This is a genomic window from Paraburkholderia unamae, assembly GCF_003096875.1.
Taxonomy (GTDB): domain Bacteria; phylum Pseudomonadota; class Gammaproteobacteria; order Burkholderiales; family Burkholderiaceae; genus Paraburkholderia; species Paraburkholderia unamae.
In genome coordinates this window covers 286113-341646 of record NZ_QEOB01000010.1, presented here as the reverse complement: position 1 = coordinate 341646, position 55534 = coordinate 286113, and the positions used below count along the sequence as shown (strand labels likewise).

At 62.6% G+C, this 55534-nt stretch carries 57 protein-coding genes (2 of these 57 only partly in view); 41 read left to right on the top strand and 16 right to left on the bottom strand.

From position 1 onward, the window contains the following. From C7402_RS22435 to C7402_RS22430, 3 genes are all read left to right on the top strand, one after another. Nucleotides 1-38 carry the final stretch of an FMN-dependent NADH-azoreductase gene (locus C7402_RS22435; protein WP_112171563.1) on the top strand. 559 nt of this gene lie to the left of the window's left edge, so the window shows 38 of its 597 coding nt (coding positions 560-597); the start codon falls outside the window, past its left edge; the stop codon is at nt 36-38. A 510-nt stretch (nt 39-548) separates the two neighbouring features. After that, nucleotides 549-884, top strand: coding sequence for a hypothetical protein (locus tag C7402_RS46355; protein WP_133254526.1), 336 nt, complete (start codon nt 549-551; stop codon nt 882-884). After that, nucleotides 878-1165, top strand: a complete 288-nt coding sequence (locus C7402_RS22430) for a hypothetical protein (protein WP_116612162.1) — start codon at nt 878-880, stop codon at nt 1163-1165. Before C7402_RS46355 ends, C7402_RS22430 begins: the two co-directional genes overlap by 7 nt. Before the next feature lie 222 nt (nt 1166-1387). Here C7402_RS22430 and C7402_RS22425 read toward each other — a convergent pair whose 3' ends face one another. Both C7402_RS22425 and C7402_RS22420 read right to left on the bottom strand, forming a co-directional pair. Continuing rightward, entirely contained in the window at nt 1388-2263 is an 876-nt protein-coding gene (locus C7402_RS22425) for a YihY/virulence factor BrkB family protein (protein ID WP_244314904.1), read from the bottom strand. Between the two features lie 286 nt (nt 2264-2549). Further along, nucleotides 2550-3974, bottom strand: coding sequence for a phospholipase D-like domain-containing protein (locus C7402_RS22420; RefSeq protein WP_224041309.1), 1425 nt, complete (start codon nt 3972-3974; stop codon nt 2550-2552). Nucleotides 3975-4684: 710 nt separating this feature from the next. On the opposite strand from C7402_RS22420, the gene C7402_RS22415 reads away from it, so the two are divergent. The 3 genes from C7402_RS22415 (at nt 4685) to C7402_RS22405 (ending at nt 7740) form a co-directional block, all read left to right on the top strand. Beyond that, complete coding sequence (locus C7402_RS22415) at nt 4685-6412, top strand: S8 family serine peptidase (protein WP_165841956.1); 1728 nt, start codon at nt 4685-4687, stop codon at nt 6410-6412. 17 nt (nt 6413-6429) lie between these two features. After that, nucleotides 6430-6915 (top strand): hypothetical protein, encoded by a 486-nt coding sequence (locus tag C7402_RS22410; protein WP_116612158.1) that lies wholly within the window; start codon nt 6430-6432, stop codon nt 6913-6915. Nucleotides 6916-7023: 108 nt separating this feature from the next. Continuing rightward, nucleotides 7024-7740, top strand: a complete 717-nt coding sequence (locus tag C7402_RS22405; protein WP_165841955.1) for a hypothetical protein — start codon at nt 7024-7026, stop codon at nt 7738-7740. A 114-nt stretch (nt 7741-7854) separates the two neighbouring features. On the opposite strand, the gene C7402_RS22400 is transcribed toward C7402_RS22405, so the two are convergent. Both C7402_RS22400 and C7402_RS22395 read right to left on the bottom strand, forming a co-directional pair. Beyond that, entirely contained in the window at nt 7855-8403 is a 549-nt protein-coding gene (locus C7402_RS22400; RefSeq protein ID WP_224041308.1) for a YbhB/YbcL family Raf kinase inhibitor-like protein, read from the bottom strand. Between the two features lie 213 nt (nt 8404-8616). Then, nucleotides 8617-9069: a winged helix-turn-helix transcriptional regulator gene (locus C7402_RS22395; protein WP_116612155.1), complete on the bottom strand. Its 453-nt coding sequence runs from the start codon at nt 9067-9069 to the stop codon at nt 8617-8619. A 160-nt stretch (nt 9070-9229) separates the two neighbouring features. Between C7402_RS22395 and C7402_RS22390 the strand changes: the two genes are divergently transcribed. From C7402_RS22390 to C7402_RS22325, 13 genes are all read left to right on the top strand, one after another. Next, nucleotides 9230-9850, top strand: coding sequence for an NADPH-dependent F420 reductase (locus tag C7402_RS22390; RefSeq protein WP_116612154.1), 621 nt, complete (start codon nt 9230-9232; stop codon nt 9848-9850). Between the two features lie 295 nt (nt 9851-10145). Continuing rightward, the gene (locus tag C7402_RS22385; protein ID WP_308012504.1) at nt 10146-10736 is read left to right on the top strand and encodes a carboxymuconolactone decarboxylase family protein; all 591 of its coding nucleotides are present in this window, start codon (nt 10146-10148) and stop codon (nt 10734-10736) included. Nucleotides 10737-11717: 981 nt separating this feature from the next. Then, entirely contained in the window at nt 11718-13049 is a 1332-nt protein-coding gene (locus tag C7402_RS22375; RefSeq protein WP_116612151.1) for a DUF3300 domain-containing protein, read from the top strand. Between the two features lie 10 nt (nt 13050-13059). Next, nucleotides 13060-13989, top strand: coding sequence for a DUF2950 domain-containing protein (locus C7402_RS22370; RefSeq protein ID WP_116612150.1), 930 nt, complete (start codon nt 13060-13062; stop codon nt 13987-13989). A gap of 318 nt (nt 13990-14307) precedes the next feature. After that, nucleotides 14308-15372, top strand: coding sequence for a PD-(D/E)XK nuclease family protein (locus C7402_RS22365; RefSeq protein ID WP_116612149.1), 1065 nt, complete (start codon nt 14308-14310; stop codon nt 15370-15372). A 717-nt stretch (nt 15373-16089) separates the two neighbouring features. Continuing rightward, entirely contained in the window at nt 16090-16392 is a 303-nt protein-coding gene (locus C7402_RS22360) for a DUF4148 domain-containing protein (protein WP_112171833.1), read from the top strand. Nucleotides 16393-16929: 537 nt separating this feature from the next. After that, nucleotides 16930-17805, top strand: a complete 876-nt coding sequence (locus tag C7402_RS22355) for a helix-turn-helix domain-containing protein (RefSeq protein WP_112171587.1) — start codon at nt 16930-16932, stop codon at nt 17803-17805. 87 nt (nt 17806-17892) lie between these two features. Next, the gene (locus C7402_RS22350) at nt 17893-18792 is read left to right on the top strand and encodes a PhzF family phenazine biosynthesis protein (protein ID WP_116612148.1); all 900 of its coding nucleotides are present in this window, start codon (nt 17893-17895) and stop codon (nt 18790-18792) included. Beyond that, complete coding sequence (locus tag C7402_RS22345; RefSeq protein WP_208948971.1) at nt 18789-19274, top strand: RidA family protein; 486 nt, start codon at nt 18789-18791, stop codon at nt 19272-19274. Before C7402_RS22350 ends, C7402_RS22345 begins: the two co-directional genes overlap by 4 nt. A 76-nt stretch (nt 19275-19350) precedes the next feature. Further along, complete coding sequence (locus C7402_RS22340; RefSeq protein ID WP_224041301.1) at nt 19351-20103, top strand: transporter substrate-binding domain-containing protein; 753 nt, start codon at nt 19351-19353, stop codon at nt 20101-20103. Beyond that, on the top strand, nt 20100-20756 hold the full coding sequence (gene glnP / locus C7402_RS22335; protein WP_116612147.1) for a glutamine ABC transporter permease GlnP: 657 nt from the start codon (nt 20100-20102) through the stop codon (nt 20754-20756). Before C7402_RS22340 ends, glnP begins: the two co-directional genes overlap by 4 nt. After that, nucleotides 20753-21481: a glutamine ABC transporter ATP-binding protein GlnQ gene (gene glnQ, locus C7402_RS22330; RefSeq protein WP_112171590.1), complete on the top strand. Its 729-nt coding sequence runs from the start codon at nt 20753-20755 to the stop codon at nt 21479-21481. Before glnP ends, glnQ begins: the two co-directional genes overlap by 4 nt. Before the next feature lie 45 nt (nt 21482-21526). Then, nucleotides 21527-22711 (top strand): serine hydrolase domain-containing protein, encoded by a 1185-nt coding sequence (locus C7402_RS22325; protein ID WP_116612146.1) that lies wholly within the window; start codon nt 21527-21529, stop codon nt 22709-22711. Between the two features lie 33 nt (nt 22712-22744). Here the strand turns inward: C7402_RS22325 and C7402_RS22320 are convergent, their stop codons facing one another. Further along, nucleotides 22745-23224, bottom strand: coding sequence for an Lrp/AsnC family transcriptional regulator (locus tag C7402_RS22320; protein ID WP_116612145.1), 480 nt, complete (start codon nt 23222-23224; stop codon nt 22745-22747). Nucleotides 23225-23383: 159 nt separating this feature from the next. Between C7402_RS22320 and C7402_RS22315 the strand changes: the two genes are divergently transcribed. From C7402_RS22315 to C7402_RS22285, 7 genes are all read left to right on the top strand, one after another. Next, a complete protein-coding gene (locus tag C7402_RS22315; protein WP_116612144.1) occupies nt 23384-24532 on the top strand; it encodes a branched-chain amino acid ABC transporter substrate-binding protein in 1149 nt (382 codons plus the stop codon). Then, nucleotides 24529-25089 (top strand): peptide deformylase, encoded by a 561-nt coding sequence (locus C7402_RS47755; protein WP_116612143.1) that lies wholly within the window; start codon nt 24529-24531, stop codon nt 25087-25089. Before C7402_RS22315 ends, C7402_RS47755 begins: the two co-directional genes overlap by 4 nt. Continuing rightward, a complete protein-coding gene (locus C7402_RS47750; RefSeq protein ID WP_116612142.1) occupies nt 25086-26030 on the top strand; it encodes an aminotransferase class IV in 945 nt (314 codons plus the stop codon). The genes C7402_RS47755 and C7402_RS47750 overlap by 4 nt, the downstream gene beginning before the upstream one ends. 282 nt (nt 26031-26312) lie before the next feature. Next, entirely contained in the window at nt 26313-26966 is a 654-nt protein-coding gene (locus C7402_RS22300) for a gluconate 2-dehydrogenase subunit 3 family protein (protein ID WP_244314903.1), read from the top strand. A gap of 52 nt (nt 26967-27018) precedes the next feature. Further along, nucleotides 27019-28788 carry a GMC family oxidoreductase gene (locus C7402_RS22295; protein ID WP_116612140.1) on the top strand — a complete coding sequence of 590 codons (1770 nt, stop codon included), beginning with the start codon at nt 27019-27021 and terminating at the stop codon, nt 28786-28788. 5 nt (nt 28789-28793) lie between these two features. Continuing rightward, nucleotides 28794-30110 (top strand): cytochrome c, encoded by a 1317-nt coding sequence (locus C7402_RS22290; protein ID WP_116612139.1) that lies wholly within the window; start codon nt 28794-28796, stop codon nt 30108-30110. 276 nt (nt 30111-30386) lie between these two features. Then, complete coding sequence (locus tag C7402_RS22285) at nt 30387-30596, top strand: hypothetical protein (RefSeq protein WP_372460408.1); 210 nt, start codon at nt 30387-30389, stop codon at nt 30594-30596. Nucleotides 30597-30732: 136 nt separating this feature from the next. Here the strand turns inward: C7402_RS22285 and C7402_RS22280 are convergent, their stop codons facing one another. After that, a complete protein-coding gene (locus tag C7402_RS22280; protein ID WP_116612138.1) occupies nt 30733-31275 on the bottom strand; it encodes a hypothetical protein in 543 nt (180 codons plus the stop codon). A gap of 228 nt (nt 31276-31503) precedes the next feature. Between C7402_RS22280 and C7402_RS22275 the strand changes: the two genes are divergently transcribed. The 5 genes from C7402_RS22275 to C7402_RS22255 all read left to right on the top strand — a co-directional run bounded on the left by C7402_RS22275 (nt 31504) and on the right by C7402_RS22255 (nt 36771). Beyond that, nucleotides 31504-32427 (top strand): MurR/RpiR family transcriptional regulator, encoded by a 924-nt coding sequence (locus tag C7402_RS22275; protein WP_341869255.1) that lies wholly within the window; start codon nt 31504-31506, stop codon nt 32425-32427. A 319-nt stretch (nt 32428-32746) separates the two neighbouring features. Beyond that, a complete protein-coding gene (locus tag C7402_RS22270) occupies nt 32747-34180 on the top strand; it encodes an MFS transporter (protein ID WP_116612137.1) in 1434 nt (477 codons plus the stop codon). Nucleotides 34181-34201: 21 nt separating this feature from the next. Beyond that, complete coding sequence (locus C7402_RS22265; protein ID WP_112171601.1) at nt 34202-34858, top strand: aspartate/glutamate racemase family protein; 657 nt, start codon at nt 34202-34204, stop codon at nt 34856-34858. A gap of 146 nt (nt 34859-35004) precedes the next feature. After that, complete coding sequence (locus tag C7402_RS22260) at nt 35005-36120, top strand: porin (protein WP_116612136.1); 1116 nt, start codon at nt 35005-35007, stop codon at nt 36118-36120. A gap of 270 nt (nt 36121-36390) precedes the next feature. Continuing rightward, the gene (locus C7402_RS22255; protein ID WP_116612135.1) at nt 36391-36771 is read left to right on the top strand and encodes a BON domain-containing protein; all 381 of its coding nucleotides are present in this window, start codon (nt 36391-36393) and stop codon (nt 36769-36771) included. A 51-nt stretch (nt 36772-36822) separates the two neighbouring features. Here C7402_RS22255 and C7402_RS22250 read toward each other — a convergent pair whose 3' ends face one another. The 5 genes from C7402_RS22250 to C7402_RS22235 all read right to left on the bottom strand — a co-directional run bounded on the left by C7402_RS22250 (nt 36823) and on the right by C7402_RS22235 (nt 39422). Beyond that, the gene (locus tag C7402_RS22250; RefSeq protein ID WP_116612134.1) at nt 36823-37197 is read right to left on the bottom strand and encodes a VOC family protein; all 375 of its coding nucleotides are present in this window, start codon (nt 37195-37197) and stop codon (nt 36823-36825) included. Between the two features lie 32 nt (nt 37198-37229). Next, on the bottom strand, nt 37230-37952 hold the full coding sequence (locus C7402_RS22245; RefSeq protein WP_116612133.1) for a helix-turn-helix transcriptional regulator: 723 nt from the start codon (nt 37950-37952) through the stop codon (nt 37230-37232). 47 nt (nt 37953-37999) lie between these two features. Then, complete coding sequence (locus C7402_RS47030) at nt 38000-38197, bottom strand: hypothetical protein (protein ID WP_165841954.1); 198 nt, start codon at nt 38195-38197, stop codon at nt 38000-38002. After that, complete coding sequence (locus C7402_RS48035) at nt 38169-38471, bottom strand: VF_A0006 family four-cysteine protein (RefSeq protein WP_116612132.1); 303 nt, start codon at nt 38469-38471, stop codon at nt 38169-38171. Before C7402_RS48035 ends, C7402_RS47030 begins: the two co-directional genes overlap by 29 nt. A gap of 177 nt (nt 38472-38648) precedes the next feature. Next, a complete protein-coding gene (locus C7402_RS22235; RefSeq protein WP_116612131.1) occupies nt 38649-39422 on the bottom strand; it encodes an AraC family transcriptional regulator in 774 nt (257 codons plus the stop codon). Nucleotides 39423-39591: 169 nt separating this feature from the next. On the opposite strand from C7402_RS22235, the gene C7402_RS22230 reads away from it, so the two are divergent. The 3 genes from C7402_RS22230 to C7402_RS22220 are packed head-to-tail and all read left to right on the top strand — an operon-like array spanning nt 39592 to nt 43769. Beyond that, a complete protein-coding gene (locus C7402_RS22230; RefSeq protein WP_244314902.1) occupies nt 39592-41010 on the top strand; it encodes an efflux transporter outer membrane subunit in 1419 nt (472 codons plus the stop codon). Between the two features lie 42 nt (nt 41011-41052). Further along, on the top strand, nt 41053-42174 hold the full coding sequence (locus C7402_RS22225; protein ID WP_116612129.1) for an HlyD family secretion protein: 1122 nt from the start codon (nt 41053-41055) through the stop codon (nt 42172-42174). Next, a complete protein-coding gene (locus tag C7402_RS22220) occupies nt 42171-43769 on the top strand; it encodes an MDR family MFS transporter (protein ID WP_116612128.1) in 1599 nt (532 codons plus the stop codon). The genes C7402_RS22225 and C7402_RS22220 overlap by 4 nt, the downstream gene beginning before the upstream one ends. A gap of 100 nt (nt 43770-43869) precedes the next feature. Here C7402_RS22220 and C7402_RS22215 read toward each other — a convergent pair whose 3' ends face one another. The 3 genes from C7402_RS22215 to C7402_RS22205 form a co-directional block, all read right to left on the bottom strand. Continuing rightward, complete coding sequence (locus tag C7402_RS22215) at nt 43870-44088, bottom strand: hypervirulence associated TUDOR domain-containing protein (protein ID WP_116612189.1); 219 nt, start codon at nt 44086-44088, stop codon at nt 43870-43872. 108 nt (nt 44089-44196) lie between these two features. Next, nucleotides 44197-45063 carry an aldo/keto reductase gene (locus C7402_RS22210; RefSeq protein ID WP_116612127.1) on the bottom strand — a complete coding sequence of 289 codons (867 nt, stop codon included), beginning with the start codon at nt 45061-45063 and terminating at the stop codon, nt 44197-44199. A 77-nt stretch (nt 45064-45140) separates the two neighbouring features. Continuing rightward, nucleotides 45141-45530, bottom strand: a complete 390-nt coding sequence (locus C7402_RS22205; protein ID WP_133254524.1) for a DUF3331 domain-containing protein — start codon at nt 45528-45530, stop codon at nt 45141-45143. A gap of 400 nt (nt 45531-45930) precedes the next feature. On the opposite strand from C7402_RS22205, the gene C7402_RS22200 reads away from it, so the two are divergent. The 7 genes from C7402_RS22200 (at nt 45931) to C7402_RS22170 (ending at nt 53784) form a co-directional block, all read left to right on the top strand. After that, nucleotides 45931-46590, top strand: coding sequence for a TetR/AcrR family transcriptional regulator (locus tag C7402_RS22200; RefSeq protein ID WP_116612125.1), 660 nt, complete (start codon nt 45931-45933; stop codon nt 46588-46590). A gap of 412 nt (nt 46591-47002) precedes the next feature. Then, a complete protein-coding gene (locus tag C7402_RS22195; protein ID WP_116612124.1) occupies nt 47003-47983 on the top strand; it encodes an NAD-dependent epimerase/dehydratase family protein in 981 nt (326 codons plus the stop codon). A 92-nt stretch (nt 47984-48075) separates the two neighbouring features. Beyond that, nucleotides 48076-49413, top strand: coding sequence for a flavin-containing monooxygenase (locus tag C7402_RS22190; protein ID WP_116612123.1), 1338 nt, complete (start codon nt 48076-48078; stop codon nt 49411-49413). A gap of 209 nt (nt 49414-49622) precedes the next feature. Beyond that, nucleotides 49623-50735, top strand: a complete 1113-nt coding sequence (locus C7402_RS22185; protein WP_116612122.1) for an NADH:flavin oxidoreductase/NADH oxidase — start codon at nt 49623-49625, stop codon at nt 50733-50735. 75 nt (nt 50736-50810) lie between these two features. Next, on the top strand, nt 50811-51815 hold the full coding sequence (locus C7402_RS22180; protein WP_116612121.1) for a LysR family transcriptional regulator: 1005 nt from the start codon (nt 50811-50813) through the stop codon (nt 51813-51815). 141 nt (nt 51816-51956) lie between these two features. Then, nucleotides 51957-52790 carry an alpha/beta hydrolase gene (locus tag C7402_RS22175; RefSeq protein ID WP_116612120.1) on the top strand — a complete coding sequence of 278 codons (834 nt, stop codon included), beginning with the start codon at nt 51957-51959 and terminating at the stop codon, nt 52788-52790. After that, nucleotides 52783-53784: an XdhC family protein gene (locus C7402_RS22170; protein ID WP_116612119.1), complete on the top strand. Its 1002-nt coding sequence runs from the start codon at nt 52783-52785 to the stop codon at nt 53782-53784. The genes C7402_RS22175 and C7402_RS22170 overlap by 8 nt, the downstream gene beginning before the upstream one ends. Before the next feature lie 54 nt (nt 53785-53838). On the opposite strand, the gene C7402_RS22165 is transcribed toward C7402_RS22170, so the two are convergent. Then, nucleotides 53839-55014: a Gfo/Idh/MocA family protein gene (locus C7402_RS22165; RefSeq protein WP_244314901.1), complete on the bottom strand. Its 1176-nt coding sequence runs from the start codon at nt 55012-55014 to the stop codon at nt 53839-53841. A 32-nt stretch (nt 55015-55046) separates the two neighbouring features. Continuing rightward, nucleotides 55047-55534, bottom strand: the final stretch of a protein-coding gene (locus tag C7402_RS22160; protein WP_208948976.1) for a c-type cytochrome. It continues 847 nt past the right edge of the window; only the last 488 of its 1335 coding nucleotides appear in the window; the start codon falls outside the window, past its right edge; its stop codon occupies nt 55047-55049.

Here is a 55534-nt window from a genome sequence, read left to right as displayed (position 1 = left end):
CGCTCGCTTCCGCCCGCGAGGCGATTGCCGCCGTGTAAGGACTGCCCGCTCGCCGCCGCCGTGGTGGCTCCTGACGGCGGTGGGTCGATGCAGTGAAAAACGCCACTGGCTTGTGCCAGTGGCGTTTTTTCTTGTTCATCGGCCGTCTTCGGTCTGCCGGCAGAAGAATAAATTTAGTTGAAAATTCAACTGTATGAACAAGCGGTTACCCGCTGCGGACCTGTGCTGGTTGATGTGCCCATGCCAATCTCCTTTCGATTGAAGTGAGATTCAGTTTGTGCTCTGAACAACGGGCGATAGTCGACCCTGAACAGCCTCTTGGACGGGCACTACGCCAATGTCTGCTTTCATTGGGTACAACTGCCGGGGCATTTTCCCCCGTTTGCGGAGCATGGCCAGCGTCCTCGGACGGCCCACACTCTACTCGCCCTGGTTGCCCGACAATCCGGACCGCCCGATTTAAACAGGCATTGGCGACTCAACGACGCATACAAACTGCTTTCAATGTCATTTATAGTTGATTTTTCAACTTGATTGACGGAGGGGTGATGACGACCGGGCAACAATTTGTCGGAACATTGGAAGCGCGATTGCTGGATGTGCTGGCTGATGGAGCGCAACAGAGCGTCGCGCAGTTGGCCGCCGCCTCGGGTGTAGCTGGCCGGCGACTCACAAACGCGCTTAGGGCACTAGTGTTGAGCGGCGACGTGCATGTTTCGCAGCGCGACAGCCGAAGTGGCGAGCGTCATTTCAAGCGTGGTCTGGCACCCGTCAAAGACCGAACACCACGTATGCAAACTGCGAAAAAGTCGCCCACGATGGACCCGGTCTCCGCGGCCTTTCATGCGATGGTCGCCCTTGGACACCACCCTGAGCAATGCTGATCATGAACTGCAAACCTAAAATTGTTCACTGGGAGGACGTTGAACCTACGCGTGCCTTCCTGAAGTATTCGATTCCTGCCGGGGATCTTGGTCTGTGCCTGGACGAATGGCCCCTGTTCCTCGAAACGAGCATGGGTAGCGGCAAGCCATTCGAGCGCATGCAGCGGCTGGAAGAGGGGACCTTGTACCGGCAGGGCAGAGATCTCGTCCTGCTTGTGCTTGAGCGCAAGGTCCGGTCAGGTCCCTTTCGGGAAAAAGTCCTCTCGATGGGTGTTTCTTGACGAATCAGGATAAGCAGTCTTTATTTCACATTCCTCAGAGCAATCCGCCGTTCCGGGAAAAGCCGCTTTGCTAATAGACCTTTGACATCGCGGCACCGCACTTTACAGTGTGGCTGGCACAACAGCGAATACTCGTGGCATTCGTCGACTCACAGAAACGACCGGTGCCGTCGCGCCGACTGTTTGAGCCCACAATGAGCGTGCTCAACGCACCGCCGCGGGTCAGCCCGTTTCCATCGACTCCGCCGTGGAGTTGCCGCGCATATTGAGGCGCTCGTATTCTGCGATCAGTTGCGCGCCAAATAACATCAGCGTCGCGAGCGCTTCGAGGCTGAACAGCACAACAATCGCCGTCGTCAGCGACCCATAGACGACGTTCACCTGCGAAAGCTTCGCGAAGTACCAAACCAGCACGCGTCGGGTGATTTCCCACAGAACCGTGGCCGCAAGCGCACCGACGAGCGCATGCCGTAGTGTCGTGCGTCCCGCCGGGATCACGAAATAGATTGCCGTCAGCACGAATATCTCGCCCGCAAGGCCGCACAGATAGAGTACGACGCGGGTCACGCCAGTCAGTAACACCCCATAGCCGAACAGATCGATGCTACCGGTCGCAAGAGCCCGCAGGCCGCTGGAGACGAGCGTCACGAGCAGCACACCGATACCTAGTGACAGGCTGAAGAGATAGGGCAGGATTGCCGACAGCAGGAAGTGCCTGCGCCGGACCTCGACGCGATGCACGAAGATGATTGACAGGGCATTCTCCAGAACCGTGAACGCAAGCGAACTGAAAAAGATCATCGTGATGACGAGGTACCAGCCGACCACGGAGCGATGCTCGAAAAAGGTCGTGAGCTCACGCACGAGTGCTTTTGACTGCCCCGGTATCAGCCATTCGAGCAGCCGTCTGAGCGTATCGAACAGCAACGGCTCGCCGATGAAGTGACCGCACGTGATTACAACGAGAATGAGCAGCGGCACGATTGACAGCAACGCGTAATAGGCGATGGCGCCCGCGAGCAGGAGCCCCTGGTTTTGACGGAACGCGATGCAGACCTGGAATAAGAATCGCGCTGGATGCGCCGCAACAAAGCGCAACGCGCGCTTGCCTGTCTCATCGGTTGTGTTCACATCAGGCTCCGCCCGTTCATTGCACTCGCGCCGCCCTCATCGCACGCGTTGAACGCGGCGCGCGCGGTTCACTCCGCGCAAGCCGCCGCACCGTCACGCCAGGCACCACGCCATTGCCGCTGCGCGCGGCAGCACCGCAAGCCCGTTCGCCGACAGCCCATCGCGGGCGAGATCCGTTGCATCGAGCGCGGGGTTATCCGATCTTACGGCGACCCGAGCCGGCCGCGTAGTGTAGCGACAGGGCATGCCGCGTTCAGAGGAAGTTCCTGATTAGCATCGTCACCCACCACCAGGCACCGCCGCAGCCGGCGGCCCGGCAGCGCGCATCGGGATCCGCCAGAAGGCGGCCATTGGCGTCGCTCACCGAACTTGAGTTGCGCAGGAAGTAAGCCACGCTGTCTTGCAAGGGATCGAGCCCGTCTTCAGGGATATCCATCCACAGCCCGTTTTCGGTATTCAAGTGGGCCGACAGCGAATCGAAATTGAAACTGCCGAGATAATATCGATGGCCGTCGATGACGACCAGCTTGGCGTGCATCATGCGGTTCTCCGGATCGGAATATTCGCGCACCTCGATCCCTGCATTCACCAAGCCGGGCAGATCGTTGGCGTAGGCGCGCCCGACTGCGGGGAATTCCTGCGTGATGCTCGCCAGCGAGGCGCTCACCAGGATCACGTGGACACCTTCGCGCCGCTTGCGCTCAAGCGCCTCGCGCAGTTCCGGCACCAGGATCAGGTAGGGGTTGATGATCAGGATTTCGTGCTGCGCCGTATCGAACGCTTGTAGCATGTCCTGCAACGTGCCTGGCGAACGCTTGTCAGGCCAGTCGTGGACATAGCGCAGGCGATCGCAGGCGATCGGCATCCAGGCGGGATCAAAATATGCCCCGGGAGCGGGCGCAACGGCGGGATCATTGGGCGTGTCGGAGGCGGTGGGTGTATCGGTCGCGGCCTGGTCCGTCGCCGGGGGTGCAGCATCGAGCGGAGCCAGCAGCCATTCGCGCCAATAATGGATGCGCGCCGGGTCCAGCGTCGGATAACCCTGCGAGTCGCGATAAGGACTTTCGAGTTTGAGAAATTTTTCCGGCTCGGGGCGAACCACTTCCGGGCTATTCCAGAACAGGGCGAAATGCTGGTACATGGCGTGCAGGGAGGACGCATCCTGGCCGGCGTCGCCCGACACCATCAGATCGCGCTCGCTGAGCCAGTTGCGGAAGCTCTCATCCCAGATCGAGGTACTGCCGATCACGCCCGTGTCGCCAACCAGGAACAGCTTGTCGTGCATGCGATGCGAAATCTCGACGAGATCGGATCGTGGATGGAAGATTCGGAGTTCAATGCCGGGAGCCACCTCGTGCAGGGCGACGATGAGCTCGTCCTCGAACGGGTAGTGCGGCTCGGGGCCGATGCCGTCTATCAGCAGCTTGACCGGCACGCCTCGGCGCGCAGCTTCGACCAGATGACGCAACAGCAGGCCGCCGGTCTGATCGATTTCGAAGATGTAGGCGAGGATGCGGATCTGTTCGGTAGGCGTGGCACGGTCGACCAGCGCAATCCGCGATTGCATCAACTGACCGTCGTCAAGACTGGCGACCAGGTCGACACATTGCGCGTGGCCGTGCTGAGAAGAGGCAAACACGCATGCCAGAATGAGCGCCAGGCTTCTTGTTGTGGTCATGATGTGGCGAACGGGTTCGATGTGTCTCCGGCGCTACGTCCTTGAAGGTCTGGAAGGCTTTGTCGCGTTGGCGCGGTCAAGTAGCGCGCTGTTACGACGGCGAGCCCGGGATGGTTACCGTGGACAAGAGCGGCGCGAATCTCCGCACATCAGGCACGCAGTGCACAGGACATCGGCGCAGTTGAAAGAACGGCTTTCCAGAATGTCCGATTGTTCGATTGTCGCCGATCTATGAGCACTGTTCCATCGTACGCCCGGCATCGATCGGGGCGGGAATCCACATAAGGGGGATTGGCTCCGCTGCGAGCCGTTAGAGCGTGTCCACGTATGAAATGAAACGTCCAAGCTTATTGGACGATTCAATGCCGCTTGCATTCTATGGGCTTCCTTGCCGGCGGCCGCAGTCTGGTCGCGCCGTGTTCCTGTGCCTGAATGTCATTTCCAACGTTATGAAACGTGCAATGACCTGCTGCGATCCGGCACGCGTTCGGCGCACATTTTCAAATGGTCGGATATAACGCCTGTGATATGGAGTCCGAATGTTGCCAGCCATGCGGGACGCATGGCAAGGAACATGCGCCAATTCGCAGGGGGAAGGAATGAGAGAAACCGAACCCGAACCGATGTCTCGCGGGATGCCGCGGCAACCGGGGAGGGTGGGCACCGCACGGCAATCGTGGCCATGTCTGCGAAAACTCGCGGCCCTCAGCATGCTGCTTGTGGCGGCCGCGTGCGGCGACAGTACCGCGCCCCATCCCGGCGACCCGCTCCTCCAGTACGAGTGGTACGTGCAGAACACCGGCCAGGATGTATTCACGGGCGTGCCGGGCACGCCAGGCATCGACCTCGACGTGATGAACGTGTGGCACGAGGGCATCACGGGCTCGGGTGTCAATGTGATGGTCGTGGATAGCGGCGTCGAGATCGCTCACCCTGACCTGCAAAGCCGCATCGACAGTTCGATGCTCCGCAACTTCGATCCGGCAGCGGCCAACCCGGGCGACCCGACGCCGCCCGCAAACGGGGTCGCCCGTGAAGCGCACGGCACCGAAGTGGCCGGCATCATCGCAGCCTTGGCGGACAACGGCCTGGGCGGGCGCGGCGTGGCATTCAATGCGTCGCTCGGCGCCGTGCGCTTTCTGTGCAATGGGTGCCAGTTGCCGGTCAACCTGTTCAGCATTTATGGCGGCGCGCCCTTTTCGCAGGCCGTGGACGTTTTCAACGCCTCGTATGGCGCCACTTACGACAGTCCGGAGCCCTTCAACATTGGAGTCGACTACACGAGCGTCGTGATTCAGCATCTCGAGACGATGCGCAATGGTCTCGGCGCGACGCGCGTCCAGTCGGCTGGCAACGAGTTTCAGGACGCGAGCGACCTGGATCCCGCGCTGTGCGCGAATGCCATGAAGTACGGCGTCACGTGCTTCAGCGCGAACAACGACCCGCAGCGCACCATGCCCCAGATCGTCACTGTGGCCGCGGTCAACGCCTCTGGCGTGCACTCGAGCTATTCGTCCGGCGGCGCGAATGTGCTCGTCTCCGGTCTCGGTGGTGAATTCGGCTTTGCAGCGAATCCTTATGGATATCCGCCAGGCCCGGGGCTCGTCACAACCGATCTGACGACATGCTCACAAGGCGCATCCAATACGTCGGCGGTGAACGCGCTCTCGAATCCGTTCGACGTGCCGGGCTCGTCAATCAACCAGCAACTCAATGCCGGCTGCGAATACACCGCAAGCATGAATGGGACGTCTGCCGCAGCACCCACCGTCAGTGCCGTGATCGCACTGATGCTTCAGGTCAACCCGCAGCTTACGTGGCGCGATATCCGGACGATCCTGATGAAAACCGCACGCCGGATCGACGCGCAGCGGGTTCCGGTCGCTGTCGAGCTCGCTTCTGGCCAGCAGTACGAACCGGAACCGGCATGGACGCGAAACGCAGCGGGCTTCTGGTTCGATAACCTCTACGGGTTCGGCCTCGTCGATGCGACAGCGGCCGTCAACATGGCGCGTGGATACGGTACACAGCTCACCGGCTCGATGCTCGAAAACGGGGGCGGCGTCACGCTTACGGAAGACGGTTCGGGGGAGCCTGTGCCGCAAGCCAGCGCGACCGGGCTCGAAGTCGATGTGCCCGTGAGCGGCCCGGCGCACATGGTCGAATTCGTGCAAGTGATGATCAGCATGCCACAGGCGAACCCCAGCGACCTTGCCATCGAACTGATATCGCCCTCTGGCACGCGCAGCGTGCTACAGAATGCGTATAACGGCTTCGAGAACGACACCACGGAGGTGGAAAACTGGGTGCTCGCCTCCAATGCGTTCAATGGAGAAAGCGCACAGGGCACGTGGAAGGTGCGCTTCATCGACGTCGACACGCGCGAGGGCGAGCCAATGCGTGCGCAAACCGTGGCGCTCGATGTGATGGGTCACTGAGCGACGAGGGAACGGCAATGAACAGGATCGTCACACGACTTCTCACGGCAACCGCCGCGCTGCTGGTGTGCACCGCGCTCGCGCAGGCTCAGGATGCGACGCTGAAGCAGGGCATGCGCGCAAGCACGGCCGAGGTTCAGTCACTCGCGCGGACGCTGCCGGTCACCATTGGCAAGAGCCGCGTGTGGCCGATGCCAAATGCACCCGCGCTCGACGCGGACGGCATCGTTCAGTTGAATGCCACCCTCGTGATCCGCGCAAACGACCGGCGCGTGGGCCTGAGCTCGAACGATCTCGTCGTGATGTACGCGGATACCGGCGCCGTGAGCGCGGCCGCGAGCGGCCTCGCGCAGCAGGTGAGCGCATTTCCGAAGCTGGGCGTGACCGTGCTGAAAGTGAGCACTTTCGCGCAACTGCAACCGCTCTATCAGACGCTCTCGGCGAAGTTTCCGGGCGCGCAGTTCGACTTGCCGGTGAGCTATGCGAAACAGCGCGCGCAATAGCGGCTGCGCCCACGCGCCGGCTACGCGCAACCTCGGGAGCCGTGCGTGAGCGGCGAAACCGGGCAAAGCGCGCAGCGCAATCGCAGCGACCACTGGAGCCGCCACCCGATGCTCATGTCCGCGATCGGCATTCTGCTGACGGGTGTGGTGGGCACGACAATCACGTTCGTCTACAACCGGCTCAGCGCGGAACGCGAACAGGTCAACAGCCGTATCGCCGCGCGGCGTACGGCGATTCTCGAGACGCATCGCGCGCTATTCGCCTACCAGGGCGCGGCGTTTCATCTCGAAACGGAGATCGGTACCACGGTGCCACGCGAGGCGATGCTGAACGCATTCAGGCTGTATCAGGATGCAGCAGGACGCGCGTATGCGGCGATTCCTGGCGCGGACTATGTGCTCTACCAGCAGGTATCCGGCAGCGAGGCGTCCGGTCAAGACGTGGCGCAGAGCATGAAAGACTTCGAAAGCGCAATGACCGATGTGGTCGATAACCGGCTCTTGCCGCTGCTCAGGTCCACCGACGCGTGCATCTCATCGCGATACGCGCTCGCGGCCGCAGGCGGCGCGAGCGCAGCATCCGACGATTGCGGCGACGCCGCCGCGCTCCCGGCGGCATACCCGCAAATTCCCCACAGTCGGGTTGATCGCCTGCACGCCTATGGCGAATGTGCGGAAGCCTTTACGTCGATCATGCTCGCCATGGGCACCGATCCCGATGAGACGCTGTGGAGCAAGCATTCGCTTGATCCATCATTTGTAGCCCGAATTAAAAAAACACTCGACCTGATGTGTCCTCCACTCGGCCCGACGAAAAGCGATTGAGCCGTCAGCGCACTTCTTGCTCGCGGCTTCTCGTGATTGCGTTCGGCCTACGCAGGCAAGCGCGTCAAAGATGCCCGGCGATCGGACCACGGTACTTTCGTCGACTCCGGCCGACTAACGCCCCATCTCGATCGTCATCGTCGCTTTTGCCAACTGCTGGTAATGCGCAACGAATCCGACGACCGCGGGCGTCGCGGTTGCATCGACCGGGAGCTTCGGGACTTTCAGCGCCGTCACCGTGATCACATAGCGATGCGTATCGCCCTGCGGCGGGCAGGGGCCGAGATACGCCGTGCTTCCGTTGTCATTGCGGATCGGCAGCGCGCCGGCCGGCAACTTCGCCGCGTCGTTGCCGGCACCCGCCACGAGCGAGTGAACGGACGCGGGAATATCCGCCACGACCCAGTGCCAGAAACCCGATCCCGTCGGGGCGTCGACGTCGTACATCGAGACCACGAAGCTCCGCGTTTCGCGTGGTTCGCCCGACCACCGGATCTCTGGCGACACATTGCCTCCATGACAGCCGAAGCCATTTGATATCTGCGCATCGCGAAACTGACCGCGTCCAATATCGTTGCTCTCGATGGCAAGGTCACCGGCTCGTGCATGGCTCACACACACGACAGCGGCGCTAAAAGCGGCTGTCCACATTGTCTTTTTCATCGGATAGCTCCCAGGGCAGGTCACGCGATGACTCGTCGAACGCCGAGCCTGAACGTGATTGTTGCGATCCCTGCCGATGTGAACAAGACAAGCAGCGATACCGGTATTCGAGGTACTCGGCAGACGTCGACGATCATTCGACCCACCCTGTAGCGGCCGCTTCCAGCGGTACAACAGCCGCTAGGCCACGACTGGGCGCAGTTGCTGCCTTTCTTACTGCTCGCCCTCAGGAAAAAAACACCCGCCCTTGCGGACCAACGATTTCATCTCTTCGGTCACCTCCAGGGGGCTTCGATTCAATCGAGCAGCGAACTCCTTGTGTTGTCGCATGTACGACTTCGAATCGTGCTTCGTGCTCCAAAGAACGATGTTGAGCAGGATGGGGATGAGATCCAGACCCTTCTCGGTCAGCGTATAGAAGTCCTTACGTTTGTCGTCGGGGTTAGGCGCCCTCGCGAGAATGCCTTGCGTCTCAAGAAAGGCAAGTCGGGAAGCCAGGACATTGGTCGCGATTCCTTCTTCCGATTTCAGGAATTCCCCGTACGTTTTCTTGCCCGTGAAAACGATGTCGCGGACGATCAGCAGCGACCACCTGTCGCCGAAGATCTCCACGCCGTAGTTCACTGCGCAATGGGACCGAACGCCTTCTTTGTCTGTCGTTCTCATGACTGGATCCTAACATCACTTGCATGTTAAAAGTAAATTTTCGTAGATAGCTTGTGTTTCGCAAGTGATATGGCTAGCATGACCCATAAGTTGAGCGCAGTGGTGGGATCGAGTTACTACCCCACGAACAATTCACCCCATGTCGGCAAGGAGCCTCGGAATGAAAATTGGTTTTATCGGCGCTGGGCCTGTCGCACAGACGATTTCCAGACACGTTCTGTCGGTTGGTCACCAGGTTGTACTTAGTAACTCGCGTGGGCCTGAGTCGCTTGCCGGGCTGGTGGCGGAATTGGGTTTCGGTGCCGCCGCCGGCACAGTGCAGGAGGCGGCCGGGCAGGATCTTGTCGTGCTTGCCACCAAATGGTGGAACGTGCAGGCAGCGTTGTTTTCAGTCGGCAACTGGAAGGGCCGGATCCTGGTGGATACGACCAACCGCGTTGCCAGCATTGAGCCTTTGACGCTAGGCGACACCGCCGGTCGCACGTCGAGCGAAATCGTCGCCGATCTCGCGCCGGGAGCGAAGGTCGTCAAGGCGTTCAACACGGTTCCGATGTCCTGGATCTCGGACTTTTCGCCATTGAAGCGCAAGACCGCATTCTTCGTATCCGGGGACGATGCGGACGCTAAAAAGCGGGTGTGCGACCTGATCGAAGAGATCGGTTTCTACAGCCTCGATCTCGGCCCCCTTGCGGTTGGTGGCAGGCTCCAGCAAACCGGCGGACCTCTCGTGGGCGTCAATCTTACGTTCAATGAACGGTTCGTCTTGCCTACGATTGACTGACCGATTGGGGCAACGCGACAGCCCGCGTTGACCTCGATGAACGGCGTGTATTTGCCGACTGCTGCCTGCTGCTTGCTACCTGATACGGTGGGCGGAAGCCGGGCCTCAACCGTCACTCGACCCAGTGACGCTTTGATGGCAGCTACCTGGGGACGATTCAACGGTCACTTGTGCCGATGAGACCGAAGCGCGACATAGCGCAATGCTCGACGTGACCCGTAGAAGAAGTGAGTTCGGTTATTACCTGCCATGTAATTGGCGGGACTCGCGCGCCTGACTAATCTGTGCGTGTCGCATGAACGTTGTCAGCGATAACTTCGACCCTCAAGGAAATATCATGGCTAACTTTCCCCTCTATACGCTCGAATCTGCACCCGAACAATCGAAGCCCGCGCTGAAAGGCCTGGCGGAAATCTTCGGCATGGTGCCTAACATGCCCGCCCAGATGGCGGGCTCGCCGAGACTGATCTCTGCGCTGGTTGCCGTATTCAATCAGGCGCACGGCGGCAACTTCAACGAAGAGCAGATGCAGGTGCTGCTGCTCACGAATGCGGTGACGAACAGTTCCGCCTGGCCAGTCGCATTCCACTCGTACCTCGGGATTAAGGAAGGCCTGAGCGAGGCGGACGTGCAGGCGATCCGCGAACGCCGCTACCCGAAGGACCCCAAGCATGCCGCACTGTCGCGCCTGGCACGCACGCTGATTGAAAAGCGCGGCCGTATCGACGACCACGACATCGCCGCGTTCACCGAGGCGGGTTTCGATCAGGCGCGGGTGCTCGATGTGGTCCTCGTGGTCGCTGCCTCGACAATGACCAACTACACCGCGAGCGTCACACAGTCACCGCTTGAAGAGATCTTCCAGCCCTACGCATGGAACGCATGATGTGAGTTTGTGCGGCGGGAAATGAATTCAAACGAACCGCCGCAGAACGCATTGTTAAAGCCCTTTCCCCGTTGGGAAAGGGCTTTCTTGATTAACTGGTTCCGGGGAGGGGCTAACGCGCGTTCCCCCAATTTCGAACCCGTCGTTCCTTACAGTCGATGTCGCCAGGCTTTCCGGATTGATCGATCGATTGGAGTTTTCGTCATAGACAGGCGGACCGGCCTGCGGAACAACGGCGGCTTACCGGGCGAAGACGTCGCCTGAATGTCCGATCGTTGTTTTAGTCGAATGACGCTTCATGGCCGACCTCGGAAGTTCACGCGCAACGGATCGCGCTGACTGCGAGCTTCCGTACCCCACGCGTTGCCGACCTTGAGCGCATAACAACCGCAACGGCGGCTTTCAGGGTGCAGCAGTCACCCGGTAGGAGCGCACCATGGCCCGCTCAAGGCATTCGTCCCCCCGGCATTCAGAGTCCGGAGGTCCGCGCGGTCGCGCACGCATGTTCGCGATCGTGCAGCCTGCTCGGGTCAATGAACGCCCAGCGCCTGGACGCCCTCAGCCTTCGAGATGCCAGGACTCATCAAAGCGGCAGCCTGGAAACCAGACGTAACAAGCCTGTCGGACCAAGGTCTCATTGACCCGCCCGAAGTTCAGCTGTCTTATGGTTTGGGGAGGGTTCGCGTGTCCGGAGCCGGATCTGCGCAAGCAGGACCTCCAGGCGACGCTCTTGCTAGCCCCGGCCGAGCTGTCCGCTGCGGGCTCGGATACGTCCTCGCTGCCCGGCGGATCCGTTTCGGCTTCTGGCAGGTATGACTTCGCGAAATTCGAGCAGGCTGCCATGGTGTTGTTTTCGTTTTGCTGATGTTCCTGTCGACGCCCAAACCATCCGGGCAGCGAACCACGCAACGCAGGGGACGTTTCTGTGACTGCCAGGAAAGTCTCCTGGTCCGCGCCAACAAGCCGCTGGAAGGAGTGGCCATGAACAACTGGAAAGCCCTGGGGGTGAACTCCTTATTCTTATGGGTGGTTTTGCTGGCGACAATTTCGGCGTGTGCAGATCACGGGGCGGCGGGGCTCCCGCCATCAGGCCCCGCGCCATTGAGCACGGCGCCAGCTGCTCCCCCGGTATCAGCCGCCGCGCCATCGGCCGCTGAGCCATTGGGGCCCGCACCATTCAAACCAGAGGAGATCGATGCGCTCGTCGCGCCGATTGCGCTCTACCCGGACGCCTTGCTGGCGCAGGTGTTGATGGCGTCGACCTATCCGCTGGAGATCGTGCACGCCGCGCGTTGGGTGAAAGCGAATCCGAAGGTGAAGGGCGACGACGCCGTGAAGGCGGTACAGAACGAGCCGTGGGATACGAGTGTGAAATCGCTGGTGGCGTTCCCGCAGATACTTGAGCCGATGAATGACAAGATCGACTGGACCCAGAAGCTCGGCGACGCCTTTCTTGCCCAGCAAAAAGACGTGTTCGACGCCGTGCAGCGGTTGCGGGCGCGCGCGCAGCAATCGGGCAACCTCAAATCGAACGAACAGCAGAACGTGATCGTCGAACAGGCACCCGCTGGCGGCGGGCAGACCATCGTGAAGATCGAGCCCGCCAATCCGCAGGTGATCTATGTGCCCGCCTATGACCCGGCGGTCGTGTACGGCGGGTGGGGCTACCCGGCCTATCCACCTTACTACTGGCCTCCGTACCCGGCCTACTATCCCGGCTACTACCCCGGCGCGGGCCTCGCTTTCGGCGTCGGCCTGATCGCTGCTGGTGCGATCTTCGCGGACTGCAATTCGTGTTGGGGGGGAGACGACATCAACATCAACTCCGACCGGGCCAGGAACGTCGACCGTAACTTCGACAGTTCGAAGCTCAAGAACGGAGAGCGGGGCGGCCGCTGGCAACACGATGCGGGCCATCGTCAGGGTGTTGCCTACCGGGATAACGCAACGCGCGACAAGTTCGCCGGGGCGTCCGGGGCCGACGGGCGGTCCCAGTATCGCGGGCGCGGCGCCGAGGCAGGTAACCGCATGGCCAACTCAGACCGGGCGGGAGCGGGCAATCGTGCGTCGGTGGGAGATCGGGGCGGTGTAGCCGATCGCAGTTCCCGCGGCAATGTGAATCGGGTAAGTAGTGGTAATGGCGGGGGGTATGGCGGCGGGCGCGACGGCGCGTTTTCGGGCGTCGGGGGGAGTGGCGGCGCTTCGCAACGCAACTTCGACAGGGGAAACCGAAGCATGCAGGGGTCCGGCTTTAACCGGCCCGCTGGCGGCGGTGGCATGCGCGGCGGCGGTGGACGCGGTGGCAGGCGCTGAGGAGCGAACCATGAACGGTTATTCACGTGGTGTGCAAAGGTTGTTGACGCTGACGCTCGCGAACCTCTCTCTGGTCATGGCGTTGTGGGTCGTGACGATGTGTCCGGCGCACGCACAAAAGAGCTTCAGTTCACCGGAGGCCGCGATGAACGCCTTTGGCGACGCGGTCATCAAGGATCGGGAGGACGTCCTGCGCACGATCTTCGGCAGCGACTTTCGTAAAATGATTCCTCCGTTCGGCGCACCGGTCAGGGACACCTTCATCGCCGAGTGGGCAAAGTCCCACACCGTCGAGTCCGGGGAACCGGGACACGCGCGTGTTGTTGTGGGCGACCAGGGCTGGACGTTTCCGGTACCGCTCGTGAAGAACGATGAGGGATGGCATTTCGACACGCGGGCCGGCGCAGAAGAGATACGCTTGCGGCGCATCGGCCGCAACGAGCTGGCCGTGATCCAGGCGATGCTGGCCATCTTCGACGCGCAGCGCGAATACGCACAGACCAATCACGACGGAGTCGGCGTGCTCGCCTACGCTTCGAAGATGGTGAGCACGCCAGGCAAACACGATGGCCTGTACTGGTCAACCGGGCCCGAAGACACGCCAAGTCCCCTTGGCGCGGCGTTTGTCGATGCAAGTTCGCGCAATGCACAGAACGCCGGCTACTACGGGTACCACTTCAAGCTGCTGGAGTCCCAGGGGCCAAACGCGCCCGGTGGCGCCTATGACTATGTCGTGAAGGGCAAACTTTTTGGGGGCTTCGCTGTCATTGCCTGGCCGGTCAAGTACGGTGACACAGGCATCAAGACGTTCATGGTGAGCCATTCCGGCCAGGTCTATGAACGCGATCTCGGGCGAGACAGCGCAGCGAAAGCGCAAACCACGAAGTGGTTCGATCCGGGGCCGGGGTGGAGCAAGGTTCCCGATCGTGATAGCGAGTGAGGCGTACGACGGTACGCGGATCATCGGCCCCGAAAAACTGCCGGAAAACCTTGGCATGGCCGACGATCGAGGGCTAGGTGCGGTGGCGAGTAGCATCGGTCCGCCCGCATTTGCGCTAGTGGCCACAACGCATTTCACGACTCGGGGCGACGATCGCCTCGGGGCGTGTTGCTTCCTTCAAAAGGCAAAATCCGCCCCACAAGGGACAGTCACGTTGCCTATAAGCGGACACTGGTTGCGCAGTTCGAATCGTCCGACGCGTCAACATCGGCTTCAATTGAGATAGCATATTAAGTGTTACCAAAGCGTTGAGCCCGTATGCAGCCGAATCTTTTTGACTTCGCACCTTCGGAACTGTCGCAAGATGCTTTTCTAAGCTGGGTTCTGGCCCACGCGGACCCGAAGCTGGGCAATGGTCGTCCGGAAATTCAGGCGCTTGGGCGCGCGTTCCTCACGGCCATATTTGCGAAGGACAACGCTGCGCCGCTGCCGGCGGAAATTCAAAGCGTTAAGGTGCAACGCCAGGTCGAGAATATTGACATCCTCGTCGAAGTCAACGAGAGCATCGCGATTGTTCTAGAAGACAAGGTCGGCACCACTGAGCACTCCGACCAACTCGCAAGGTACAAGAAGGTTGTCTCGAAGCTAGGCTATGGCGAGGAAGGCAAGCGGAATGTCCTGATCTATCTTCAAACCGGCAACCAGAGCACGTACAAGCAGGTCCAGGACGCCGGGTATCATGTGTTTAGCCGGCTCGACCTGCTCGCGCTACTGGATGGGCCAGTTGGCACCCTTGCACAGGATCGAAGCGACATCGTGCTGGATTTCACGCGACGCCTTCGACGCATCGAGACAGAGGTTCAAAGCTATCGGGAACGCGTCTACAAAGGCTGGTCGGCCAACGCGCGGATGGGCTTCTTCATAGCACTGCAACAGGGGTTTCCTTCGGCGCGGTGGCGCTACGTCGCGAACAGGGGCGGCGGCCTATACGCATTCTTCTGGGGCGGCAAGAAAGCGGAAGACGATGCCCGACTCTATTTGCAGGTCGAAGCGTCGACGACCCTCGGCCTTTGTTTCAAACTCGACACCACACGCAAGGGCGATCTCAAAGCCTTGCGAATGAAATGGCATAAGGCCGTCCTCGCATCCGCAACTTTGCTCGGACTAGAGGCCGCCCGTCCTCCAAAGTTCGGAAACGGCAAAACAATGACGGTCGCCACGTTCCGCGACTTCCCTATTGGCGACGCGGAAGGGCGAGTCGACGTGCCAGCGACATGCGATCTGATGCGCAGAGCAGAGAAGGTGCTAGAAGCGTGCCTGGCAAACACTGTTCGTCCGCGTGAGACAACAGAGCTTCCCCTGCCGGCGGCAACCGAGGACTAGCCAAAGTGGGCCATGATTCTGGTCAGGTGTCTTGCTCACGGGTTTTCTAGTCGCTTGAACAACTCCTTGTGTTGAGAGTAGATGGCGGCAAATCGCGACCGATAGTCATCTTCCGCACATCCCTTCGTCCAGGCTGCGGTCTTGCGGGCCGCACGCCACTGTGCTTGTCGTCGCTGAGCAAGCCTTATCCGTACACGTTGCTTCATGACTCGTGCGAGGTAGTGAGGATCTGCTCGAACGCCTGTTCGCGCTAATCGATTGTCCGAGATTCGCCGCCTGGTGTCGAATGACCGTTTCTGGCCGACCTCCGCCCGGCGCGGCCTCCCGCAACCGACCCTGATCCGTCGCTGAGTTCCTCATGACCACAGCGTCCGCGCCTGGACCCTTAGGGGCATCCGTTCACGCCCGTGCGCCCTGGCTGATTCGGTTCGCAGTGCAGTGGATCGAAGGTCAACAGGGCAGAACCGCTCACGGAATAAGGTAATCCCCGAGCCTCTTTTAGGACGCTTGCCTTATTCATGTGCATTGGGTCAGCGAATACAGTCATGATTGCTGGCTTGCCGCATTGCAGTTGCGGCCACGCGGGACGTCTGAGTTTTGGCCCTCGCGGTCACTCGACGGGCGGAGCGAGCGTATCTGTACGCACGTGCGCATCGCCAGATATCCCCATTCGATGAATGAACAACCGGAGTGGTTAACCACAGGAGGTGGACCATCATGAAGACGTTAGTCCACACAGTTTGCGCGGTCGCCGTCATCGCTGTACCCATTGCGTCGTTGGCGCAGTCGGAGGGGGCGCTCACACGCGCGCAAGTGCAGGCAGAGATTGCTCAGCTACAGCAAGCCGGCTTCAATCCTGCCAATGCGAATACCGTCGACTTTCCTTCCAATATGCAGGCCGCCGACCCCAGGGCCGCCGACCAGGGCAGCGGCTACGGGCCTGCGACCAGCGGTTCGTCGCAGATGGGCCGTCCGGCCGGCACGAGCGGGATGAGGCCGGTGTTCTTTGGCGGGTCATAAGCGCTTTCGTCTGACCAGGCCGGGCGATGGAGAACATGCCGTCTCTGCAAGGGACGGCATGGTGGGGCGTGCCATGCGCGGCGTGCCGAGTGGTTTGGGCTGCCGCCTGACCGCCCCAAACCGTCATGGCGACTTCGCCTTGCGGCCGGGCAATCTTTCCGCGCGGAGGATGAGGGTCGACCGGTAATCGGTGACCGAGCCCCGCCGAGGAAAATCACCCACCTCGTTAAGTTCCGCTACGCGGTCGGCCGCAGCCGCCCCGCGGCCCCCGCTCAAACCCCGCCGCTCCGAGGCCGGGTCTCCGGGCGAACCTGTCGCTACAAAGTCAGGGCAGGGGCCAGACCAATTGCCAAAGGTCACCAGCCCATCACGGCGCGCAATACCCGCCTCCCTTCCCATCGCAACACGGAACTGCCCGCCGGACGGTATTTTGTGCTGCTATCCTGTCCGATCCCTCGCGACTCCACGCCCTGCAAGGCGCTTCAATCGCGAGCCGGTCACGCTATGACTTTTTACTGAATCGCATGGAGTATCGCGATGCTGCGAACGTTCACCCAACTCTGTCAGCCTGCCAACAAGGCGCAGCTCGTGGCTGCCGACGAAGGCCATGCGACGATCACCGGCAGCGGCACCTACGCCATGCCATGGCACTGGCACGACTGCCTGATGTTCATCCTGCCTGGGCACGGCACCGTCGAACTTTGCCACGAAGACCGGCGCGCGGGCACCTGGCTCTCGCAGGATCGCTTTGCCGTGGTCCCTTCAGACCGGGCTCATCAGACGCGCGCCGGATGCGCGACGCACTCGCACGTAGCGGTTTATGTCACGGCCGAGGCGCTGCACAAGCTCGATACCGGCGTCGGCTCGCTCAGCGAATTCCGCCGCCGCACCCGCACGCCGATCCTCGTGCATAGAACCGCCGCGATTCGCGCGCTACAGGAGCTTTCGCAGCGCAGCGACATGGGTGCCTACGGCAGCGCGGCAACCCGCCAGGCATTGTCGTCGGCACTGTTGATGCAGTGCATCGGCGAGGTCATCGCCGGAAAGACGGAGCTCGGGACCTCGCCGCGCGAGCACGGCATGGCGGTGGTGGCCGACATCGAGGCCTTCGTGGCCCACCACGCCGACCAGGAGATTCCCCTGGATCTGCTGGAAGCGCGTTTCGGCGTTTCCCGGCGTCACATCACGCGTCTGTTCCGCGAGCGCACGGGACTCTCGATCGGCGAGTTCCAGCAGCGCGCGCGTTACGACAACGCCTGCCGCCTGCTTGCCGAAACGGATCTGCCGATCGGCGAGGTGGCGTTCCGCGTCGGTTTCGAAAGCGGCGCGGCCCTCGCGCGCGCGATGCGGCGCGTTGGCGGCCAGTCGCCTTCCGGTCTGCGCGCGAAGATGGCCCGTTCGGTCAACACGTAGGGCCCGTTCGGACGCGCGCCGCGGCGCCGTCCCCCGTAATCTGACCGGACAGAAACACATCCCCCGGTCAGCGGGGTTCACGCCGCCATGTCTTTGCGCCATCAAGTCGAACTCGTCAGCGTGTTTGCCGCCGGTCCCGGCGGCGGCAACCCGGCGCCCATCGTAATCGATGCCGCCGGTATGTCTGACGCGGACATGCAGGCCGTCGCGCAGCGCTACGGTCACGAAAGCGGCTTCGTGCTGCCCACCGCGCCCGGCTCCCACTGCGACTACGAATTCCGCTTCTGGGTGCCGAACCACGAGATGTCGATGTGCGGCCACGCCACCGTCGGCGCCGTCTGGCTACTCCATCAAAACGGACGGCTCCACCGCGATCGGCTGACCATTCAGACGCGCAGCGGCCAGGTCGCGGCCCGCATCACCGGACACACGAATCAGGGCGCGGCCGTCGAGATTTCCCAACCGGTGGGCCGCGTCGAAGCGCTTCCGCAGCCGCAACTGAGCCAGGACGAGATCCTCGACGCGCTCGGCATCGGCCGCGCCCAACTCGCGCCTTTGCCGATCCAGAACGCCTGCACCAGCCGGGTCAAGACGCTGGTGCCGCTCAGCAGTCCCGCCGTTCTCGACGCCCTTGAGCCGCGCTTCGACAAAATCGAAGCCTTGTGCGAGCGAATCGGCTCAACCGGTCTCTATCCCTACGCGACCTTCGATGCCGCCCGGCAGATCTTCGATGCCCGGCAGTTCCCGCGCGCGTCCGGCTATCCGGAAGATGCGGCGACCGGCATCGCGGCCTCCGCGCTGTCCTTCGGCCTGCTCGCCAATGGCATGGTGGAAGCGTCTACGCGAACCATCACGGTCCGGCAGGGACGCGCGATGAAGCGCCCGTCGCAAATCTCGGTGCGATTCAGTGTCGAGTCCGGCCGCGTGGACGGTTGCTGGCTCGGCGGACCGGTTGGCTTTGAAACGCGCATCGGAGCTTCGTCATGACGATTCGCATTGCAGACCGGCTCGCGCAACTCGGCATGACGCTTCCGCCCCCGCCGTCGCCGCGCGGCGCCTACGTGAGCGTGGTGATCCATCACGACATCGCTTACGTGAGCGGCCAGGTCAGCCGCGTCGGCGAACAGGTCATCGCCGGGCCTGTCGATCACGCGACGCCCCCTGACGTTATCCGCCATGCGGCGCGCACTTGTGTGCTGCGCGCGTTGAGCGTGCTCGCGGCCGCGCTGCCCGCCACGACGACGGTTGAACGCATCCTCTTCCTGCGAGGTTTCGTCAACGCCGTGCCCGGCTTCGCGAACCACGGCCAGGTGATGGATGAAGCGTCGCTCCTGCTGCACGAAATCTTCGGGGATCAAGGCCTGCATGCGCGGTCGGCAGTCGGCGTCGCCGGTCTGCCGGGCGGCGGCCTGCTCGAAATCGAGCTTACCGCCTCACTCACGCGCGGGCCCGATCCGCGCGCCGCGTAGCGCAGTGCCACAACAAGACGCCGGATGGCCCCGCAAGCGGCATTTCCGGCGCGATTCACTCAACGTGGAGGAAACCATGAATCGACGTCAATTGCTGCAACTGGGCCTCGCCGTCGGCCCCGCTATCGTGTTGTCCCGTTCCGTGCGGGCGGCCGATGCCGAACTGGTGGTCGGGTCCAACGTGGGCGCGCCGCCGTTCGCGTTCAAACAGGGCGACACGTATTCCGGCTTCGACGTCGAGGTCTGGAGCGAAGTCGCGAAGGGATTGAATCGCAAGTGGCGCTTGCAACCGATGGAATTCGGCGCGCTGATTCCGGCGCTTCAGACCCACAATCTCGACGTGATCGTCTCGCAGCTGTTCATCAAGCCGGAGCGGCAGCAGGTGATCGACTTTTCCACGCCGTACTACAAAAGCGGTCTGATCGCGGTCACCCGCATCGACAACACCAGCATCCGCACGCCGGCCGATCTTGCCGGCAAGCACATCGGCACCGAGACGGGCACGGTTGCGGTCAACTACATCAAGGAGCACATCAAGGACGCCACGCTGGAGCAGTTGCCCAGCATCAATAACGCACTGCTCGCGCTGGAAGCGGGCCGCACGGACGTCGTCGTCTACGACAAGCCGCAACTGCTCTATTACGCGAACACCGCCGGGAAGAACAAGGTCAGGGTGATCCTGCCCGCGCTGGAAGGTCTCGACGTCGGCATGGGTTTCCAGAAAGGCAGTCCGCTCGTCGCGGCGGCTAACGTGCAACTCGCGGCCATGAGGGCGGACGGCCGGCTCGCGGCACTCAACCGGAAGTGGTTCGGCGAGGCGTCGTCATGAGCTTCGACTGGGCGGCGCTCATTGCTGCATTGCCGGACCTGCTGCAAGGGCTTCGGCTGACCCTGCTGATCGCGCTGAGCGGGCTGGCGGGCGGCGTCGCGCTCGGTGTCATCGCGGGCGTGACGCTAACCTACGGCAGCCGGGCCGCGGCGTTTCCGGCCCAGATGTATGTCGCCCTGATTCGCGGCACGCCTATCGTGGTTCAGGTGATGTTCGTCTACTTCGCACTGCCGATCATGATGGACATACGCATCAGCGCGACCAGCGCCGCCATTATCACGTTGGTCGTCAATTCCGGCGCCTATAACGCGGAGATTATCCGCGGTGCGCTCGACGGCGTGCCGGGTGGACTGCGCGAGGCGGGCATGGCGATGGGGCTACCGTTTCACAGCACGCTGGCGCATGTCATTGCCCCCATCGCGTTCAGACGCGCGCTGCCGGCGATGGGGAACCAGTTCGTCAATCTGGTCAAGGACACCTCGATCTTTCTTGTGATCGGTGTGGGCGAGCTGACTCGCAGAGGTCAGGAAATCATGGCCGAAAATTTCAGGGCGGTGGAAATCTGGACGGCGGTCGCGATCATCTACCTGCTCGTCATCAGTCTGCTCGCGCTGGGCCTGCGCGTGCTCGAACGAAGGGTGCGTCTGCCATGAGCATGATCGAATTTCAGCAAGTCTCGAAGCGTTACGGCGAGCACGTCGTTTTGCATCCGCTCGACCTCACGATCGAACGTGGCGAGGTCGCCGTCATCGTCGGCCCGTCGGGCTCCGGCAAATCGACGCTGCTGCGCTGCATCAACGGGCTCGAAACCATCAGTTCCGGCGATCTGCGCGTCGACGACATCAGCGTACTGGGCTCGGCCCGCGACATCCGGCGAATCCGGCTGGAAGCCGGCATGGTGTTCCAGCAGTTCAATCTGTTTCCGAATTTGACGGCGATACAGAATGTCATGTTCGGACCGATTCGCGCGCGCGGCCAAACGAAAGCCGAAGCCCGCGAGATTGCCGGCGCGCTTTTGCAGAAGGTTGGGCTTTCCGAGCGCATGAATCACTATCCGTCGCAACTGTCGGGCGGCCAGCAGCAACGTGTGGCCATTGCGCGTGCGCTCGCCGTGCAGCCCAAGCTCATGCTCTTCGACGAACCGACTTCGGCGCTCGACCCCGAATTGCGCCAGGAGGTTCTCAAGGTCATGCAGACGCTTGCCGGCGAGGGCATGACGATGGTCGTGGTGACGCACGAAATGGGCTTTGCGCAGCGCGTGGGTTCACGCCTGCTCTTTATGGAAGCCGGCCGGGTCGTGCACGACGGCAAGCCCGTCGAGATGCTGTCCGCGCCGCCCGGAGAGCGCTTTTGCGAGTTCCTTCAGCATGTTCATTGATGTCCGCGCAATTCGCGCTGTGTGCCCTTGGAGTCCGCCGTCAAGATGAACCCGTCACGATTTGAAAACGATTACGGCTTTCGCCGCGACAGTGTCCGGCATGAGAACTGGCGCGAAGCGCCGTGGAATGTCTGGGCCTTTCGCCATGTGCACGAAATCATTCCGACCGCGCGGATCGCCGCCACGCAGGGGCTCGTAGAAGAACCGCTGGCCGGTGCCGACGCGCTGACCGAGCACCGGGTCGTGGTCGATGGCGAACATCGCACGGTCGGGCAGATCCTGCGGCAGACCTCGACCGATGCCATCGCCGTGATGCGAGCGGGGCGCTTCGTCGCCGACTATCATGCACCGCACTTCACGCTGCAAACCCGCCACATCCTGTTCTCGGCCAGCAAATCAGTCGCCGGTCTTCTCGCGGGCATGCTGGTCGGCGACGGCCTTCTGGACACCGAAGCACCCGTGGCGCAGTACGTGCCCGAGCTCGCTCGTTCGGCCTTCGGCGATGCGCGCGTGAGGCATGTGCTGGATATGCGAACCAGTCTCGCGTTCAACGAGGATTATCTCGATCCACATGGTCTCTATGCACGCTATCGGCGCGCCGGCCTGCTGGACCCGCGCCGCGAAGGCGAAGCCCCGGAGACGGTGATCGATCTGCTGGCCGCGCTGCCCAAAGGCGCGGGCGAGCACGGCGGCCCGTTTCATTACTGCTCGCCCAACTCGGACGTGCTCGGCCTCGTGATCGAGCGCGCCTCGGGCCAGCGCTATGCCGACTTCGCGGCCGAGCGCCTGTGGCAACCGTTAGGACTACGGCACGACGGTTGCATCACGGTGGATATTGCCGGCACGGCGCGCTCCGGCGGCGGCTTGTGCATGACCGTGCGCGATCTGGCCAGGATCGGCGAACTGGTGCGTCTGGGCGGCATCGTCAACGGACGCCGGCTGATCCCGCAGAGCTGGATGACCGATACGCTCACGGGCGGCAGCGCGCAGGCGTGGCGCGAAGGCAACTTCTCTGGCTGGCTGCCGAACGGCAAGTACCGCAACAAGTGGTATCAGGTTGGCAATCGGAGCGGCGCGTGCTTCGCGATCGGCATTCATGGCCAGTGGCTCTATGTCGATCCGCTGCGCGAGACCGTCATCGCCAAATTCTCGTCGCAACCTCAACCCACCCATGACGCGGTCAAACTGCTGAATCTCGCGCTGTTCGAAGCGATTGCGACGATGGCCTGAGGGGGCGCGTTGCCCTTCATCCGTGCGTCGGCTTTACACGTCGAGCGCGAGGCTCATGCCTGTCTTCACGCGCGACATCACCACCATCGTCTCGAAGTGCCGGATGTTCTGGTTCTGCCGGAACACACGCGTGGCGAACTCGTCGTAGTGGTCGATGTCGCGCATGGCCACGAGCAGCACGAAGTCGGCGCGGCCCGTCACCACATAGCATTGCATCACCTCGGGCAGGTCCGTCAGGAAGCGCTTGAATTCATCGAGCAGGTCGACGCGTTCGCGCTCGACCTGCACGGGCACCATCATCATCAGCGGCAGCCCCACCTTCGACGGGTTGATCACCGCGATATCGCGCTCGATGATTTTTTCTTCGCGCAGCCGCTTCACGCGGCGCATGCAGGCGGGCGGACTGAGCCCGATCTCCGCGGCGAGCGCCTGGTTGCTGATCTGGTTGTCATGCTGGAGCAGCGACAGGATACGCAGGTCGTAGGCATCGAGCTGGGAATCGGGCGGTGTCATCAGATTTCTCCAGAGGCCGCTCTTCCGAAATAATTCGACAAAAACGCGGCCCGTTTGCTTTTTGGATTTCCCGGTAAGTGCCCAGAATTGTAGCGTCGATCGACCATTCATCAACGCTGCACTGCCGCTGGTCAGCGGCGCCACCTTACCGGAACTGACATGCAAAGACCCCCTTTCGCACTGGCCGCACTAGCGATACTGTGCGCCGCCAACTTCGGCCTGATCACCCGCGCCTGCGCCGACACGGTTGTCGTGATCGGCTACGCCGGTGCGCTTACCGGCGCGCAGGCGCACTTTGGCAAGGACAGCGAACGCGGTATCCGGCTTGCGATCGACGAGATCAACGCGACGCATCCCGCGATCGGCGGCCAGCCGGTGAGCTTCCGGCTCGACGCGCAAGACGATGCGGCCGATCCGAAGACCGCCACCACCGTCGCGCAACGCTTCGCCGATCAGCATGTGAGCGCCGTGATCGGGCATCAGAATTCCGGCACCTCGATCGCCGTCGCGCAAATCTACGCGAAGGCGGGCATTGCCGAACTGACGCCCTCGGCAACCAGTCCGCAATTCACGCATCTCGGGCTTCGCACGACCTTCCGCATGCTGGCGAACGACGATTTCCTCGGCGCGGCCGTGGCCCGCTACGCAAGCGAAAAGCTTCACGCCGGCCGGATCGCGGTGATGGACGATCGCACCGCGTATGGGCAGGGCATTGCCGACGTATTCGCACACGATGTCGGGGCGGACGGTGCGCAGGTCGTCGCGCGGGAGTACACGACCGATCAGGCCTTCGACTTCGCCGCGGCGCTAACGTTGATCAAGGGCCGGAGCCCGGACGCGATCTTCTATGGCGGAATGGACACGCAGGGCGGCCCGATGCTCAAGCAGATGCGCAAGTACGGAATCGCTGTGTCCCTGCTCGGCGGCGACGGGCTGTGCACGCAGGAGATCACACGGCTTGCGGGCGATGCCCTGAACGGCAACCTGTACTGCGCGGACGGCGGCCGCAGTCTCGCGAAGATGCCGGGCGGCCCGGCGTTCCAGAAGAAGTTTCAGGCGCGTTACGGCGAACCGGTCCAGCTCTACGCACCCTACGCGTACGACGCAATGCAGGCGATCTATCATGCGATGCTCGATCAGCAGTCGACGGCGCCGGAGCGCGTGGTCGAGGGCCTGCACAAGGTCGCATTCGACGGCGTGACCGGACGCGTGCAGTTTGACGAGCATGGCGATCTGTTGCATCCCGCCGCCACCATCTCGACGTTCAAGGGCGGCCAGAAACAGGCACTTACCGAGGTATCGCAATGAACTCGATCCTGCCGGTCGGCACCCCGTCGTTGCGCGAGCGCTCCACGCCGCTCGCCGATCAGAGCGCGGCCAGCGTGGTGGCCGACGCACGCGCCCTCACTGACGCACTGGCCGCGTTTCGCGCCGAACACGGCTTCGGCCGCGCCATCGCCGCGCCGCAGATCGGCGTGAACCGCCGTCTGATCGCGCTGGCATTGCCGGGCTGGCCGTCGGTCATCATCAACCCGGAGATCGTCTGGCACAGCGCGCAGACCATGACGGTGTGGGACGACTGCATGTGCTTTCCCGATATGCTGGTGCGTGTGCTGCGTCACGTGTCGGTTTCGGTTGCTTTCACGACGCTCGACGGCGAGCGTCAGGTTCGCGAGACACTCGGGCAGGCGGAAGCCGAACTGATCCAGCACGAGATCGATCATCTCGATGGCGTGTTGTCGTTCGACCGGGCGACGGGTGTCAACGCGATCGTGAGCCGCCAGGCGTTCGACGCCGATCCCGCGGCCTTTATCGCGACCGTCGATTTTCATCCGGGGCAAGCGGTGACGGAGGGGCAGCCATGAGCGTTCAGGACATCGGCCGTCTCGACGGCCTCGCGTATCCGCGCGGCGCGGCCTATATGAACGGGCAGTTCATCGCGCTCTCTGAAGCGCGCATCTCCGTGCTCGACTGGGGACTGCTGCATTCGGACGTGACCTATGACACCGTGCACGTGTGGAATGGCCGCTTTTTCCGGCTCGACAGTCATATCGCGCGATTCCGTCGTTCGCTCGAGAAACTGCGGCTGCGCGTCGACCTCACCGACGACGCGCTGCGCGACATCCTCGTCGAATGCGTTCGACGCTCGGGGCTGCGCAACGCCTACGTCGAAATGCTTTGCACGCGGGGCGTGTCGCCGACCTTCAGTCGCGACCCGCGCGATGCGGTCAACCAGTTCGTCGCGTTCGCCGTGCCGTATGGCTCGGTGGCGAACGAAAGGCAGCTTCGCGAAGGAATGCATCTGCACGTGATCGACGACGTGCGGCGCATCCCGCCCGCCTCGGTCGATCCGCAGATCAAGAACTATCACTGGCTCGATCTGGTCACGGCGTTGCTCAAGGGCTACGACGCCGGGGCCGAGACCGTTGTCATCAAGACGACCGACGACGCCATTGCCGAGGGCCCGGGGTTCAACGTCTTCGTGGTTAAAGGCGGCCAGCTTTTTACCCCCGAGGCGGGGGTCCTGCACGGGATTACGCGCCAGACCGTATTCGATCTCGCCGCACGGCGTGACATGGCCGTCCGTGCCGCTCGGATGTCCGAGCAGCAGTTGCGCGACGCCGACGAAATCTTCATCACGTCCACGGCAGGCGGCGTCATGCCGGTGACCCGGTTGAACGGCGCTCCGGTTGGCGACGGGCAGCCGGGGCCGGTGACGCGGGGGTTATTCGACGCGTACTGGCAAGCGCACGACGACCCGGCATGGTCACTTGCGGTGGATTACGACGATCAAGTTTGCGGTTAATGCCGCGCTGCTTGTGTATTCAAGACCCCGGATGCCTTGACAAGGGCAACCGGGCGAGAATTGCCGACTTGTCATTGATGTACGACAACTTTGTGGTATGGTCGCGATCCAAAACACTGAAACGATGACCGACGCCCCGCTGTGAAGCGGCTCTGGGGCGTCGGCAAACGGTTCAGGCCTATTTCGACCTCTCGCAATCGCTGAACAACCCGTGCCATGTTGTCTGACATTTCGACTTCAAGACGTAGATTCCTCCTTTCGGCTGTGCTGGCGCTCCCGACCATGGGCGTGTTCGTCAACACGCTGAGCGCCGCCGAAGCCGCCGAAATGGCCGCGCCGGACCTGAAGACGTATCGCCCGGCATTCTTCTCCGCCGATGAATGGGCGTTCATGCTCGCGGCCTGCGACCGGCTGATTCCCGGCGACGGGCGCGGTCCCGGCGCGCTCGAAACCAACGTGCCGGTGTTCATCGATCAGCAGATGCATGGCGATTTCGGCCACGAGATTTATCTGCAAGGACCGTTCAATACGCAGGCGCCCAAGGAACTCGGCTATCAGTTGCCCTATACGCCGCAGCAGATTTATCGGCGCGGCATCCAGTTGACGAATGCATATTGCCGCCAGAAGTATCGCAAGGGCTTCGGCGAACTCGACGCCGCCGCGCAGGACGCCGTGCTGAAAGCGCTCCAGGGCGACGACATCCCCTTTGCCGAGGGCGGCGAAAACGCGCTCAAGGCGAGCCAGTTCTTCGGCGAATTGCTCTCCGATTCAAAGAACGGGTATCTCTCCGATCCCATGTACGGCGGCAATAAAGGCATGAAGGCCTGGATTGCCATTGGATTTCCCGGAGCACGGGCGAGCTTCCTCGAATGGGTCTCGCAGCACAACGTGAAATATCCGCTCGGGCCCGTGAGCCTGAACGGTCTTCGCGCTTGAGCGCCGACCTTTCACGCAGAACAACGCGTAGTCAGAATCATCGAGGATAACCGTGGCAAAAATAACCAATGACGCAGTCGACGTCGTCGTCGTCGGACTGGGCTGGGCCGGCTCGCTCATGAGCATCGAACTGGCGCAGGCGGGCCTGAAGGTGCACGCGCTGGAACGCGGCGAGGACCGCAGCAATGCCGACTTCGCGTATCCGAAGCCGGCCGACCAGTACGCCTACGGCGTGCGCAACAAGATCATGGTGACGCCGCGCGACGGCGCGCTCACCGTGCGCCATTCGGCGCAGGACACCGCGCTGCCCACGCGCAAGTGGGGCGCTTTCGTGCCGGGCACCGGTGTGGGCGGTTCGGGCCTGCACTGGACCGGCGTGCTGATGCGCCCGACGCCGACAGACATCAAGCTCAAGAGCTACGCCGATCGCGCCTACAAGCCGGGCCAGCTCGAAGCGGGCATGCAGGTGCAGGATTTCCCGTTCACGTGGGACGAGATCGAGCCGTACTACGATTTTTTCGACAAGGTCTGCGGCCTCTCGGGCAAGACCGGCAATCTGCGCGGCAAGATCGTCGAGGGCGGAGACCCGTTCGAAGGCCCGCGCTCGAATCCCGTTCCGCTGCCGCCGCTCGAAGACACGCTGAACAATACGATGTTCGCCGACGCGGCCCGCAAGCTCGGCTATCACCCGTTCCCGAATCCGTCCGCGAACGTCTCGCGCGCGTGGACCAATCCGTACGGCAACCAGATCGCGCCGTGCAATTACTGCGGCTATTGCAGCAAGTATCCGTGCCTGAACTTCTCGAAGGCTTCACCGCAGACGGCCGTGCTCGATGCGCTTAAGCGCATGGAGAACTTCTCGTACCGCGTGAACGCGAACGTGCTGCGCGTGGACATGCACGCCGACGGCAAGACCGCGAAAGGCGTGACCTACGCCGACGCGCACGGCAACGAAGTGTTCCAGCCCGCGAAGATCGTCGTGCTGGCGGGCTTCCAGTTCGTCAACGTGCGCCTGATGCTGCTCTCGGGCATCGGCAAGCCGTATGACCCGGTGAGCGGCAAGGGCGTCGTGGGCCGTAATTACGCATTCCTGAGCAATGGCGGCGCGACGCTCTTTTTCAAGGACAAGCACTTCAATCCGTTCGCCACGGCGGGCGCGACCGGCCAGTTGTTCAACGACATCTCGCCGGGCAACTACGATGGCCCGTCGCTCGGCTTCATCGGCGGCGCGAAGATCCAGAGCGCGCAGTCGACCGGCGCGCCGATCGGCACCGCGTTGCCGCACGGCACGCCCGCGTGGGGCCGGGGGTGGAAGGAGGGCATGCAGGACTGGTACGGCCACTCGATGAAGATCAGCATCACGACGAGCTGCATGTCGTATCGCGATCATTATGTCGATCTCGATCCGACTTACAAGGACCCGTGGGGCCAGCCGCTATTGCGCATCACCTTCGACTGGAAGCAGAACGAGCTGAAGCTTCAGCAGCATCTGCGCAAGATCGTGCTCGATGTCACGAAGGAACTGAATCCGGACAGCTTCAGCGAAAGCTTCCTCGCGATGGACTCGCACTGGGACATCACCAAATACGTGTCGACGCACAACGTCGGCGGCGCGGTGATGGGCGATTCGCCGCAAACGAGCGCGCTGAACCGCTATCTGCAAAGCTGGGACGTGCACAACGTGTTCGTGCCGGGCGGCAATGCGTTTCCGCAGAACTTCCAGGCCAATCCGACCGCGACCATTGGCGCGATCACGCTGTTCGCCGCTCGCGCGATCAAGGAACAGTACCTCAAGAACCCCGGTCCTCTCGTGCAGGCATGATCGTCATGAATTTCCTCAAGACTCTCACGTCCGCGGCGCTCATGACGACCGCGGCGCTCGGCGCTTCGCTGGCCGCCGCGGCCCCACAGGCGCAGACCGGAATCGCCGCGCTGAACCCGCAGGCCGCGCTCATCAAGCAGGGCGAATATCTGGCGCGCGCGGGCGACTGCATGGCCTGTCACAGCGCGGCGGGGCGCAAACCGTATACGGGCGGACTGCCGATCGTGAGCGGTATCGGCACGATTTACTCGACCAATATCACGCCGGGTAAGCACGGGGGCATTGGCAACTACACGGAGCCGCAGTTCGCCGCCGCCGTGCGCACGGGTATCCGGGCCGACGGCTCGCATCTGTATCCGGCCATGCCTTACCCCTCGTACGCGAAGATTTCGGACGCCGATATCCACGCGCTCTACACGTACTTCATGCAGGGCGTCGCGCCGAGCGACGATCCCGCGCCCGCGACGGACCTGAGCTTCCCGTTCAACCAGCGTTGGGGCATGGCGCTGTGGAACTGGGCGTTCACCTCGGACCAGCCGTTCAAGGGCCCGGACGGCGCGAGCGAGCAGGTGCGCCGCGGCGCTTACCTGGTGGAAAGTCTCGGCCATTGCGGCAGTTGCCACACGCCGCGCGGCTTCGCGATGAACGAGAAGGCGCTCGACAGCAGTCATGCGCTGTTCCTGGCGGGCGGCAAGCTCAATGGCTGGAACGTGCCCGCGCTACGCGGCATGTCGCACTGGAGCGAGCAGGACATCGTCGATTACCTGCAAACCGGCCGCAACAGCAAGGCTGCGGTTGCAGGCGAAATGACGTCGGTCGTCTATAACAGCACGTCGCATTTGAACGATGCCGATCTCAACGCGATTGCCGCGTATCTGAAGACGTTGTCGCCGGCGGGCGCGCATGCCGGCGATGCCGCGGCGACGCCGGGCCATGCGCCAGGCGACGCGGGCACGACGGCGGCCAGGCTGACGGCGGCGCGCAATCTCACGCTCGGCGAGCGGCTGTATCTCGACAATTGCAGCGCGTGTCACTTCGTGAACGGGAAGGGCGCGCCGCGCGTGTTCCCGCATCTCGACGGTGCGACCGTCGTGAACGCATCGGACCCGGCCGGGCTCGTCAGCGTGATTCTCAACGGCGCGCAAACGCCGTCGACCGCGAAGGCGCCATCGGTTCTGCCGATGCCGGGCTTCGCAAGCCGTTTGAGCGACGATGACGTGGCCGCGCTGGCGACGTTCGTGCGCAGTGGATGGTCGAATCACGCGGGAGCGGTCGACGCCAGCCAGGTCGCGAAAGTGAGAGGCGCGACGCGCCACGAGTGATGCGCCAACGCCCCGCAATGCACGGCGTCGCGTTGCGCGAAGCCGTGCTCCAGGCGGCGGCGCTGCTGAACGAGGCGCACAATTCCTGTTGCTTGCGGGCCTGATGGCGAACCGGCCCGATAGCGCACGGACAATCGGCGCGTTATCGCAGCAAGATGTCCGTGCTACGGCGAGACTGGGCTAGTAAGGATTTGCCCGTAAAATGCGTGTTCATTGAAAATCATGGAGCGCAGGTTGGCTAGACCCAGGAAGGCAGAGAAATTGAAGGTGGTGGGAGTGCGCATCGATCCGGGCATCGAACGCAGGCTGCGGCTGCTGGCCGAAGCGACCGGCCGCAAACCGTCGTTCTTCTTGCAGCAGTTGATCGAAGGGGGGATCGGCAAACTGGAAGAGGTCTGGCTGCCCCCGGATCTGCTGGAGCAGGTGCGAGCCGGTGCGCTCCCCGATTCCGGCGTGTCCCGTGTCGAGCCGGATCTGTTCGATTGATGCGATTCGCGCTGCGGGGGCGGGTGTGCTCGAACGCGCTGAGGCGCCACGCCGCCTGACCGGCGCGGAACCGTTCCCCAAAAGTCCGGCAGGATGCCGTGTTCCTGCCGATCTATCAATCAGTATTGCGAAATATTTAGCCAGTCGACTTCACGAGTACGGGCGCTTCGGCAAGGCGCCGGTAGATATTGCGTTGCCGCACGATAGGCCACCACTCGTAGAGGAAGATTTCCATCGGCCGCCAGTTGGCGACCCAGCCGAAAATCATCAGCCCTTCGGCAACGAGCTTCGGAAACCGATAGCCGGGGAAATTTTCGACCCACGCGGCGCCGAGCAGACACACGCCGAGCACGGTCAGGCCGATTGCGAGCGAGCGACGTCCATCGCGAAAGAGCTTGCGCAAGGCGTGCTCCGCCGCGTTGGAGCGTTCCCGGAAATGGTTGGCGATCGCTTCGCCGAGCACGGCGGCGGCTTGCGATTCGGCCTCCTGCGCGGGCAGGTGGACAACGATCCGAAGGGGGCGTCGAACGGACACGCTTTCGGCGTTGTCAACGATATAGGTCTCCGCCGCCCCGGCAAGGCCTCTTTCCCTGAAAGGGTAGGGGTCGTGGTTGTCGAACAGTTGTACGACTCGATCGAGGCGTATTTCGACGGATTCGGCATCGGGAGTGGTCGACATCGCAGGGAATACCTCAAGAGTGCGTCAGAACAACCGATTGCCCACCGTCGCCGGCCTCCGGGAACCTGGGCGCCTTTGGCGGCTACGACGAGGTGTCGCTTCGCCCCGAATTTGCCCCGAGTTTGCCATGGTCCGGCGCGTGGGGGCGGCTTCCTGGCTCCCCGGGCTTCCCTGGCTCCCTTGGCTCCCATTCCGGCAAAGCTATAATCCATCGGAGTTCGTGGGTCCGTGTCAGGCAATCGCCCACGAACACCTCATGCCGCCAAACCGGCTCATCCCACCCTCTGCGACGCCATCAACCTAACGACCATGCAAGCTACCCCGCGCTCCTTCGTCGGGCGGATCCGATCGCAGATGAACGACCTTCCTGCGACCGAACGCCGGCTCGCGGAATTCGTTCTGGATTTCCCCGGCGATCTCGCCAGCTACACAGGCGCGGAGCTGGCCGATCTCGCGGGCGTGTCGAGGGCGACCGTCAGTCGCTTCGTACGCCGCCTGGGCTATCCGAACTACGAAGAAGCCCGGCGTCATGTCCGCGACGAAAAGCAGGAGGGCGCGGCGCTGCTCCTGTCGGCCGCCACGACCAAAGCGAGCAAAAACGCGCTTGAGGCGCATGCGAGTCAAGGTGCGGCGAATTTGACGGGGACGTTCGGACGGCTTTCCAACGCGCAAATCGATGCGATCGCCAAGGCGATCGTCGATGCCCGGCAGGTGCTCGTGTTCGGTTTTCGAAGCAGCCAGCCCTTCGCGAGTTATTTTCGCTGGCAGATTCTCCAGGTGGTGGAGCGCGTCATTGCGTTGCCCGGTCCGGGGGAGACGATCGGCGAACATCTCGCGAGCATCGAGGCTCGCGACGTCGTGATCGTTTTTGGCTTGCGGCGCCGCGTGCCGCAGACCGATGCCATTCTTGACTACGCCGCGTCGGCCAACGCGAAGTCGCTGTACATCGCGGATCAACTGGCACCGGAGCACGCAGGCGTCACATGGTCGATCAACTGCGATACGGCCGCGCCCGGTCCGCTCGACAATCACGTGGCCGTGCTCGGCCTGTGCGGCTTGCTGGCGACCAAAGTGCTCGAGCACGCAGGCGATCGCGGTCGCAAGCGTTTGAGCGCGATCGAGTCGGCGCACGATCACATGGACGAGCTTTGACGCCTGAGCCGCATGAAATTTCGATTTCACCTGTTGTTATTTTGAGAATTTTGGATTGCACTGATATGAGGCGCGATCTCAAGGGTTGCGCCTCGAACTAGTGAGAAACGCAATTTTCATCGTGGTTTTCGCACGGTAAATGTGCGGCTCGAATCGAGTGGACGTCAGAGTTGGTGCACGGCAAAACGTTGCACGCACAAGGGGTTACGCGGCGCGCGATATGAAATTTAAATTTCTTGTTTTTTAAAAAATGAAATCTTAGGATCGCCTCACAGACGGAGCGACGGGTGCTCCCGTCACTAACCCTACAGAGGCGATCATGACCGGAATTTCGAGTACAAGCGCTGCCGATTCCGCAAGCGCGACGCAGCTCGACCGCGCACTCAACGACATAGGCGTCACCTCCGCACACAAGACCATCATCTTTCTGATCCTGATCGGATGCCTGTTCGACAGCTTCGAACAGAACTCGATCGGATTAATCGCGCCCATGCTTCGCGAGCATTGGGGGCTGAGCGCGACCGATATCGGCATGCTGAATACGGTGACGTTTGCCTCAGCGGCGATCGGCCGGCTGGTATCGGGCTACATCGCCGATCGCTTTGGCCGCCGCATGATGCTCACCGCCGATCTGCTGCTGTTCACGCTCGGCGCCGTCATTTGCGCGCTTGCGCCCAGTTTCCTTGTGCTGTGCGCCGGCCGGGCGATTGTCGGCTTCGGGCTGGGCGGGGAAGTCGCCGTCGCCGTGACCATGCTCGCCGAGTTCTGCTCACAGAAGTTTCGTGGCACGGCGGTCGGCCTCGTGAATGTCGGCGCGGGCGGTCTCGGCAACTTTCTTGCTCCCGCGTTCGGCCTCGCGGTCTTCGCCGTCTTTCCCGGTCCGGATGGCTGGCGCTGGCTGTTCGCCTGCCTCGTGGTGCCTGCCATCCTGGGCGCATTGTATCGGCACATCATTCCGGAGACGCCGCGTTTTCTGCTGGCAAAGGGCCGCGCGCACGACACGAACGTGGTCCTCAGCAAGCTCGCCGCGGGCAAGCTGACGGACAAGCACATTGCGGTGACGCGTTATATCACCGAGGACATAGAGAAGGCGCCGGCCCGCGACAAGGTCAACGTACTCGAGATCTTTCGCGGACGTCTCGCACGTCGCACGCTCTCGGTCGGCGTTGCAATCTGGATGACATATGGCGCGCAGATTTCGGTGCTCACGCTGATGCCCACGATTCTCGTCGCGCAGGGGTACACCATCACGAAGAGTCTCGTGTTCACGCTCATCATGCAGGGCGGCAGCCTTTGCGGCGCGACGGCGGCATCGCTGCTCGGCTATCACTTCCCGCGCAAGCGCGTGCTCACCATCGGCGCGGTGCTGGCCTGTCTCGCGGCACTCGGCTTCGGCTTCCTCGCCCACAATGTCTTGATGATTCTCGCCTGCGGCGCCATCTTCCAGTTCTTCGTGCTGCTGCTCAACACGACGATCTGGATCTATGCGCCGGAGCTTTTTCCGACGCGTGTCCGCGCGTTCGGCACATCGTTCATACTCGCGCTCGGCACCACCGCCGGCGCACTGATGCCGCTCGTGACGGGCCGTTTGTTCGATCTTCACGGTGTGAGTGGCGTGTTCGGTCTCATCGCACTGATGTACGCCATCTTCACCTTCAGCATTCAGCTTGCCCCGGAAACCTATGGCCGCAAGCTCGACGACGCCGCCGATCCGGCCGCCATGCCGAATGGCGCGGCGCCTGCGAACGGTTGAACTCTTCAGACATAAAAAATCATGCACGACATCCTGCTCCTGAACCCCAACACCTCCACCGACACGACAGCCATGATGGTGGCCATCGCCCAGTCGTGCGCACCGCAAGGCTACCGCGTGATCGGCGAAACCGCCGCACGCGGCGTGCCGATGATTCTCGATGCACAGCGCCTGCGTGAGGCGGGTGACGAAGTGGTGGCGAGTCTCAAGCGCCGCGACGGGGCATTCGCGGGCGTGGTGGTCAGCGCCTTTGGCGATCCGGGAATCGACAAGGTACGCGCACTCACCGACAAGCCGGTTGTCGGCATCTGCGAAGCCTCGATTCTCGAAGCGGCACATGGCGGCAGGCGTTTCGGCATTGCCACGGTCACGCCGGAGCTCGTCGTGCCGATCGCGCGGAGCGTGAGCGATCTGGGCGTCAGCGAACGTTACACCGGCATTCGCCTGACCCGAGAGGATCCGCTGGCACTGGCGGCCGATGCGGCGCAACTCGAAGCATCGCTCGCGCAGGCGGTCAAGGCGTGCATCGATCTCGACGGGGCCGAAGCCGTTGTGATCGGAGGCGGCCCGTTGGGGCAGGCCGCCATCGGATTGGCCACGCGCTTCAGCGTGCCGATCATCGCGCCGATTCCCGCCGCCATGCGCAAACTCATGAAGTTGCTCGACTCTGGCATGTAAGTCGGGCTAGCTCGTTCGCACGAGCTAGCTCGTGGCTTTTTCTATTTAGTTCGGTATACGAAATATTAAAAAGAACGCCCAGGCAGACTCTATATAGAGCCCGCCGGGCTTCGCTCATCCTTCAAATCGAAACTCCATACTTCGCCATGAAAAAGGTCGTCGTTTATATACTCGCAGGGCTCATCGCCTCACCCGCATTCGCACAAAGCTCGGTCACGCTCTACGGCATCGTCGATAACGGCATCACCTATGTTAGCAATTCGGGCGGCAAGTCGCTCTGGGAAGCCGCGAGCGGCACGAATCTGGGCAGCCGTTGGGGCCTGAAGGGATCGGAAGAACTGGGTGGCGGCCTGAAAGCGATTTTCATCCTTGAAAACGGCTTCAATTCGTATAACGGCAAGCTCGGGCAGGGCGGCCTGGAATTCGGACGTCAGGCGTGGGTCGGCCTTTCGCATCCTCTGGCCGGCAAGCTGACGATGGGACGCCAGTACGACTCCATCGTCGATTATGTCGGCCCCACCACGCTCAATCTTCAGTCCTGGGGCGGCATCCTCGCGCATGCCAACGATATCGACAATACCAACGACGCGTTTCGCGTCAATAACTCGGTCAAGTACGTGAGCCCGACGATGGGCGGCTTCACGGTGAGCGGCATGTATGCGTTCGGCGGCGTCGCCGGACAGTTTGGCCGCAACAGCACCATCGCGGGCGGCGCGAGCTATGCGATGGGCAATCTGTATGTGGCAGCCGGCTATCTGTTTGCCAGGAATCCAGGCACGCAATTTCCGGACGGCAACTTCGTCAAGAACGGTTCGACCAACGTGGGCGTCTTCGGCTATGTGGGACAACCCGCGAGCGAACAGGTCATCGGTGCGGGCACGACGTATCGAATGGGCCGCGCGATCGTCGGCGCGAACTATACGAATACGCGTTTCGCCGAAGCCAACGGCACGACGAGCACCGTGATATTCGATAGCTACGAGGTGTGGTCGATGTATAACATCACGCCCGCCTTACTGGTCGGCGGTGGCTACAACTTCGTCTCGGGCAGCGTTCACTACGACGACGCAAAGCCGAAGTATCACCAGATCAACCTTGTGATGAGCTATGCGTTATCCAAACGAACGGATCTCGTATTGAACACGGTCGTTCAGCACGCTGCGGGCGGCGCTCATGCGGACATCTACAACGGCGTGGTGGCGCAACAATCGAGCGGCGTGAACCAGGTGGCCGTGCATGCCGGCTTGCGGCATCGCTTTTAAATAGCTCGCCGACGTCAGTTTGGGGTTCACGCGCCGCGCGTTTCACCTGTCGTTCCGGCGATGTGGAGCGATCCCTGACTGATCTCCAGCCTCGTGATTCTGGAAAAGTGCTTTCCAATACGAGGTGTTGATCCAGAAAATTGACCCGGAGATGATGGCTTCCGCCGCGGTGCGATACGCCAGCCGTCGGCAAATGAGTCCGGGCGCGCGAGCTTGAGCGCGTGATACCCGGCAGTCGCTGCGCTTTGATGATATTTTGGAAGAGGGAAAATGAGATCGAACAGCTTGTTGGGTACTGTCGCTATTGCAGTTTTACTGGTTTCCGGAAGCCATGCCTATGCACAAGAGAGTGGTGAGGCGACGAACCCGGCGGTAGCCTCTGCACCACAGGCCACACCTTCCGCAAAGGCACAACGCAAAGCGCAACATCAGGCAAACCGCAAGCTGGAAAAGGCGGTACGAAACGCTCTCGTACACACGAAGGGTTTGCAGATGTCCAACGTCAATGTGCTGGCCAGGAACGGGAAGGTCGATCTTGTTGGATCGGTACCCGATGAATCCCAGATCCAGCGCGCGGGCGATGTGGCCAGCGCCGTCGCTGGGGTCGTTTCGCTGAACAACGCGCTGCATATTCGCGAAGCGGGGCATTAACGGCACCGGCGAACGGATCGAAACCGTCATTGCCGTGACGGCGGGTTTTTCTCAACGCCCAGGTCGAGAAAACAGGTTCACGAGGTTCCCGTCCGGGTCGCGCAGCAGGAGCGAGCGATTGCCCCAAGGCATCACCGTCGTCGGCATCACGATGTTTGTTCCGGATGCCTTCATCCGTTCGAACACCGCGTCGACGTCGTCCACTTCGAACTCCAGGATCGCCGATTGATTGGCCGCGGCGGTGGCTGCGCCTACATTGAAAAGCCGGATCAGGTGCTCGGATGAGATCGCAAGCGTCAGGCCCTCGAATCGCATTTCGGCGAATCCATAGGCCAGACGCACAGCCTCGATGCCGGAAAGCCGCTGATAAAACTCGACCAGCCTTTCGATATCCGGGGTAACAACGCGAACCGATGCGAACTTCATTTTGAGCTCCTTGTCATGAAAGGAGCTTCAGTTTAACGATCCATACTGTCAAATTCTGGCAGTATGGTGCGACTGGCCACCTGATTGAGCTTGCGCCACTCACGAAGCAGGGTGGAACGCCGCTTTGGGTAACGCGCGTCCATCTGCTCGACGTTCACGATCCGATCCGAACGGAAATTGCGAAAATCGGCTCGAAGCTCGCACCAGCACATCAGCACGCGCGCCTGGTCGAAATACACCAGGGCAAAGGGCCAAACGACGCGCCGGGAGTGAACACCCGCGCCGTCCACGTAAGTGATATCGAGCTTTCGCTCTGCGCGGACCGCGGCTCGCAGAAGGTCCGGCGAGATTGTGTGGGTAGGTCTTGCCAACGGCGCGCCGACGAGCAGTGACGATTCCTCCAGTTCGCGCCGCAATTCGGTGGGCAATACGGCGGCTATCTTCGCCAGTGTGCTCAATGCACCGGCGGATAGCGTCTTGTCGCCGCGATCGGCCACCCAGCGCATGCCCAGCACCAGGGCATCGAGTTCCTCCGAGCCGAACATGATGGGTGGCAGCATGAAACCCGGTTTCATCACGTAGCCAATGCCTGGCTCCCCTTCGATCATGGCGCCTTGCGCCTGCAAGCTGGCGATGTCCCGGTATAGCGTGCGGATGCTCACGCCGAGTTCGTCTGCGAGGGCCTGGCCGCTCACGGGACGTCGATAACGACGTAGCACTTGCAGAAGCTGAAGGAGACGTTCGGCGCGGGACATGCATGAATCCTGATATCGACGCTGAAGAAAATGAACGGCGCGATCCGTTACTTCATGCCGAAGCACCGGGTGCGTTCGGGCAGGCGCCAGGCGAGCGCGACCTCTCGCCACGCATTGATCGATTTGCCGGTCAAGCGCCGGGAGGTGGGTGTGCCATGGGAAGCGTTGCCTGCGTAATATCGCGCGAATGTAAAGGCTGCAATCATCAACGGCGCGCTACATCTGATTTTGACGTCGACACGCATGCAGTATTTCATTGACGGCAAATGCGTCTCTGACGGTCTGCACATTTTGCAGGACACACAGGTGGTACGCTCTTTCGCGCGGCAAAAGCATTGCGCCGTTTCTGTAAAGCGCGTCGCACGAGGTGCGAATTGCGCGAGCCGCGAAGCTGCTCTGACTATCCCTCAACGAATGCATGATGCATTGATCGTAGTCTGGATTATCGTTGCCCAGCGCCAGTGCCGGGAGCGGCATGGCGAGAGTCAACAAGAGAAGCCGACTGGCTGGTTTGCGCATGTTTGTGCGAGAGAACCGCGACAACAACGAGCGGGAAATCGTAACACGTCGCGTCCTGACACGACGTGCACATTGCCGGAGGTGCGAATATCGCCCTCATCGCTTCACCTGAAAGAAGCGGGTGCGACGTCGTCGCGCAATGGACGACGGTTCCGGCTTCCCGACTCCGCTCACGCGCTATTTTTGCCGCAAATACTCGCTGGGCGGCACGCCCAGCACCTTGCGAAACATGGCGGCGAACGCGCTCGGACTGTCGTACCCATGCTCCAGCGCGAGTTCGAGAATCGATGCGCCTGCCGCGAGGCGCGGCAGGCTCAACAGCAGGCGCGTATGGCGCCACCATGCGCCTGGCGTCATGCCGGTTTCGCGCCGGAAGATGCGCGCGAGCGTGCGGGCGTTCATGTTCGCGGCGCTCGCCCACGAGGCGAGCGTGACCGGCTCGGACGGCTCGCGAATCAGGTTGGCGCACAACACTGCCAGTGCGGGATGGCGCGGCATCGGCACATGCAGGTCGAGCGACGGGGCGATTTCGATTTCGTCGAGTATCAAGGCAAGCACGCGACCCGTGCGATGGCTCAGGTCGTAATCGGCGGGCAGGCCGCTCGTCGCGAGGATGAGTTCGCGCAACAGTCCGCTCACGCCGATGACACGGCACTCGCGCGGCAGGCTCGGGCGCACTTCGTGGGCGACGAAGAGGGAGCGCATGCGCACGTCGCCGGCCATCTCGATGCCGTGGCGGATGCCCGCGGGCACCCAGACGGCGCGGCCGGGCGGCACGATCCAGTTGCCGTCGTCGGTGCGCACGATCATGACCCCGTCGATGGACAGGATCATCTGGGCCTGCGCGTGGGTGTGCGAGGCGAACTCATCGCCGGCGGCGGAGTTGGTGGCCAGCACACCGATTTGCTGCGCTTTGTCGGAAGCGTCCAGCACCTGAAAAAAATCGTTCACGTGTCCATTTCTCGACGATGAATGCGCATCTCGCGCGCGATGAACAGGGAGCGTCAACATACCATGGCATGACCGATTCATTCCATGATTCCCGATGCCTGCCGCTCCAACCTTTCTTTCACCGCCGGGAATTCCGGCGCGCCGCTTTGCCGCTCATGCCCGAGGCCTGGTGGCGGCATCCAGCGTGCTGCTCGCCGCGACGCTTGCCGCCTGCTCCGTCACTGAACCGTATCGTGCGCCTGTTGCCGGCGCCGCCGAGCGTGCGCCTTTCGATGCGGCCGTATCGGTGCCGCAGGCGGTGTCTGCCGCGCCGCCGGATCACTGGTGGCAGCTCTATGACGACCCGGCGCTGGATGCACTGATTCGCGAGGCGCTGGCGCAGAACCGCGACCTTGGCGTCGCGGCGGCGCGCGTCTCGCGTGCCCGTGCGATGCTGGCGCAGGCGGATGCCGCGCGCTTGCCGTCAACGCAGGCCTCATTCGGCGTGGATTACGGCCAGCACGAGAACGACCAGATCGTGGCCGCCGCGCGCGACACAGGCAGCGCGCCGTCGCGCTTCGGCTGGGCGCCGGGTTTCGCCCTGTCGTGGGAAATCGACTTCTGGGGCCGTGTGCATCATCTCGTGGACGCCGCGCACGCGGATGCCGACGCGCAACAAGCCGCGTCGGACGCCTTGCGCGTGAGCGTGGCCGCCGAAACGGCGGCGGCGTATGCGCGAGCCTGCGCGTACGCCGGGCGGCTCGACGTCGCGCAGCGCTCACTGGCGATCGCCGAGCGCATTGCGTCGCTCACGCAGCGACAGCAGGCGCTGGGTCTGGTTTCATCCATGGAGCTTGCCCGCGCGCGCGCCTTTGCTGACGACACGCGCGCGAGCCTGCCCGCGCTCGACGGCGAACACCGCGCGGCGCTCTACGAGCTGGCGGTGCTGCTGGGGCGCCCGCCCGCCGATGTCCCGGCCGCGGCGCAGGCATGCCGTCAACCGCCCACGCTCGCGCAGCCTTTTCCCGTGGGCGATGGCGCGGCGCTGATGCGCAGACGCCCCGATCTGCGCGAGGCCGAACGCAGGCTCGCGGCGGCGCACGCGCGCGTGGGCGTGGCGCAGGCCGCGCTGTATCCGTCGATCACGCTGGGCGGCTCCGTCAACTGGCTCTCGACCACGGGCCACCCGGCCTCGCTCGGCAACCCGTATGCGCTCGCGTGGAGCGTGGGGCCGCTCATCAGCTGGAACTTTCCCAATCTCGCGGTGAACCGGGCGCAGTTGGGCGCGGCGCGCGCCGACGACGCGGGGGCGCGCGCCGCATTCGACGCGCAGATATTGCGCGCCTTGCAGGAGACCGAGCAGGCGCTCGTCCGTTATGGCGCGGCGTGGCGCGAGCACGATGCACTGGAGACGGCGCGCGCCGGGCACGCGCGCGCCTTCGCGCTCGCCGAGCGCGAGTTCCGCGCCGGGGCGATCGATTCGCTCGGCGTGCTCGACGCGGAGCGCAGCCTGATCGCCGCCGACGCCGCGCTCGCGCAGTCGGCCCAGCAGGTCGCGCTGGATCAGGTCACCGTGTTCAAGGCGCTCGGTGGCGGCTGGCAGCCTTGAGCGCACCACTCACATCACCCATTTCAAAAGAAGACTGTGTGCATGAGTACGACTGTTGATACCGAAGTTCAGACCATCACGTCCGCGCGCCGCGCGCGGCGTCCGTGGATCGTCGCGGGGACGTTGCTGGCGGTCCTCGTGGCTGCGGTTTGGGGCTGGCACTGGTGGCGGGTGGCGCGTTTCATCGAAACGACTGACGACGCCTACGTGCGCGCCGACGTCGTCACGGTCAGCCCTCGCGTGTCGGGTTACGTGACGAACGTCATGGTCGACGACAACCAGCCGGTCCGTCGCGGCGACGTGCTCGCCACGCTGGACGACCGTGATTACCGCGCGAAAGTGCAGGCCGCCCAGGCCGCCTTGCTGGAGGCGCAGGCGGCGTTGCAGGAAAGCGCGGCCGCGGCGCAGACGCTCGACGCGCAACTCGCGCAACAGTCCAGCGCGATCGCGCAGGCGCAAGCCGACGTGGATGCCGCGCGCGCCGAGTCCGCCCGCCGGGACGCCGACGCGACCCGCTATCGCGCCTTGCTTGCCGACGAAGCGGCCAGCGGCCAGCATTGGGAAGCGGCGCGCGCCGATGCGCTGAAGGCTCGCGCGGCGCTCGCGCACGCCGTGGCGGCGGCGCAGAGCCAGCGCGAACAGAGCGGGGTGCTGCGCAAGCGCCTGGCGCAGAACGACGCGGCGACCGCCGCCGCCCGCGCGCGCCTGGAAGCGGCGAAGGCACAACTGGCGCTTGCGCAACTGGACCTGGAGCACACGCGCATTCTCGCGACGCAAGACGGCATGGTCGGCCAGCGCAGCGCACGTGCCGGGCAATATGTGGAGGCGGGCACACCGCTGCTCGCCGTGGTGCCGATGCACGCCGTGTATGTGGTGGCCAACTTCAAGGAAACGCAGCTTGCCGCGATGCGCGCAGGCGAGCCGGTCGAACTGGATGTCGACACCTTTACAGGTCACGCCTTGCACGGCCGCGTGAGCGGCATCGCGCCGGGCTCGGGCGCCGAATTCGCGCTGCTGCCGCCGGACAATGCGACCGGCAACTTCACGAAGATCGTGCAGCGCGTGCCGGTGAAGATCGCGCTCGATGCCATGCCGCGCGATGTCGTGCTGCGGCCCGGCATGTCGGTCGTCGCGCGGGTCGATACGAAGGGGGCGCAGCGATGAGCGCCGCCGCTCCCCGGGCTCAGGAAGCGAACGAAACAGCGCACGAAGAAGCGGTCTCGCTGCGCTCGTGGGTCGCCGTGCTTGGCGGCGTGTTCGGCTGTTTCATGGCGGGCATGAACGTTCACGTGACCAACGCGTCGCTGCCCGACATACGGGGCTCGCTGGGTGCGAGCTTCGAAGAGGGATCGTGGATTACCACCGCCTATCTGGTTGCCGAAATCGTCGTCATTCCGCTCACTGGCTGGCTCGTGCAGGTGTTTTCCGCGCGGCGCGTGTTGCTCGTGGGCGCATCCGGGTTTCTGGGCTTCTCGCTGGCGTGTTCGCTCGCGCCGACGATCGGCACGATGATCGCTGCGCGCACGTTACAGGGCGCGTTTGGCGGCGTGCTCATCCCGCTGTCGTTCCAGCTTATCGCCACCGAACTTCCGAAGTCGCGCCACCCGCTTGGCATGGCGCTCTTTGCGGTCGCCAATAACGTGGCGCAGGCGGCCGGCCCGTCGTTGGGCGGCTGGCTGACCGACACGTATTCGTGGCGCTGGATTTTCTATCTACAGATTCCCCCTGCGCTGGCCTTGATCGCCGCGATTGCGTGGGCGATCCGGCCGGTCGCCGTCGATACAGGCCGGCTGCGCAGTGCCGACTGGTCAGGCATCCTGACCATGGCCGTGGGCCTGAGTGCGCTGCAAATCGTGCTCGAAGAGGGGGGGCGCAAGGACTGGTTCGCATCGGGCGGCATCGTGCTGCTCTCGTGTATCGCGGCGGTCGGTCTGGTGGCGTTCGTCGTGATCGAGGTGCGGCGCGCGCAGCCGTTCATCAATCTGCGGTTGCTTGCCGGGTATAATTTCGGCCTTGCCAGCCTGATGCAGTTCCTGTTCGGCGCCGTTGCGTTCGGGGTCGTCTTTCTGGTGCCCAACTACCTGGCCGAGGCGCAGGGATACAGCGCGCGCGACATCGGCATGGTGATGATTCCCTATGGGCTCGTTCAGTTCGCCATGTCGTTTCTCACGCCGCCGCTCATGCGCCGCATGAGTCCGCGCATGGTGATTGCGCTCGGCTTCCTGCTGGTAGCGGCGGGCTGCCTGATGAACATTCATCTCGACGCCGATTCCGCGCGCAACGTCATTGTGCCGTCGCTGATCGTGCGCGGCGTGGGCCAGTCGTTCGTGGTCATCGCGCTGTCGGTGATGGCCGTGAACGGTGTCGACAAGACGCAGCTGGGCTCGGCGTCCGGCGTTTTCAACATGGTGCGCAACGTGGGCGGCGCGATCGGCATCGCGGTCGTGAGCCAGATCGTGGTCGAACGTCAGAAGCTGCACATGGCGCGCATTGGTGAGGCGGTGACGCCTTATGCGCAGGCGTTTCAGGAGCGCATGGTGCTGCTCGCGCGCGTGATATCGCGACTGCACGTGCCGCGCGCGGAGGGACTGCCGCACGGGCGCTTTGACGGCACGTACGAGACCGCGCTTGCGCTCGTCAATCAGCGGGTGATTCGCGAAGCACTCCTGATGGCCTACAGCGACACGTTTCTGATCGCCGGTCTGGCGATGCTGGCGTGCGTGGCGGGGGCATTCGGTCTGCGGGGCGTGAAATCGTGACTCGCGAAGGCGTGCCTGCTCGCGGCCCGCCTTCCCCGCACTGCTGAGGCGGTCGCCTGTGTTGTACCGAAAGCCGCGGGCGCCGTGCGCCCGGTTGTGGTCAGTGCTTGTGCACCTTCTCCAGCCCGTCCGCGCGATACACCTCGTGCTGACCGCTTTTCTCGCTTTCAACCTCGTAATACGGGTCGTCCTTCGACGCGGCGACAGTCTGACCGTCCAGTTCCGTGTCCCTGATGATCCGGCGCACGACCGTGCCTGTCGTCGTGCCTTCCTGGCTGTTCCACGTGACGCGATCGCCTGTTTTGAGTCGATGGGACATGATTGTGCCCTCCGGTTGTTCAATCCTCAATCAGCGGCGCATTCTTTGTTCCTGAGGCCGGGGGCGAGTGAGCGCCGCGCGCGCGCAGGCGGCCTGGCGACAGGGAACTCAGCTCGCGAGTGCGTTCAGACGGCTCATCTCTTCGTCCGAAAGCTTGATAGCCGCGGCTGCGACATTCGCCCGCAGATGCGTCCGCTTGGACGTCCCCGGAATCGGGAGTATCACCGGGCTCTTGTGGAGCAACCATGCGATAGCGATTTGCATGGGCGAAGCACCGTGGTCGCGGGCAACTTCGCTTATGGTGTCAGACGATGCGCCGATATTGCCAGCGGCCAACGGGTACCAGGGGATGAATCCGATATTGTTCGCTTCGCAGTATTCGAGCACGGATTCGCTTTGACGATCGAGGAGGTTATAGCGATTCTGAACCGTCGCCACCGTGAAATACTTCGATGCGGCTTTGATCTCTTCGACGGTGACTTCGCTCAGGCCGACAAAGCGGACAATGCCTTCCTTTTGCAGCGCTTTGACCGCGTCGAATTGCTCGTCGGCGGGGACAGCCGGGTCGATTCGATGCAACTGCCAGAGACCAATCTGTTCAACGCCCAGATTCTTCAGGCTGCGTAGCGCGCGCTCACGCAGGTATTCGGGTCGTCCGTCCGGCTGCCACTGGTCGGGGCCGGGGCGACGCAGCCCTGCTTTGGTCGCGACGAGAACATGCTTGTACGGATGCAGCGCTTCGCGGATAAGCTGTTCGGAGACTTCCGGGCCGTATGAGTCGGCGGTATCGACGAAATCGATTCCAGATTCCGGGAGCGATTCCAGGACGCGAAGCGCTTCCGCCGGATCTTCGGGCGGCCCCCAAATCCCGGGTCCGGTGATTCGCATCGCGCCGTAGCCCAGCCGGGTAATGTCCACTTCGCCGGCGAGCTTGAATGTGCCAGACGCGGATGCGGAAATGAGTGGTTCGCTCATGATCAGGAAATCCTTTAGCTAAATATTGAAACCCCGCGTTCAATGCCAGGGTGTCTCGGCGGTTGGGGCGACGACGATCAGTCCTTGACCGACGAGGCGAGAATCATGGCTTGCTCGTTGGCCGGCGGGTTGGAAACACGGGTGTACGGCGCGTATACGGCATCCCCGCGCGCAATCGACTCGCCAGTGAGGGCACAGTGACCGGAGCGCCGTGCCGACCTTTTGGTCCAAAGCTGGTCGCTGTAATGGCATGACGTCGGATCGCACCAGTTCAAGAGGATGGACCGGTCGGTGACACGCTCGACAACCGTGACGACTGCATGAGACAACCGGCGCACGGTTACATCGTCGCCCGGCACCTTGCGCCGAGGCTTCGAGGCGGGCGGGACCGTGTCCCTGCGAACCGGTTCGACGTCCGGGTTGCAGTTTCGGGCGGTTAGGGCTTCGAGCACAGTGATGGTGTCCATCCAGGCATCTCGGTTGAGCGTCGGCTCGGTTTGACTGAACCCCGGGGGGATGGTGTTCACTGTTTTCCTCCGTCCTTAGGCCGGTCTGCGTGACGCCGCTCGGGCCGCGTTGCCGAAATGGCCTGCATATGGCATCCGTGACGCTGATCGTATACCGGGTGATGGGGAGCGATAAATCGGCAATCCGCGAATTCTTAATTTGACGTTCTCAAACAGTGGGCCGCTCGTAACCGTCGCGGCCGTGCGGAGCGGTACGATGTCGACTGTGCCCGAGCGCAAATACCAGGTATGTTGGCCTCACGCTCATGTCGCTATAATTCGCCAAAGCTGAACAATGGGCCTTGCGAGGCTTGTGGCGTCGGGAATTTTCATCGAAGTGCGAGCACCAGACCGGGACGATATGACTCCGAGCAAGCAGGAAATTTTGCATATGGCCGCGGAATGCTTCATGGAGCAGGGCTTCCACGCGACCAGCATTGACGACGTGGCTCGTCGCCTGGGCGCGACGAAGGGGCGGATATACCATCACTATCCTTCGAAGATCGAACTCTTCTTCGATGTTCACCGTGCCGGGATGGAACTGCTGTTTTCGGCGGTCGAACCCGCCAGTCAGATCGATGGCGACGGTATCACGGTGCTTGCGGCGATGCTGGAGGCTCATGCGATGGCCGTCCTCGAGCATCACACCTTCGAAAGTGTCGTCGCGCAGGGCGTGCAGATGCATCGATTCGGCGCGACCACGCCGGCGCAACGGGAAATCCTGGACGAGTTGATTGGCAGCCGCGACCGGTTTGAAGCGATGTTCAAGAAGGCGGCAACGGCCGCGCGCAAGGACGGCACGCTGGCCAACGTGGACCTATCGATTGCCGTCAAGACACTGCTGGGCGGCATTCAATGGTCGCTCATCTGGTACCGCCCGCAAAGCGATACGGGGCCGAAGGCGCGCCGAAATCTCGCTGAACAGATGGTCAAGACGCTCGTAGACGGTGTGCGGGCACGCGGCAATGCAGGCGCTGCGCCCGCATCGGCGTCCGCTCGCGGCGCGAAGAAAAAAGGCTAGCGGCGCGACGCCCGCGTCATTCATGACGCGATTCGCGCACGCGTCGAAGCGGTCGAACCGCAGCCGCGTTGCGAGCGGCAGCGGGGTTCCCGTCAATCGCACACCACCGTTGGATCGCCCAACCGGAACGCCGTTTCGGCCCTTGGGCATTGCCCCTTCCCAATCCTCATCACAAGTCCGGCGACGAATATCGCCGGACTTCTTTCGTTCATCACGCTTTCATTCTGGCTGATCGGGGCATGCCGCCGACGTGGTTGCGAATGCGCAATCCATTCGTGAAGTAGGGGAAAGACTTGCGCGTCTAAAACCTACTCAGTAGTATGTTTTCCGTTGGAGATGGAAACTGTCGCTTTTCGCTGCGGAGCGAGTATCCCAGGGAAGCGGTCACGAGACAGCACAACGGAGGCGGTCGATGCGCGTCATGGTTACAGGTGCGGCCGGGTTTATCGGCCGGTCGCTCACTGCGAAACTGCTGGATGGTATCCGCCTTGCCGACGGACAGGGCGGCTATCGCGCGATCGATGAAATCGTGCTCGTAGACTGCGATTTCCCGCAGAGGGCGCCATTGCGCGCGGCTGGCGGAGTCAGGGTTGTCCATCTGGCGGGAGACCTGGCCGACGCCGGTTTCGTCGACGAAGTGGCATCGGTGGGCGCCAATGCCATTTTCCATCTCGCCGCTGCGCTCACGCTGGATTCGGAAGAGCGGGACGCCGCCGCGTACCTCGTCAATGTGGAGTCGATCCGGCGATGGATCGGCAGGGCGTCGCCGTCCACCCGGTTCGTGTTTGCCAGCTCCATTGCCGTATTTGGCGGCGAGTTGCCCGCGACGGTGACGGACCATGAACGCTTCGCCCCGGAGACGACCTACGGTACGCATAAGGCTGTCGCTGAACTGTTGCTGGCGGAGGCGTCACGGAAGCGCCGGATCGACGCCCGGATTCTTCGGCTGCCGATCGTGCTCATTCGTCCTGGTGCGAATACACCGGCGGTATCGGACAGGATCGCTGCGATCGTGCGCGAGCCGCTCGCCGGACGAGACGCGGTTTGCCCGCTCGCGGCCACAACGCAGATACCGGTTGCTTCAGCGACCGCGGTGGCTAAAGCGCTAATCCAGCTCCATGACGTTCCGGCTGCCGGGCTCGCGCCGTCGCGCGCAATGAATCTGCCGTCGCTCAGTGTGAGCATCGAGCAGATGATTGCCGCAACGCGCCGCCACGGCGGAACGCGTGCGACCGGAACCGTCCATTTCACCCCCGACGCCCGGATTCAGGCAATCGTAGACGGCTGGCCAAGAGCGTTCGTTTCGGATGCCGCGACGCGCCTGGGCATTGTTGGAGACCGTTCCTTCGACGATATCGTCTTCGACTATCTCTCGGAGCATCACAGCGGCTAGACCGGCGCAGCCCGCGAAGCACAACACAGCGCCATTGTTCTGGCTCCGACGCCCGCGAGGTGGCAGAGTCGCATAGTCATTCAGGAATCCGTATGAAACAATCAGGTAAATCAACGCAACAAAAAGACGTTGTCAGACTCCCGGTCTGCATCATCGGGGCCGGCTCGTCAGGCGTAGCGGCCGCAAAGGCACTCAAGGAAAAGGGCGTCGAATTCGACTGTTTCGAAATTGGCTCGGACATCGGCGGTATGTGGCGTTACGAAAACGACAACGGATTGTCGTCGGCGTACCGGAGCCTGCATATCGATACCAGTCGCGTCAATCTTGGTTATTCCGATTTTCCCATTCCCGACCACTATCCCGACTTCCTTTCCCATTTTGAAGTCATCGACTATCTCGAGGCATACGCCGAGCGCTTCGGCGTTCGCCCGCACATCACGTTCGGCACGAAGGTCGAGGACGTCACGCCTGATCACGACACCAACTGGACTGTGCGTTTGAGCACGGGAGAAACCCGGCGTTACCGCGCAGTCATCGTCGCCAACGGGCATCTCTGGGACCCGCGCACGGCGGAATTTCCCGGCTCATTCGATGGCGACTCGATTCACTCGCATCACTACCGTACCGCGGAACGCTTCAAGGGAAAGAACGTGCTGATCGTCGGGATTGGCAACTCCGCAGTGGACATCGCGGTGGATGTTTGCAAAGGGGCGAACAAGACCTTCCTCTCCACACGTCGCAGCGCCTGGGTCATGCCGAAGTACATCATGGGATTGCCCATCGACCGCTGGCTGGCTTTTTTCTCGCGACGCTTGAAACTGCCCACGACGTGGAGCCGCTCCATCGTCAAACACATCGCGTACATGGTGACAGGTGACCAGCAACGTTTTGGCATTCCGCGGCCGCGTCATGCCATCTGGCGCGAACATACGACGCTGAGCCAGGAGCTCATTTCCTATTGCGGTCATGGCTGGATCGGCATCAAACCGAACGTCAAGCAACTCGACGGCGGCTACGTATCGTTCGACGACGGCAGCCGCGAAGCGATCGATGCCATCATCTACGCGACCGGCTACAAGACCACCTTCCCGTTTCTCGACCCGGAAGTCTTTTCCGTGCGCGACGGCGAGGCGTCGCTCTATCGCCGCATGCTTTCTCCGCAGCGTCCCGGCCTCTACATGCTGGGGCTGATTCAGCCGGTCGGCCCGACGATTCCTCTCGTCGAAGTTCAGGCGAAATGGCTCGCCTCGGTGCTGGCTGACGATACCGCACTCCCCGGCCGGGAACGTATGGAGGCAGAGGTGCGCGCGCATCGCGAAGAACTCGCCCGGCGATACGTCGGCTCGGCCCGCTACACGCTCGAGGTCGACGGCCGGAGCTATCGGAAGCAGTTGTTCGGCGACATCAGCCGTGGCGTGGCCGGTATCTGAAGCGGTTGCCTGGCGGAGCCGGTCGATTGTTGAGAAGTTTTAACAACTGAATTAGTGGCGCCTCGCACAACGGTAGCGGGCGGCGTCCGTAGACTAGCCGGCAACACAGGGCGTTCTGGCGAATCCGCGCCAATGCAATTGGCGTTGAATACCCTGAAAACGGCATTTTCGGTAAATCAACTGCGTTTCAAACATGACTGAGGCTAACTATGAGCGCGCTTTTCACACCTTCGCGGCTGAGCTCGGTGGCGCTGCCGAACCGGATCGTCGTTTCACCCATGTGCCAGTATTGCGCGGACGACGGACGCGCAAACTCATGGCATCTCGCTCACCTTGGCGGACTGGCGCAGTCCGGCGCGGGCATGCTCGTCGTCGAGGCAACCGCCGTTGAACCCGCGGGACGCATCACGCCGGGTTGTCTCGGTCTCTGGGACGACGAGACGGAAGCGGCGCTGCGGCCGGTTGTTTCGCTGATCCGCGAGAACTCGAACATCGTCCTCGCGATGCAGATCGCCCACGCCGGACGCAAAGCATCCAGCGCGGTGCCGTGGAAGGGCGGCGCGCTGCTTGAGAGCGGCGACGGAGGATGGACGACCTATGGTCCGTCCGCCATTGCACAAAAGGAAGGCGAGACGGCGCCTGTCGCGCTGGACATCGACGGCCTTGCCCGCATCAAGCAACGCTTCGTGGATACGGCGAGAAGGGCGGCGCGCCTTGGTTTCGATGCGCTGGAACTGCACGCCGCGCATGGTTATTTGCTTCACCAGTTTCTGTCGCCGGTTTCAAACCGGCGCACGGATGCTTATGGTGGCTCGCTGCAAAATCGCCTGCGCTATGTGCTCGAAGTGTATGACGCGGTTCGGGAGGTCTTTCCCGCGCACAAACCGGTTGGCGTAAAAATCTCGGCAACGGATTGGGTAGAGGGTGGATGGGACATCGAACAGTCGGTCGAGCTTTCCAAAGCGCTCAAATCCAGAGGGGTGTCGTGGATTACCGCATCGTCCGGCGGTATTTCACCCTTGCAGAAGATTACGGTCGGCCCCGGCTATCAGGTGCCCTTTGCGCAACGCATCAAGGCGGAAACCGACGCCACGACGATGGCGGTGGGTCTGATCACCGAACCGGCGCAGGCCGAGGAGATTATCGCGAGCGGGAAGGCGGATTTCGTCGCCATTGCCCGAGGCATGCTGTATGACCCGCGATGGGCATGGCACGCCGCAGCCGAACTGGGCGGAGTCGTGAACGCGGCGCCGCAATACTGGCGCGCGCCGCCGCACGGATACTCGCATCTGTTCGGCAATGTCGTCCACGGCGCGCGCTAGGGGTACGGGTTTCGTCATATGACTCACGTTGACCCGGCGTAGGCGCATGTGCCGGGTCGCCCGAAAAGGTTGAAGATGGACCGCCTGCAAGCCATGAAAGTGTTCACGCGCGTCGTGGAGACAAACAGCTTCACACGCGCAGCCGACTCGCTTGGTTTGCCGCGCGCGTCCGTGAGCGTCACCATTCAGCAACTCGAGACCTACCTGAAGGTGCGCTTGTTGCAGCGGACGACGCGCAAACTGAACGTCACGCCTGACGGCGCAGCCTACTATGAGCGCTGCGTGCGAGTCCTGGCAGACATTGACGACATCGAGGGTTCTCTGGAGAACCGGGGTCTTTCGCCACGAGGGAAAATCCGGGTCGACTTGCCCGGTGCGCTGGGCCGCACGGTTTTAATGCCCCGGGTTCAGGCGTTCCACCAGAAGTATCCGGACGTGGAACTGATGCTCGGCTTTTCGGATCGGCCTGTCGACCTCATACGGGAAGGCGTGGACTGTGTGATACGCATCGGGGCATTGCAGGACTCTACGCTCGTGGCAAGACGGATTGGCTTGTATCAGGCCGTGACCGTCGCCAGCCCACGATATCTCGAGCATTTCGGAACGCCCAGAACGATTGAAGCGTTGCAGAAGCACACTTCGGTCAACTACTTCTGGGCCAGAACGGGGCGCTTGATGGAGTTCACTTTCGATGTGGACGGGAGTGCGGTTTCGGTTCCCATGAAAGGGCGCATTTCCGTCAACGACGCGGAAGCTTACGTCGCCGGTGCGCTGGAAGGCGTCGGCATCGTCCAGGCCGCAAGATTCATGGCGTTGCCGCATCTTCAGTCCGGTGCCCTCGTGGAGGTGCTGGAGCAGTGGAAGCCCATGCCAATGCCGATATCCGTGGTTTATCCCCACAACAGACACTTGTCGCCCACGGTGCGTGTTTTTGTCGACTGGGTGGCGGAGCTCTTCGGTGCGAGCGATCTCTTCAAGGATGAGGACGTCAGGGAACGGTTTCTGCGGCATCAGGCGGCACACCCGGCCCCGGCTGACTCGATGAACTTTCGGGACGAAACGGATCAACCAATCGATTAAGTATCCTGATCGTCGTGTCGTGAACATTGTCAATCGGTTCTGAATTCTGTTTAGCGACGTTGCGGATTTATCGGGAATGGATTTCGGCACAGAATCGAGCGATTGCTAATGCCGGGAAGACGTTCACGACGTCAATTGACAATGTTCATTCAAACTGAGCCGGGGCTTTGTATCGAGGAAGTCCAGATCGGCGGACATGCACAAACCATCACGCTCAGGAGTTATCGTCCGGCCGTGAAGCGCTCGGCGGTCCCGGTGATCCTGTATTTTCACGGCGGGTCATTCACATCGGGCACGCTCGACGATGGGGATGTTGCGGCGTCGTTTATTGCGAGGTCGACGCCCGCATGGGTTCTGTCTGTCGGCTATTCACTCGCACCGCGTTTTCCGTTTCCTCACGCGACCGAGGATGGTTACCGCGCGTTGCTTTGGGCGATCGCACACGCTCGCGCGCAGCGGGCCGACCCTCGGCGGGTCGGTCTCGCGGGGCACGACGCGGGAGGCAACCTTGCTACCTGCGTTGCCGCCATCGCGCGCGACCGCTCGGAGGTCAAGATCGGCGCGCAGGCGCTGATTGCACCGCTGCTGGACCCAAGCATGACCTGGCTCGCGAACGAAAGCGGTCTGGACGCCGCCTTTGACATCGGTGCTTGCGCGCGCGGTTACGCCGACTATCTCCCGGGGGCGCTGCAACGTTTGCATCCCTATGCGGCGCCGATCGAGTCGCGTCGCCTGTGGGGGTTGCCTCCCGCGCTGGTTTGCAGCGTTCAGGCAGATCAGTTGCGCGAGGAGGCGGAGCGCTATGCCAGTGCCTTGATTCTGGCAGGCGTGCCTACGGAAGTGACGCGGTATCGTGAAACCTCCAGGCAGCACATCGTCAGTCATGAAACCACGCTGGTCGATCTCGTGTCTTTTTTTCGCAAGCGACTGGGCGGTGAGCGCCCTGTCACGAACCAGGAGAGGCGCGATGGATAGCCTGGATCAGGAAGTGCTGCGTGCGGGAATACGCTGGTTGAGTGCCGGCCACCGTGTGCTTCTGGTGACGGTGGTGAGGACGTGGGGGTCGTCGCCGCGTCCGGAAGGCGCGATGCTCGCGATTCGCGACGATGGCGCAGTGGTTGGCTCCGTTTCGGGTGGCTGCATCGAGGACGACCTGATTGCCGCTGTCCGTGAAAACGGCGTCGTCGACCCGCGCCCCAGCACGCGCACATATGGTGTGACGGCGGAAGAAGCCTGGCGATTCGGCTTGCCCTGCGGCGGGACGATTCAACTCGTGCTGGAGCCGCTTGTCGACGCACATGCGCTCGAAGCACTTTACGAAGCCGTGAGCCAGGGCAAGCTGGTCTCGCGCACGCTTGATATGCATAGCGGCGAAGTTCAGCTTGCCGATGCCGCGCGAACGGCGGGCTTGTCCTTCGACGAGCATCGCCTGGTCACGATCCACGGTCCGCGTTATCGGATGCTCGTTATCGGCGGCGGCCAGCTCTCGCGGTACCTGTGTTCGATGGCCGCGGGTCTGGACTACCAGGTCACGGTATGTGACCCGCGAACGGAATACACCGACGCGTGGGACATTCCCGGAATCCGGATCGTGCGCACGATGCCGGACGACGCGGTGCTCGACATGCAGCTCGACCGGCGCTCAGCGGTGATTGCCTTGACACACGATCCCACGCTCGACGACCTCGCACTGATGGAGGCGTTGCGAACGGACGCCTTCTACGTGGGCGCTTTGGGTTCGCGCAGAAACAATGCGGCGCGTCGCAAGCGGCTGCTGGAATTCGATTTGACGACGCGCGACATTGCGCGTCTGCACGGGCCGGTGGGAATCTACATCGGAAGCCGGACACCGCCCGAGATCGCCATTTCCATTCTTGCCGAAGTCACGGCGGCGAAGAACGGTGTCGTCGTTCCGCGACTGGCCACGATCGAAGGCGCGAAGGCGGTGGGCGCACTAGCCGTGTCCTGACGTCGTTGCCAATGTCCGAACGGGTGCGGAGAAAGGCTGCACCCCCGCAAGCACTCAATCCGTTGAAGCGGCAAGCGCGACTCGCGTGCCGGTTTCCGACGACGCCACCGCGGCGTCAATCAGTCGATGCATCCGGAGCGCATCCGAAAAATCGGGCGCCGTTCGTGTCCCGTCACGAACGTCGTTTGCATAAGCCGCGTAAAGTTCGGCAAGCTCCAGAACGGCGGAAGGGAGTTCCGACGCCGGCAACCGGTCGTATGCAGCGGGTACGGGCAACCTCTGCAAGGGCACGTTGTCGCCGTGAGCGCCTTCCACGATATAGTCGTCGCCGATGTTGCCGAATGCGGAGCGATTGGTGATGCGCAAGTCTCCTTCGGTACCCGTGATATCGATTTGCACGCCGGAGCCGTTGCGCTTTCCGCCTTCGATATGGACGCTCAGCACGGCACCATCCGCAAGTCTGCCGCTCAGGACCATCTGGTCAGGCGTCGTGGTCGGGATGATTTCGCCGGTTTCGACAATGCTCACTTCCTTGAACTGATTGACGAGGAGGGCCACTATGTTGTCGGGCCAGCCCGTGCTGGCAAAGAGCATGTCGAGAAAATGCCCGGCGTAAATGGCAATCACGCTGGAGAAGTTTTCCGGTGGCACGGTCCAGCGCAATGCATTGCTTCGCCGCGCCTGGAAGTAGTTCATGCTCACATGCATCCGAACCGAGCGCAGCTTGCCGATAAAGCCGTCGCGGATGAGGTCGCGGACATAGCGATTGTGAGGCGCCAGCCGGCGTTGCAGCCCGACGATATGTCTCACGTTGGCCGTACGCGCGCGTTCGACCAGTTCCTTCGACGCATGGATATCGGGCGTCAGAGGCCATTCGCAATACACGTGCTTGCCTGCTGCAATGGCGGCGCGCACGCCGTCCGCGTGCTGCGGGGCTGTGGTGAGAACGACGACCAGGTCGACCTCGGGGTGATTGACGAGGTCATCCACGGTTTGCATGACGTGTTTCACGCCGTATTCGCGGGCAATATCCGCCGACGCTTCCCGGCGCTGGCTGTACACGGCGGTGACGACATACTGCGGCAACAGCGCAAGCACGCGAAGGTGCCCGTGCTTTGCCCAGTTGCCCACGCCTATCATTCCAACCCTGATCGTGGGGGCCGAAGCGGTGACTGAAAGAGATGCCATGGCATTGCCTTTAGGGTAGGTGACGAACGCACGAGCGGACATGGGCGGCTAGCCGCCGTCCGTTCGCAGGGGAGTTAGTGGTCTCGTGCAGCGAGCATTGCGCCACTTTGCTGGCGCAGTTGCGCTACATCGGCGGCATCGATGTGCGATGGCTCCGACCCGAAGCGGGCCGTCACATAGTTCGATACGGCCGCGACTTCCGCGTCGGTGAAAATGGCGCCGAACGCCGGCATGCTGGCTTTGTCATCGGGGCGGCGACCTGAGCCCGTGAGCACCATCTGGGCTACGTTCATCGCGCTGGGGTCGTTGACGGCGCGTGAACCCGTCAATTGCGCTTCTGCTCGAATTGCGCCTTTGCCCGTCCATGCGTGGCAGCTTGCACAGGTGCCTTCGAAGATTCGCTTGCCGAGCGGATTGCCTGGCGCTCCGTTCGAATGCAAGGGCGATGCGGCGTCGGCCAGACGGTCGGGAATGTTTTCGCTTTTTACCGCGGGAATCGATTTCAGGTAAACGACCATCGCCGCGATGTCCGAAGGCACCATGTACCGGAAACTCAGTTCGA

What these genes read in the sequence shown, in the direction of transcription:
- C7402_RS22280 (WP_116612138.1), bottom strand. Translation starts at nt 31,275, where the DNA reads ATGTCGACCACTCCCGATGCCGAATCCGTCGAAATACGCCTCGATCGA.
- C7402_RS22180 (WP_116612121.1), top strand. Translation starts at nt 50,811, where the DNA reads ATGGACCGCCTGCAAGCCATGAAAGTGTTCACGCGCGTCGTGGAGACA.
- C7402_RS22400 (WP_224041308.1), bottom strand. Translation starts at nt 8,403, where the DNA reads ATGAAAAAGACAATGTGGACAGCCGCTTTTAGCGCCGCTGTCGTGTGT.
- C7402_RS22210 (WP_116612127.1), bottom strand. Translation starts at nt 45,063, where the DNA reads ATGAGCGAACCACTCATTTCCGCATCCGCGTCTGGCACATTCAAGCTC.
- C7402_RS22260 (WP_116612136.1), top strand. Translation starts at nt 35,005, where the DNA reads ATGAAAAAGGTCGTCGTTTATATACTCGCAGGGCTCATCGCCTCACCC.
- C7402_RS22390 (WP_116612154.1), top strand. Translation starts at nt 9,230, where the DNA reads ATGAAAATTGGTTTTATCGGCGCTGGGCCTGTCGCACAGACGATTTCC.
- C7402_RS22290 (WP_116612139.1), top strand. Translation starts at nt 28,794, where the DNA reads ATGAATTTCCTCAAGACTCTCACGTCCGCGGCGCTCATGACGACCGCG.
- C7402_RS22365 (WP_116612149.1), top strand. Translation starts at nt 14,308, where the DNA reads ATGCAGCCGAATCTTTTTGACTTCGCACCTTCGGAACTGTCGCAAGAT.
- C7402_RS22405 (WP_165841955.1), top strand. Translation starts at nt 7,024, where the DNA reads ATGCTCATGTCCGCGATCGGCATTCTGCTGACGGGTGTGGTGGGCACG.
- C7402_RS22375 (WP_116612151.1), top strand. Translation starts at nt 11,718, where the DNA reads ATGAACAACTGGAAAGCCCTGGGGGTGAACTCCTTATTCTTATGGGTG.
- C7402_RS22170 (WP_116612119.1), top strand. Translation starts at nt 52,783, where the DNA reads ATGGATAGCCTGGATCAGGAAGTGCTGCGTGCGGGAATACGCTGGTTG.
- C7402_RS48035 (WP_116612132.1), bottom strand. Translation starts at nt 38,471, where the DNA reads ATGCGCAAACCAGCCAGTCGGCTTCTCTTGTTGACTCTCGCCATGCCG.
- C7402_RS22395 (WP_116612155.1), bottom strand. Translation starts at nt 9,069, where the DNA reads ATGAGAACGACAGACAAAGAAGGCGTTCGGTCCCATTGCGCAGTGAAC.
- C7402_RS22215 (WP_116612189.1), bottom strand. Translation starts at nt 44,088, where the DNA reads ATGTCCCATCGACTCAAAACAGGCGATCGCGTCACGTGGAACAGCCAG.
- C7402_RS47750 (WP_116612142.1), top strand. Translation starts at nt 25,086, where the DNA reads ATGAGCGTTCAGGACATCGGCCGTCTCGACGGCCTCGCGTATCCGCGC.
- C7402_RS22355 (WP_112171587.1), top strand. Translation starts at nt 16,930, where the DNA reads ATGCTGCGAACGTTCACCCAACTCTGTCAGCCTGCCAACAAGGCGCAG.
- C7402_RS22315 (WP_116612144.1), top strand. Translation starts at nt 23,384, where the DNA reads ATGCAAAGACCCCCTTTCGCACTGGCCGCACTAGCGATACTGTGCGCC.
- C7402_RS22185 (WP_116612122.1), top strand. Translation starts at nt 49,623, where the DNA reads ATGAGCGCGCTTTTCACACCTTCGCGGCTGAGCTCGGTGGCGCTGCCG.
- C7402_RS22320 (WP_116612145.1), bottom strand. Translation starts at nt 23,224, where the DNA reads ATGACACCGCCCGATTCCCAGCTCGATGCCTACGACCTGCGTATCCTG.
- C7402_RS22175 (WP_116612120.1), top strand. Translation starts at nt 51,957, where the DNA reads ATGTTCATTCAAACTGAGCCGGGGCTTTGTATCGAGGAAGTCCAGATC.
- C7402_RS47755 (WP_116612143.1), top strand. Translation starts at nt 24,529, where the DNA reads ATGAACTCGATCCTGCCGGTCGGCACCCCGTCGTTGCGCGAGCGCTCC.
- C7402_RS22165 (WP_244314901.1), bottom strand. Translation starts at nt 55,014, where the DNA reads ATGTCCGCTCGTGCGTTCGTCACCTACCCTAAAGGCAATGCCATGGCA.
- C7402_RS22225 (WP_116612129.1), top strand. Translation starts at nt 41,053, where the DNA reads ATGAGTACGACTGTTGATACCGAAGTTCAGACCATCACGTCCGCGCGC.
- C7402_RS22430 (WP_116612162.1), top strand. Translation starts at nt 878, where the DNA reads ATGCTGATCATGAACTGCAAACCTAAAATTGTTCACTGGGAGGACGTT.
- C7402_RS22410 (WP_116612158.1), top strand. Translation starts at nt 6,430, where the DNA reads ATGAACAGGATCGTCACACGACTTCTCACGGCAACCGCCGCGCTGCTG.
- C7402_RS22420 (WP_224041309.1), bottom strand. Translation starts at nt 3,974, where the DNA reads ATGACCACAACAAGAAGCCTGGCGCTCATTCTGGCATGCGTGTTTGCC.
- C7402_RS22195 (WP_116612124.1), top strand. Translation starts at nt 47,003, where the DNA reads ATGCGCGTCATGGTTACAGGTGCGGCCGGGTTTATCGGCCGGTCGCTC.
- C7402_RS22385 (WP_308012504.1), top strand. Translation starts at nt 10,146, where the DNA reads ATGAACGTTGTCAGCGATAACTTCGACCCTCAAGGAAATATCATGGCT.
- C7402_RS22220 (WP_116612128.1), top strand. Translation starts at nt 42,171, where the DNA reads ATGAGCGCCGCCGCTCCCCGGGCTCAGGAAGCGAACGAAACAGCGCAC.
- C7402_RS22250 (WP_116612134.1), bottom strand. Translation starts at nt 37,197, where the DNA reads ATGAAGTTCGCATCGGTTCGCGTTGTTACCCCGGATATCGAAAGGCTG.
- C7402_RS22245 (WP_116612133.1), bottom strand. Translation starts at nt 37,952, where the DNA reads ATGTCCCGCGCCGAACGTCTCCTTCAGCTTCTGCAAGTGCTACGTCGT.
- C7402_RS22345 (WP_208948971.1), top strand. Translation starts at nt 18,789, where the DNA reads ATGACGATTCGCATTGCAGACCGGCTCGCGCAACTCGGCATGACGCTT.
- C7402_RS22415 (WP_165841956.1), top strand. Translation starts at nt 4,685, where the DNA reads ATGCTGCTTGTGGCGGCCGCGTGCGGCGACAGTACCGCGCCCCATCCC.
- C7402_RS22360 (WP_112171833.1), top strand. Translation starts at nt 16,090, where the DNA reads ATGAAGACGTTAGTCCACACAGTTTGCGCGGTCGCCGTCATCGCTGTA.
- C7402_RS22325 (WP_116612146.1), top strand. Translation starts at nt 21,527, where the DNA reads ATGAACCCGTCACGATTTGAAAACGATTACGGCTTTCGCCGCGACAGT.
- C7402_RS22340 (WP_224041301.1), top strand. Translation starts at nt 19,351, where the DNA reads ATGAATCGACGTCAATTGCTGCAACTGGGCCTCGCCGTCGGCCCCGCT.
- glnP (WP_116612147.1), top strand. Translation starts at nt 20,100, where the DNA reads ATGAGCTTCGACTGGGCGGCGCTCATTGCTGCATTGCCGGACCTGCTG.
- C7402_RS47030 (WP_165841954.1), bottom strand. Translation starts at nt 38,197, where the DNA reads ATGCGTGTCGACGTCAAAATCAGATGTAGCGCGCCGTTGATGATTGCA.
- C7402_RS46355 (WP_133254526.1), top strand. Translation starts at nt 549, where the DNA reads ATGACGACCGGGCAACAATTTGTCGGAACATTGGAAGCGCGATTGCTG.
- C7402_RS22265 (WP_112171601.1), top strand. Translation starts at nt 34,202, where the DNA reads ATGCACGACATCCTGCTCCTGAACCCCAACACCTCCACCGACACGACA.
- C7402_RS22205 (WP_133254524.1), bottom strand. Translation starts at nt 45,530, where the DNA reads ATGGACACCATCACTGTGCTCGAAGCCCTAACCGCCCGAAACTGCAAC.
- C7402_RS22255 (WP_116612135.1), top strand. Translation starts at nt 36,391, where the DNA reads ATGAGATCGAACAGCTTGTTGGGTACTGTCGCTATTGCAGTTTTACTG.
- C7402_RS22370 (WP_116612150.1), top strand. Translation starts at nt 13,060, where the DNA reads ATGAACGGTTATTCACGTGGTGTGCAAAGGTTGTTGACGCTGACGCTC.
- C7402_RS22300 (WP_244314903.1), top strand. Translation starts at nt 26,313, where the DNA reads ATGGGCGTGTTCGTCAACACGCTGAGCGCCGCCGAAGCCGCCGAAATG.
- C7402_RS22270 (WP_116612137.1), top strand. Translation starts at nt 32,747, where the DNA reads ATGACCGGAATTTCGAGTACAAGCGCTGCCGATTCCGCAAGCGCGACG.
- C7402_RS22350 (WP_116612148.1), top strand. Translation starts at nt 17,893, where the DNA reads ATGTCTTTGCGCCATCAAGTCGAACTCGTCAGCGTGTTTGCCGCCGGT.
- C7402_RS22190 (WP_116612123.1), top strand. Translation starts at nt 48,076, where the DNA reads ATGAAACAATCAGGTAAATCAACGCAACAAAAAGACGTTGTCAGACTC.
- C7402_RS22200 (WP_116612125.1), top strand. Translation starts at nt 45,931, where the DNA reads ATGACTCCGAGCAAGCAGGAAATTTTGCATATGGCCGCGGAATGCTTC.
- glnQ (WP_112171590.1), top strand. Translation starts at nt 20,753, where the DNA reads ATGAGCATGATCGAATTTCAGCAAGTCTCGAAGCGTTACGGCGAGCAC.